The organism is Streptomyces sp. MGP-BFMKR1, assembly GCF_057766585.1.
Genome location: NZ_CM173408.1, coordinates 5973580 through 6030344, shown reverse-complemented (window position 1 = coordinate 6030344; position 56765 = coordinate 5973580). Strand labels below are relative to the sequence as shown.

Genomic DNA, 56765 nt, shown 5'->3' with positions numbered 1-56765 from the left:
GGTCGAGGGTGACGTTGCCCTGGAGCAGGGAGCCGAGCGTGCCGGTGACGAAGTCCCGTCCCCCGGTGAGCTGTTCGGCCAGGTGCGGTGATGTCTGCGCCTTGAGGCAGTGGTCGACGTCGTCCACCACGTTGTTGCTGCGCAGCAGCACCTCGGGGGCGATGTCGCGCAGCGAGATGTTCAGCAGCACCTGGCTGGGGCGCAGGGTGGTGTCCGCGCTGACGTAGGGGGTGGCCGCGGTGGTGGCGAAGACCACCAGGTCCCGGTCGAGGGCGTCGTCCAGGGTGTCGATGGTGACCGGGACGCCGAAGCGGGTGGTGGCGTGCTCGCTCAGGTGGCCGGCGCTGGTGGGGTCGAGGTCGTGGACGAGCACGTCGGCCACGGCCACGCCGGCCGCGTGCAGGTAGTCGAGGATGGTGCGGGCGATGACGCCGGCGCCGACGACCGCGAGCCGTACCGGTTCGGCCGCGGTGACCAGGCGGGAGGCGGCGACGGCGGCCGATGCCGCGGTGCGTACGGCGCTGATGGTCGCGGCCTCCAGGCAGGCCAGCGGGTAGCCGGTGGCGTAGTCGTTGAGCAGCAGCGTCGCCGAGGCGCGTGGCAGGCCCTCCTTGATGTTGTCGGGGAAGCTCGCGATCCACTTCATGCCGATGGTGTCCACGTCGCCGCCGAGGTAGGAGGGCAGGGCGATGACGCGCGCGTTGGGCTTGTCCGGGAAGCGCAAGAAGTAGCTGTCGGGGTTGACCGAGAGCCCCCGTTCGTGGGCGATGTAGGTGTTGGCGACGATGCGCAGGACGTCCTGGTGCGCGCCGGCCAGGACGGTGGAGACGGCCGCGCCGGGCACGACGAAGAAGTGGGACATCGACTCTTCCTTCTGGGGTGGGTGGGAGTGGGTGTGGGCGGGGTGAAGTGGCTGGGACGGCTGGGGAGTTGGCTGAGGCTGGCTGGTGGTGGTGCGGGCGGGCTGGTCCGCCCGGGGAGCGGGCGCCCTCGCGGGCCCCGCCCGTCCCCGGTCGCGCTCGGGTGGTCGCAGCGGCGGACTCCGGCTTCCTACGGACGCCGGGTCGCGGCTGACTCCACGGTAGTGAGGTGCTTCTCCAGGACGGCCGCGATCTCGGCCAGCGGCCCGGGGGCCGTCATCTCCAGGTGCTGGCAGTCCACGACGTGGTCGTGGATCCGGCCGGTGACGTACGGCTTCCACAGCTCGGCCAGCGTGGCGCCGGTCGCGGCCTCCCGGCCCGTGGTGCGGCCCGCGGTGAAGAACAGCACGTCGCCGTCGAAGGGCCGGGCGGGCGGCTCGGCGCCGATGCCCGCCTCGTTGCGGTAGGTGGCGTACAGGGCGTTCAGCGTCGCGCCCTCCAGGCCGGTGAGCGGGGACTCGGCGGCGCCGCCTGTGGCTCCCGTGGCGGGTGTGGCGCCTCCGGCGCGTGGGCCCGGGGCGAGCCGGTGGGCTCGTACCTCCCGTCCGGGCCGCCCGGCCCGGCCAGGTGGTGCGCGGGCTCGGCGTCCAACAGGGCGAGCAGCGCGACCCGTTCGCCGCTCGCGCGCAGGCGCGTGGCCACCTCGTGGGCGATCCGGCCGCCGGACGACCAGCCGAGCAGCAGGTAGGGGCCGTGCGGGGTGACCGAGCGGATCTGCTCGGCGTAGTCGGCGGCCATCTCGGCGGTGCTGGCGGGCGCGAGGTCGGGCCGGGTCAGGGCCCTGGCCTGGAGGCCGTACAGCGGCTGTTCGGCGTCGAGCAGGCCGACCAGGCGGGCCATCAGCATGTCGCCGACGGAGCAGTCGAAGCTGAACGAGGCGAACTGGAGCACCCCGTCGCCCTCGGTGATCCCGAACCGTTCGATGTGGTCGACGGCGAGGCTGGCCAGCCCGGCGTGGGTGACCACCACGCCCTTGGGCGCGCCGGTGGACCCGGAGGTGTGGATGACGTAGGCGGCGTTGTCCACCGCGAGCGGCCCGCGCCGGTCGGCATCGGTCAGGTCGGCCGGGTCCTGGCGCCCGACCAACTCGGCGGTTTCCGGATCGTCCAGCATCAACACCGGCGCGCCAGCCGGTAGTTGAGGTTCGACGGCCTCGGTGGTCAGCGTCAGCAGCGGCGCCGCCGAGCCGAGCAGCGCGGCGAACCGGGCGGCCGGGGACCCGGTGTCCACCGGGACGTACGCCGCCCCCGCCTTGGCCACGGCCAGCGAGGCCAGCAGCGTCCGCTCCGAGCGGGGCACCGCCACGGCCACCAGATCCTCGGGCCCGGCGCCACGGGTGACCAGCACCCGGGCCAGCCGGTTGGCCCGCTCGTTCAGCTCCCGGTAGGTGAGGGTGGTGCGGTCGTGGACGACCGCCGGATGGTCGGGCGTGCGCCGCGCCTGCGCCTCCACCAGGTGGGGAAGCGTGGCCGCCAACCCGGTATGGACCGTGTCGTTCCAGGCCACCCAAGCCGCTGCGGACTCGGTGGCGGGCAGTGGATTCACCGGAATCGAATCTCCCGCGTCGATGTGATCAGCTCTGAAACGCCTGTCCGTGGGCAGCAGTCAGCACCGGGCGTCCCCCGTCCGGACGGCGGGGCGCCACGCGGGCGCCCCGCACGCCGCCACCTCAGCGGGCAGTCAGCGAACGACAGTGCGGCTCACCGCTTCGCCACGCACCATTCGAGGACGGCCATGGCCGCGTACATCTTGTTCTCCGACTGGTCGAAGGCCAGGCTGTGCGGGCCGTCGAGCACCTCGGCGGTGACGTCTTCGCCACGGTGGGCCGGCAGGTCGTGCAGGAAGACCGCGTCCGGGCTGCGGTCCCAGAGCGCGGTCGTCACCTGGAACGGCGCGAAAACGTCACGCCACCCCGGGTCGGGCTTGCTGGTGCCCGTCGTCTGCCACCGGGTGGTGTAGATGACGTCGACGCCCTGCGGCGGGCTCGCCATGGAGTGCGTCTCGCTCACGCGCGCGCCGCTGGCCCGCGCGTTGTGCTGGGCCCGGCGCAGCGTCCCCGGGTCCAGGCCGTAGCCGGGTGGCGTCCGCAGCTCCAACTGGACGTCCGGGTAGCGGCTGAGCGTCAGCGCGAGCGCGGCGGCCGAGTTGTTGCCCTCCCCCACGTAGCACACGCGCAGCCCCTCGACGCGGCCGAAGTGGGTGAGCGTCGTGGTCAGGTCGGCGATGGCCTGCGTGGGGTGCTCGTCGGCCGTCATCGCGTTGACCACCGCCATCCGGTCCTGCCGGGCGAAGGCCCGCAGCTCGGCCGGGTCGCCCGCGGTCCGCACCACCAGCAGGTCCAGCATCCGCGAGAGCACCTCGGCGGTGTCCTCCAGCGTCTCGCCGGTATTGGTCTGGAGGTCGTCGGGCCCGAACGAGACGAGCTGCGCGCCGAGCCGCAGAGCGGCGGACGAGAAGGACGTACGGGTACGGGTGGAGGTCTTCAGGAAGTGGATGCCGGCGACCAGGCCGGCCAGTTGGTCACCGGAGCGGACGCAGCCTCGGGAGAACTCGGCGCCCCGCTCGACCAGGGCGCGCAGGTCCGCGTCGGTCAGGTCCTTGGTGGAAATCAGGTGTCGCATCGTGGCGTTGCTCACTGTCTACCTCTGCCTTTCACGACGCACCGGTCGGATGTGGAGCGTGGCTCAACTCAACCCAGCACCAGGTGAGTTGACGCCACGCGTGCGCACCGTGGCTGAGCCTCGCGGACGCGCGCGTCGGCCCTCGCAACGCGGCCGACGCCGCACCGGGCCCGGCCGCTCGCGGTGACGAACGACGGCCGGAGGGTGACGGGGCGGGCCCGGAACGGGGCGGCGCCCGGGGTCAGGTGGCGCGGGGCGTCGCGCGGCGCAGGCTGGCCGGCCGCATGTCGGTCCACACCCCGTCGATGTGCGTCAGGCACTCCTGCTTGGCGCCCTCGAACCCCTCGGCGCGCCAGCCCGGCGGAAACTCGCTGCCCACGGGCCAAACGGAGTACTGCTCCTCGTCGTTGAGCACCACGCGAAAGCGTTGGTCGTCACTCATGGACTCCCCCGAGCCAAGGCGGCCCCCCGTCAGAGAGCCGTACGGAATTCCGGTCATGTCCCGGTCATCTGCGAACACCGGTCGTGCGGTGGTTCTGGTGCCTGTGCTGGGTGGGGCTGGCCGGCGTCACCCACCGACGCCCGATCGCTCGGCGACCCCCTCGCCGCCCCGCTCGCGTTGGACTCTGCCACGGTCCGGGGCACCTCGCTACTCCCCACGCAGCGCTGGCAGTTGACGCCCAGGGAGAAGACGGAGCAAAGGCGGGAGTACCACCCCGACGCCGCCGTTGTCGCAGCCGCAGGGTGCCACCGAGTGACATCCGGCGAGTATGACTGAGATCACGCTCGGGCACGTACGGTGGTGCCACGGGCACGCGCCGGTGGCCAGTTCGCCGCCCCTACCCACCCCCGTCAGCCGGCCAGGTGGCCAGCCCGTCACCCTCCACCGCACGTCGTCGACGCCTTCCGGCCGATGACCACCCCGGCCGCGACGCGGCCCAGCTTCCGCCATTCGGCTCGAAACGTCTGTCCGGTACGAGGCTTTGGTCGCCCCATCCCCACACGGCGGGCACACCATCTCGGCCACGCCGCGCGTGGTACGTGGCCGACTCGACCACCTCATCTGCCTTAGATCATAAGCGAGTTGGCGGTGCCCCACCATCGTCCCTCCCCTCCCCACCACGTACCCACGCCCGAACGTGCGTCGGAAGCCCGCACTCCGCCCGCCCCCGGCACGGCCCGTACGGGACAGAGGCGGGCCCGAGGCCGGAGAAGGTGGGTCCCGGAAGCCGAGTGCCCACGGCCGGAACCGGCCGGCGGGACCGCCGACACCCTCCGCACCATCGAACCGGTGGACTCCTCGCGCCACCCGTGTCCGGGACCACGCCCTCCGGGGCGTACCGATCGCGCCCATACGAGAACCCGGGACGCCGCCACACGCCGGCCCCTGCCCTCGCGCCGAGCACACCCCGGGGCGTTCCGGCCTTCCCGCGCGGGCCGGCCCACGCGTCCGCGCCGACACCCCGGGGCGTGCCGCCCTTGTGTGGCCGCGTGGCCCGCGCATATCTTTCTGCCCGTCAAGTGGGCCGCAGCGAGGCCGACCGCACAGCCCGATGAGCCTGACCGGTGTGGGTCAGGCAGAAGCCGAAGGATTCGGCGGGGCCGCGGGAGCCGCGCCGGTGTCCGGCGCCGGTGGCTTGGTCACCGGCTTTCGCTGTGCGCGGGCGTCGCGCCCTCGGCCCGAGACGTGCCGTGGCTACCGCTCGCCGCGGCGCTCCCCCTGCCTTCCCGGTCGCGGGTCAGTCGTGCGCGCGTGCACCCGCGAGTCGCGGGGCGCGGGCCGCGCCCGACCACCGCGCCCGCATCCGAGTCGAACTCCGGACGTGCCGCCACACGTCCGCGCCTGCACCAGGTCTCAAGGAGCAACGTGTTCAAGGATCTGATCCCGCCCCCGGGCCCGCCGCGCGGCTTGGCGCTCGCCCAACTGGTGTGCCGCCTCGGTGACGGCGCCTACAACATCTGCGCCGCGCTCTACTTCACCCGCATCGTCGGGCTGTCCCCGTTCCAGATGAGCCTGGGCCTGACCATCGGCTGGTCGGCCGCCCTCGTCCTGAGCGTCCCGCTGGGCCACCTGGCCGACCGGGTGGGCCCGCGGGGAACAGCGGTCACCCTCTTCGTCTGCGCGGCTCTGTCCGTGGCCTCCTTCATCTTCATCACGGCCTTCGTGCCGTTCGTCATCGCCTCGTGCGCGTACGCGGTGAGCCAGCGCGGCGGCTCGGCCGCCGAACAGGCACTGCTCGCCGGTCTGGTGCCCAAGGACCAGGTGACCCGGGTGCGGGCGTTCGTCCAGTCCAGCTACAACGCGGGCATGACGATCGGCGCCGGCCTCGGCGGCCTCGTGCTGCTCTTCGACCGACAGGGCGCGTACTACGCCGCCTTCGCGCTGAACGGCATCGCCTTCCTGGTCGCCGCGTACATCCTGCGCCGGCTGCCGGCCGTGGCCCCGGTCCCGAAGGCGCCGGCCTCCCCGGACGGCAGGCCGGCCAGCAAGTCGGTCTTCCGGGACGCCCCGTACGTGGTGATCAGCGTCCTGAACACGGTGCTGCTGCTGTACGTACCGCTGATCTCCGTGGCCCTGCCGTTGTGGATCAGCGAGCACACCTCGGCGCCGGTGTCGCTGCTCTCGGTGATGCTGATGCTCAACACGGTGGTCGTGGCGCTGTTCCAGGTCCGGGTCTCCGAGGGCGTCAAGGACCTCACCAGCGCCATCCGCTTCCTCCTCCTCGGCAGCTTCCTGCTGGCCGCGGCGTGCGTCGCGTTCGCCTTCTCCGGCACCTGGGACTCGGCCTGGACGGCCGGCGTCCTGCTGGTGGTCGCCGCGGCCCTGATGGTCGTCGGCGAGATGATGCAGGCCGCCGGCGAGTGGGAGGTCAGCTTCGGGCTGGCCCCCAAGGGCAAGACGGGCCAGTACCAGGCGTTCTTCGGCAACGGCATCACCGTCGCCGAGATGCTCGGCCCGCTGGTGCTCACCGGCCTCATCGTCTACTGGGGCGGCCCCGGCTGGATCCTGCTGGGCGGACTGTTCGTCGCCGTCTCGGCCGCGATGGCCCCCGTGATCCGCTGGGGTGGCCGGGTCCGGGACGAGAACGAGCGACTGGAGCAGGAGTCGCTGGCGGCGGCCGACACGGACCGGCCCGCGGACCGGCCCGCGGAGCGGGCCGCGGACCGGGCGGAGCCCCTGAGTGGCCCTGACCCGACGCTGGCGCCGGCTCCGGCCTCGGCCCCGGCGACCAAGCCGGCCACCGACCACCCGGGCGAGGCGGTGGACGACCTGGTCTAGCGACCGGCCCGCGCCGAAGCTCACACGCCCGGTCGCGCCCACCCGCCCCCGCACCCGCACCCGACCGGCGGCATTCCACCATGCCCCCGCGAACATGACGCCATAGCGATATTGGCCTTAGACGCGGTCCGAGCGAAGCCATAACGTCGAAAGCGTTCGCATGGGGAGATCACAGCGAGGGGAATTCACCATGGGCATCGAGAATGCGGAGACGGCTGTCGCGTATGGGCGGGAGCGGGAAAATGGGCGCGGGAATCGCACCAAGCGGGCCACGGTGAAGCGGCTTCTCGCCGCTTCACTGGCCGCCGCCGCGGTGGGCGTCTGCGTCGCGAGCAGCGCGGACGCCAACCCCAACACGGCCAACCCCAACACGGCCAGCGGCAACACGGCCACCACCCACGCCACCAGCTCCTCTACCGCCCAGGCCAAGGCCGCGGAAAAGGGCCGGCCGGTCGAGGTCATCGACATCAGGTTGGACAACGACCAGCACGCGGAGACGGACCTCGGCCCGGCCGGACCGAGCCTGGGCGACTTCAATTCCTTTTCCGGCTGGGCCGTGAAGGACGGCCGCCGGATCGGACTCGGCGCTGGTTCGTGTAAGACCGTTCATATCGAAGGCAAGAAGAGCACGACGCAATGTCTGATCACGGTGGAACTGGACCGTGGCTCGGTCACCATGCAATCGCTCGCGACAAAGGGGGCGACCGAGTTGGACATGGCCGTCACCGGCGGCACGGGCGCCTACAACGGCGCCCGGGGCATCGCCCGCTACTGGGCCATCGGAACGCCCGACGAGTGCATGCAACTCCGCCTCCTGCGGTGAGCCCCGACGCACGACCGGGCCGGCGGACCCCCGGCCCACCGTGCGGTACGGGAGACCCTGGAGTCCCGGGAGGCCCGGGCTCACGCCGGCGGCCCGATGTCCTCCTCCGGCGTGACGGTCCAGTGCCAGGTGATGGTGGCGGTGTAGTCGAAGTGCCGGCCGCCCGGGTGGTCGCGCGCCGTGTGGGCGCTGCACCAACGCTGGGCCTGGGCGCACTGGGCTTCGAGGTCGTGCGCGGGGTCGACCTCGGGGGAACGGTCGCCGCAGGTCCGGCACACCGCCCGGGTGAGCGGGGGCGGCTGGCTCGGGTCCATGTCGACGGTCATGGCGACGAAGCGGTAGTGGCTGCGGGTCACTGGGCTGGGCCTTCGATGGTCAGGTGGGCGTGGCGGGCGCACGCGCGGTGCGCGGTGAGCCGTCGTCGTACGGGATCGTCCGGATGGCGACGGCCCACGGCGGTAACGGCCCGATCCCGCTCAACGGCACGGTCACAGACCTGACATCGCGACGGGAGGGCGTCCGCCCCGTGAACGGCGAGCACGGCCGGGGTCAGGGCCGCGGAGAGGATCGCGGGCCGGCTCAGGTACTGCCCCGACCACCCACCCGGCACCCGCCAGTGCAGGCCAGGACTGTTGTGCCGGCCGGCGGGCGGTACGCCGAGATAGGTGGCGCTGGTGTCGGTACGGGCCGGGAGCACGGTGACGTACGGCCGCAGCCGCTCCCACTGTTCCCACGGCGCGAGGGCCGCCTCGCGCGGCGGGAGCAGCCAGTACGCGGTGCAGGTGTGGGGGTCGATGATCGCGGCGCTGCCCTCGATGCCGTCCAGGACGTCGAAGGCGCGGGCGGCGATGGCGGTGTGGGTACGTACGGCGTCCCACCGCTCCCCCGTGGGCAGCACCGTCACCGTCTCGCCCGCCGGCGGAACCCAGGCACGCTCCCTCACCAGACGCCCCCGCGAGCCCGGTCGGCCTGGCGCTCCGCCGTACGCCCGCCGGGGCGCCGGACGACGGCGTATGCCTCGGCCAGCCGCCCCGCGTCGGTCAGCAACCGCCCGGGCTCCGGCGCGACCCGCCACCAGCACAGCCGGGCCCGGGCCATGCCGGGCACGAAGAGGTAGCTCCCGTCGTCCCCGGCCAGCGTCACACCCTCCCGCTCCCGCAGGTGGCGTACGGCCTCGGCCCACGGCTCGATGAGCCAGGTGAGCTGCCGCTCACCGTCCATCTGGATCACCGCACCGCTGTCCTCACCCAACTCGGCGAGGACGCGGTCACCGCGATGGATGGCAACGTGAACGCGTGCCACCCCAGTTCCCCAACCCGCGTCCAGCGCACGCCCCCGCCGGGGGGAATCCAGTCGAGTGTGCTCATTTCCGTACCCCTGTCGTCGGTAGATGTACGACGGTAGGGGCGTCTCACCAGGGAGGGGGTACTGTCCGTACCCCCTTCATCACGCTGCGAACATGCCGATGTCGACGGCCAGTGCCGCCGCGCGGCGGCGTCGCGTGGGTGACGGCGACTCGGCTTCCTCCAGGATGATCTTCTTGGCGTACCCGTTGTACTTGATCGTCTCGGGAGCCGCCCGGTGCGCCTGTGCCAGGGTGGCCAGCGCGGCGTCCGGCTGTCGGTCCAGGTGGTACGCGCGGGCCTGCTCGATACGGTGTCGCGCGCGGCGGGGGCGGGAGGGGAGGACCGACTCGTCGGATGCGGCGGCCTGTCGTACGGACTCGCCTCCGGCGTGCAGTTCGACCGCCACCGTCACCGCGTGCGCTCCCATCACCGCCTGGCTGAACGAGGTCACCGGGTGGAAGTAGTCAGCCGGCAGACGGTCGGCCACCGCGCGCGCCTTGTCCCAACAGCCCCAGGCCGCCCCCGTGTTCCCGCGTCGGGCGGCCGTGTAGCCGGTCTCGAACTCCAGCGCCCCGCTGATCGCCAGTACGTCGTCCGAGGCGTGCGGGAGCAGCGGCTCCAGGAACCGCAGCGTCTCCAGACTGATGGCGTCCGCCGCGTCGTAGTGGGCCGGGCCGGAGTCGCGGTGGGCCTGGGCGGCGAGCCAGGCGGCGATGCCGATCGCGTGTGGGTCCTCGCTCTCCTGCGCGGCGATCAGGCCCCGTTCGGCGACGCGCCAGAGCAGCGCCGCGTCCGGTTGGTAGGCGATGAAGAACTGGGACAGCGAGTAGACCTCGGACAGCAGCGCCTGTGTGGCCCTGCGTGCGGCCGGTGTCTCGGCCTGCCGTACGGCCCGTCGCGCGTCGGTGATCAACTCGGGCAGCAGGGCGCCGACGACCTCGCGGTGGTCGGGCGCCGAGTGCCGGGCCGTCCAGGCGCGGGACAACCGGGCTCGCAGGTGCTCGGGCGAGGGGGCTGGCGCGTCGGCGGGGACGAGGAAGGCGTCGACCGCCGCCTTGACGGCCGGCAGCCGCGGATGGCCCGGGCCGGTGAACAACCCGCCCGCGGGCGGCCCACCGACGAGGTCCGACAGGTCCGCCACCCGCAACGCCTCGGCGACCCGCAACACCAGGTCGAGCTTGGGCGCGATCCGCCCGCGCTCCACGCCCTTCACCCACTCCTCGCTCATGCCCACGAGTCCGGCCATCACCGTGCGGCTGATCCCCCGCCGGGTCCGTAGCAGTTGCATGCGCTGGCCGAACGCCAGCGGGTCCCAAGTAGCGTCAGATGGCATGGCTTTGTCTCCCTCTGATCAGCTCGTCACTGCCAGGGTATGGGCGGGAGATATGCGAACGTCCCTGTCTTCCGAGTGGAGCCACGGTGGGCGACGGAACACCCACGGACGCGGGGAGGCGCACGCGTACCCCACCGTGTGTCTGAAAAGAGGCCACAAGAGGTGCTCGGCTTGGGGCAGTTGAGCGTGGCAGCGTCGTGTTCAGCAACCCCCCCCGTACGCCACAGCCACCCCCTCCCCCGCCCCAACCACCCCACCCGCACCCAACGCACCCCCCGCGCCGACGCCTACGCCGTCGAAACCCGGTGGTCGGCCGGCCGTCGAGCCGGGGTGGGGGGCGGTTCGTACGGTGCGTACGCATGAACACGCACATCCAAACCGCACTCTCCCGACGACCAGTATCGACGGGCCATATTCGGCCACCCACCCCCCGTCGCACACTTTTCCGAGCGCATTCTCCGCCCTCTTGTGGGCCGTCGGGATGGCGACGGAAAAGAGGAGTTTCGCTGGTGACGACAGGAAACCGGGGATAAGATATCGCGCGCTGCTCGCGATGGCGGTCAGTGAGGGTGGTGTGGGGTGGGGGCACCGTGCTTGAGCTGCGAGAACACGCTACCCGGGACGGGTTCACCCGAGGCCGTGAACGTGCGTTTGCTTTTCCTGGTCCGCCACGCTTACGTACTGCCCCAATACACCCAGACGGCCATCACAAAGCGGTCCACGCAACGTCAGTGGGCCCTTTTTCTTCCCTGATGTTCGCGGCCGACGTCCGCCCGCAGTCATGAAGTGGGCGCGTAGCGAGAAGCGGGTGCTTCGTTTCACGACAGAAGTGACACGACGAGAGAAGTGTGGAGTGTGATGCCATGAACCGAGTCGGCAGGGACGACTCGCGCCGGTTAGCCCGGAGACTCACGGAGTCGTCGGGGCGCATCGGGTTGTCCGTTCTCCTACTGGCAGGCGGCGCCCTGGGGGCGACGGCTGGGCCGGCCGCCGCGTCGGCCGACGACGGCACGCTGACGGTCGAGGTGCTGCGCGACTTCTTCGGCACCGGCGTGATCAACGCGACGATGGACGTACCGCAGCGGGGCATGAAGGTACAGGTCACCGACCCCGACGGGCACGTCGTGCGCGGTGTCACGGACGCCACGGGGAAGGTCGTGGTGGAGGGGGCGACGGAGCTGGAGGGCGGCCGGTACCGGGTCGACGTCAGCGTTCCGGCGCCGTACGACAAGTATCTGCGGGCGGCGCCCGCGTCCACGGCGGACAACCACTTCGACAGCTTCACGTCCTTCGTGGACGTGTCGGAGGGCAAGGACGCCTCCGTGGTGACGGGGGTGTGGGACCCGGCGGACTACACGCTGCCGGACTCGCGGTACTTCGTGCCGATCCACAACGGCGCCAACGGGACCGACAAGCGGGCGTTGGTGGCGTTCGGGACGAAGTCCCGGGGCACGTGTCCCACCAACGTGGCCTGCCCGACCACGCTGGCCACGCAGGACCAGGTGGGCACGACGTTCGGGTTGGCGTACGACACGGACAAGGGCCGGCTGTTCCAGGGCGCGTTCGCGCGCCGCTACGCCCCGTACGGCCCCAAGGGCGGCGGCGCGATCTACACGGTGCCGGCGAACGGCTCGGGTGCGCCCACGTTGTTCGCGCAGGTGCCGGACGCCGCGGTGACGGAGCACGACACGGCCAACCTCATCAAGGACCCCGGGTTCATCGACGCGCCGGGCAAGGAGAGCATCGGCGGCCTGGCACTGTCGGAGGACGGCTCGACGCTGTACGCGGTGAACCTGCGGACCCGCAGCCTGGTGAGCTTCGACGCGAAGGGTGACACGGCCAGCAAGCCCAAGGCGACGGTCCCGATCCCGGACCCGGGATGCGCGAGCGCCGACGACTGGCGGCCGTTCGGCCTCCAGGTGCACAACAACACGCTGCACGTCGGCGGCGTGTGCAGCGCGGAGAGCACGCAGAAGCGCGCCGACCTGAAGGCGGTCGTCGCCACGTACGACGGCAAGCGGTTCTCCACGGTGCTGAGCCACCCGCTCACGGCCGCACGCGGCAGTGTCTTCGGTGCGGACACCGACAAGGGCACCCACTGGAACCCGTGGAACACCAGCCTGGCAACCTGGGACGACCGCAAGCAGGGCAACGTCTTCATCGACCCGCAGCCGGAGCTGTCGTCCATCGCCTTCGGCCGCGACGGGTCGATGATCCTGGGCTTCCGCGACCGGTTCATGGACGTGCTCAGTTGGGGCGGTCTCGACCCCCGGCCGGGGAACGACACCGCGGAGAACGGCATGGCCGGTGGCGACATCACCATGGTGTGCGCCACCGCGACCGGCGAGTACCAGTGGGAGGGGACCGGAAGCTGCCCCAACCACGCCACTCCCGCCAACAGCGGCGGCCAGACCGCCGGCGTGGTCGAGTACTTCCCGGGTGACTTCTACACCACCGCGCACCAGGAGACCGCGCTCGGGTCGGTGGCCTACATCCCGCAGCAACAGTGGGTGGCCAGCACCGAGTTCGACCCGGTCGTCGACGTGGCCACCTCCGGGACCGGGTACTTCGACATCACGACCGGTCAGGGCCCGGGCAACGCCCCGAACGCCAACGGGTTCGAGTTCGTCAACCGGACGCAGGGCGGCTTCGGCAAGGCCGGCGGGCTCGGTGACATCGCGTACGCGGCGGCGAACGCGCCGATCCAGATCGGCAACGTCGTCTGGTTCGACGGCGACCACAACGGCATCCAGGACCCGGGGCACGTGTTGCTGCCGGGGGCGACGATCAGCCTGCTGGACGCGGACGGCAAACAGGTCGCGACGACCACGACCAACGACGCCGGCGAGTACTACTTCGGCGGCGTCGGGGCCGAGTACGAGCTCACCCGGGGCGCCAAGTACACGGTGCGGTTCGACGTGTGCACCGCGGACACCAGCGAGGTGCCCGAGCAACCCACCGCGGACAAGCTGAGGTTCACGCTGCCACGGGCCGGCGACAACCGTGCGCACGACTCCAACGTGACGCCGCCGAAGACCGGCCCGCTGTGCACCGGCGACGCGCCGGTCACGGCGCCGGACAAGCCGGGCGGGGTCGATCACACGATCGACGCCGGGGTGTACATCCCGAAGGACACGCCGCCCCCGACCCCGACACCCACCCCGACACCCACGGACACCCCGACCCCGACGCCCACGCCGACCCCGGAGCCCACCTCGACTCCGACGTCGGCCCCGACCTCGACCCCGACTCCGCCCACCGACACCAAGCCGCCCACGCCCGTGCCACCCGGCAACGACCCGGGCCCGAACGGCGGCGGCGGACCGGGCGGCGGAGGTAGCGGTGGCGGTGGCGGCGCCCAGGACGACGGCGGCGGTTCGCTCGCCAACACCGGCGCGTCCAGCGTGCCGGAACTGGTCGGCCTCGTCGGCCTGCTGGTGGGTTCGGGCCTGGTCATCGCGTACGTGACCCGGCACCGCCGCGCCCGTCAACACTGAACGAGTCCGGCAGCGCCGCACAGCACTGAGCTGCGCTGAACAGCGCCGGACAGCACCGAACAGGGCCACTGTTCGGCGTTGTCCGGCGCGCACGACGGTGAGCTGCCCGTCCGCGTCGCCAACGGCGCGGGCGGGCGGTTCACGTCTCGGCCGGTCCACGAGGGCCGGCCTCGATGTCGTCAACCACCTGACCGTCGCGTACCGCCGCGTGCTCGCGGAGGTGGGGCGGTGGGTGATCGAGAGGGTGAAGCGGCACGTGTCAGCGTCGAACCGCGTGCGGAGCGCGCGTCCCCGCGAGGTCCCCCCGGGGCGTCCGGCCGGCCGGCGTCGGTGGCCGTGGTCGCGACGGTGGCCGTGGTCGCGGCGGGCCGGGATCGTCATCGGCGTCGCGGTGGTGGGGGTGGCCGCCCTGGTCGCGGTGGCCTTCCTGCTGCTCGCCGACGACGAGTCGGGCGACGGTCCGCGCCCGCTGACGTCGGAGGAGGCGAGCCGGCTGGCGATGGCCCGGTTCCGTAACTACGAGGCGCGGGGCCGCGCGGTGACGATCACGGTGCCGGGCGCCGCCGGCGAGCTGACCGTCACCGGGGCCGTCGACTACCGGCGCAAGGTGGGTTACGGCGTCGTGCACGGCACCGGGCGTCACCAGGCCAGTGAGGGGCTGATCCAGTGGACGCCCACCTCGGTGCGCGTCCACCCGATGCCGGACGCCCCGGCGCACGCCCCCGCGTCGCCGCCTCGCTCGGGCTGGCACGACCGCCCGCCGCTGGCCTCCGGCAGCGCGCTGGACACCGCCCTGTCCATCGCGCTGGGCCTCGGCGGCGACCGCCCCGACAACGCCGAACTGCTGGCGCAGAACGGGGCCGCCTGGTGGGGGCGGGAGCGGGTGAACGGGGAGCGGGTGGACGTCATGACCGGGCCGTCGTCGCCCGACCGCTCCGGCACGGCGGGCAACGTGCGCTACTGGATCGACTCCGACGGCACCCCGCACCGGGTCCGGGTCACCGTGGAATCACAGCCGGAGCCGGTCGTCATCGACTTCGGCACCCACCCGTACGTGCCCGTCAAGCCCGTGCCCACGGCCGCCCCGACCCGGTAACCTCTCGGTCAGGACGCTGGCACCCGGGCGTTGGCGGCGAGCAGGGACACCGGCGGCAGCGGGATCTCCGCCGTCTTCGGCAGGGCGGGGACGGGCGGCACGGTGGTGGCGCCGGCCGTGGCCGCGTCGGGGAACTGCGGTTGCGGGGCGGGCGTCGCGACCTCGGTGAACGGGATGCCGCCGGGTGCGGTCGGCGCCCTCCAGGTGCCGGTCGGCGAGGACGTCCCGGCCGGCACCGGGCAGGCCGCGGTGGTCGCGAGCCGGGCGGGCACGGTGCGGCGCAGCTCGTTGCCGCGCAGGCAGTTGCCCCGGCGCGGGGTCGCGGTGGGGAACGTCCAGCCGACGTCGACGGCGTTGTCGGTGAACGTGTTGTCCGCGATCCGGTTGGCGAGCGTGGGGATGTCGGCGGTCGCGGTGAGCACCAGCCCGGCGTTGCGGTGGCCGGCGACGCGGTTGCGGACGACCTGGTTGTCGCTGCCGCCGTCGATGCCGATCCCGATACCCCACCCGCCGTCGGCCTGCTGCGGGGTGGCCACCTGCTGGTTGGCGGCGACCAGGTTGCCGGCGATGACGGAGCCCTTCTGCGGGAGCAGCTTCTCCTGGTGGTTGGAGTTGGTGGTGAGCCCGACCCGGTTGCCGACTAGGCGGTTGCGGACCACGTACATGTCCTCGCTGGCGTTGGTGCCCTCGTAACCCACCGCGTTGAGTTCGGCGACGTTGTCCCGCACCACGATGTTGCAGGGCTTGCACTGGCCGACGTAGATCCCCGAGTCGGCGCCGCCCGACGCGTAGCTGTGCGCGATGACGCCGTTCTGGGCGGAGAACGCGTAGATGCCGTACAGGCCGTTGCGGGTCGCGGTCACGTGCGAGACCAGGAACGACTTCAGGAAGGTGACGGGCTCGTCGCCGGTGTCGTAGCCGTCCCCCGACCCCGGCAGGCCGGCGGCGGCCTTCGCCGAGCCGGTGATCAGCACCCCGTTCTGCGTGTTGTTCCGCACGGTCAGGTTCTGCACGGCCACGCCGGGCGCGGAGACGAGGACGCCGTTGGGTTGCCGCAACCGCCCGTCGATGACGACCTTGTCCCGCGAGACGCCGCGCAGGGTGACGCGCGGCCGGTCGATCCGCACCGACTCGTGGTAGGTGCCGGGGGCGACCAGCACCAGGTCGCCGGGTTGGGCGAGGGAGACCGCGGCCGAGATCGTCGGGGCGTCGGCCGGTACGCGGATCGTCACGTGCGCGCCGGCCGGGCGCCGGCCCTCGCCGTCCGAGTCGCCGCCACCACCGTCACCGCCGCAGCCGGCCACCAGCGTCAGCGTGCCCACTACCGCCGCCCACACGCGAAAAGCTAATCGAGGCATGATCCCAGTCTGGCACGGTGCTCCCAATTCCTTCCCGGAAAAGCCGGGTTGACCAGCGCGCGCGGATCCGGGTGTGACACTGTGCACGCCATGCGCCGCCGAGCCGACCGCCAGCCGTCCCGCCGCACGTTCCTCGACGCCACCGGCGCCCTGGTGGCCGCCGGCCTGACCGCCGGCTGCACGGCGGACTCCGCCCAGCCGGGCCGGCACGCCGCCACCTCGGCGGCCACCCCGGCACCGGTCTCGGCGACGGGCCGCCACCAGGCCGGCATCACGCTCCCCGAGCCCGCCCAACCCCACCTGCTCGCCGTGGTCGCCGACCTTGACACCGGCGTGGCTCCGGGCCCGCTCCTGGCCGACCTCGGCCGGGCCATCCGCACGCTCACCACGGGAGCTGACCCGCGACTCCTCGGCCTGGAGCCGGGCGACCTCACCGTGACCGTCGGCGTGGGCCCCCGGCTGGTGCGCGCGGCCGGTGCCTCGCTGCCCGGCGCGAGTGACCTGCCGCGCTTCTCCCGCGAGCGAATCGCCCCCGGGGCCGACGGCGGCGACCTGCTGCTCCAGATCTGCGCCAGCGACCCGACGCTCCTCCCGGTCGTCGCCGCCGCGCTCGCCGACCAGGCCGGCGACCGCGTCCGCGAGCGCTGGCGCCAGTCCGCGCGCCGCGGCGCGAACGTGCCCGTCGGCGAGGGCCGCACCGCGCCCCGCAACCCGCTCGGCTTCGTCGACGGCATCATCGGCCCGCACACGGCCGCCGAACGGGAACGCGACCTGTGGCTGGCCGGGCCCCCCGAGGTCGCCGGCGGCACCCTCGCCGTGCTGCGCCGGATGGAGCTGGACCTGCCACGGTTCGCCGCCCTGTCCGTGGCCGAGCAGGAGGCGGTCTTCGGCCGGCGCCGGGCCAGCGGCGTCCCACTCTCCGGCGGCAGCGCCGCCTCGGGCCCGGAACTCGGGGCCAAGACACCGGACGGGCGCTACCTCGTCCCCGCCGACGCCCACGCGCGCCGGGCGCACGCCACCGCGGTCGGCGTCGGCCTCATGCTCCGCCGCTCGTACGGCATCGACGACCCCGCCCCCGGGCTGCTGTTCATCAGCTTCCAGAACGAGTTGCGGACCTTCACCGCCACCCTCACCCACATGGACACCTCCGACGCACTGCTGCCCTTCACCACCACGACCGCCAGCGCGACGTTCCTCATCCTCCCGGGCTTCGACGCCCAACACCCGCTCGGGTCACGACTGTTCGGCCGGTTACGGGCTGCCTGACACAGGAGCGAGGTCGGCCGGTCAGCGGGATGTCGAGGGCACCGGCGGGGTCGGGGTGGGACGGGTCGGGGCGGGTTCTTGGACGGCCTGTTCCACCCAGCGGTGGAAGGCGAGGATGACGTGTTCGTGGGGTGGATAGACCGCCTCGTAGTACACGGAGCGCGCGCCGAGTTGGCAGCGTTCGGCTGCCTCGAAGTCCTGCCGGTTGGCGATGTCGAGGAGCTCGACCGCGTCGGCGGCGCGCACGGCCGGGTCGGCCGCGGCCGTGGGGTGGAACAGCCACTGGGCGACCACCCGGGTGCGGTCCACGGCCAGCGGTTCGAGCCGGAGCCAGACGACGTGGTCGGGGAGCAGCACCAGCACCACGTTCGGCCACAGGTTGACCGCGTTGAACTGGCGGGCCTCCTCGCCCCCCGCCAGGCCGGGCAGCGGCGGGGCGACGGCGCGGCCGGAGCGGGAGAAGCCGGCCATCCCGTCGGCGAGGTCCGCGCCGCGCCGGCCGCTGACGGTCCCGTACCCGGACCTGAAGTACGGCAGCGCGCGGGTGAGTTCGGGGTGCAGTGTGGAGCAGTGGTAGCACTCGCTGAAGTTCTCGACGATCAGCTTCCAGTTGGCCCGCACGTCGTAACCGATCTCGGTGACCTGGCGCAGCTCCCCGATGCCGTACCCGGCGAGGGCGTCGGTGGCGTTGGCGGGGCCGAAGCGGGCCGCGAGCTGCGGCTCGATCTGCTCGGCGAGCGGCGGCGGCTCGACGCCGAGGTGCAGCCACACGTAACCCAGCCACTCGGCGACGGCGACCGTGTGCAGGTCGCGGTCGCGCGTGACGGCCCCGGGGAGGTCGCGCATCTGCGGGGCCCCGGTCAGCGTTCCGTCGAGCCCGTACGTCCAGCCGTGGTACATGCAGCGGATCGATCGCCCGAAGCGGCCCCGCTCGTCCCGGCACAGTCGTGCCCCGCGGTGCCGGCACACGTTGACCAACCCACGGAGGCGGCCGTCCGCGCCGCGTACCACGAGCACGCTCTCGCCGCCGACGTCCAGGCGGGCGAAGTCGCCCGGTTCGGGCACGGCGTCCGCCCGCCCGCCACACACCCAACGCCCACGGAACACGCGCTCGCGTTCCCGCTCGAATAACTCCGGGTCGGTGTAGCGGTCACCGAGCCAGGAAGACAGCATGACGTCATCTCCTCCTTCACATGTCTGGGTCTTGTTCGTTCGCGGTACGCGCCGCGTGTTCCTTCGCGGTGCGCACCGCGCGGTGTGAGTCCGGCTGGGTCGGCAGGGCACGCGCGGTGTCAGTCCGACTGGGCCTGCGGGGAGGGGCGCCCTCCGCGCGCCCGTCGGCTGCCGTGCAGGCCGAGGGCGACGCCCGAGACGATGAGCACCATGGCGAGTCCCTGGTCGAGGGTGACCGGCTCGTCGAGCAGCCATACGGAGAGCAGGGCGGTCAGCACCGGCAGCAGGTAGTACACGACCCCCGCGGTGGCCGCGCCGACGCGCTGGACGGCCCGGTTCCAACAGAGGTAGGCGACGGCGGACGAGAAGACGCCGACGTACGCCAGGGCGGCGAGCAGTTCGGGCGTGAGCGTGAAGCCGCCGACCAGCCACCACTCGACCAGGTAGGCCGGGAACAGGAAGACCAGCGAGGTCCCGAAGGTCACCAGCAGTAGCGTTGACTGACTGATGGCCGCCGGCGTCACGCGCAGGAGCAGGCAGTACAGCGCGAAGATGACGGCCGCCCCGAGCATCCACAGGTCACCCGGGGCCGGGTCCAGGCTGCTGAACGACCCCTTGGTGACCAGCGCGACGACGCCGGCGACGGCCAGCACGCTGCCGAACAGGCCGGGCAGCCCCGGCCGTTCCTGGCCGGCCAGGCGGGCGAAGGCCAGGATGAACACGGACGCCGCGATGTCGAGCAGGGAGAGGTTGGTGGCCGTGGTGGTGTGCGCCGCGACGTACACCAGCACCGTGAAGAGCGCGATGCCGCTGAGCCCGATCAGCGACAGCAGGGGAACGTGCCGCCGCACCGTCGGCCACTCGCGCCGCAGGGGCCGCACGGTCCACGGCAGGATGACGGCGACGGCGAGTACGCAGCGCCAGAAGGCGAGCGACACGGGCGGTATCGCGTCCCGCAGCTCGCGGGCGGTGGCCAGGTTCCCGGCCCAGATCGCGGTGGCGAGCAACGCCAGCAGCAGCCCACCGTAACGACGCGGCCCACCCGCCACGACCGGGGCCGGTGGCGGGGGCATGCTGCGGGCGGGGCGCGTGGGGCTCCCGGGGGCTCGGGCGGGGTCGGGGTCGGGGGCGGGATCGCGGGTGGGGGCGGGGGCGGGATCGCGGGTGGGGCTGGTGGCTCGGGCGGGGCGTGCTCGGCGGTCCGACGGGTACGGAGGCCTCCCCCCACCGCGCCCCGGCGGCGCGCCCGGCACCGGTTCGCCGGCTCCGCCCGCGCCCTCCGTCCTGCCCGCCCCGTCCGCTCCTTCCGCCTCGTCCACTCCCTCGCGTACCTGGGCCTGGGCAGCGGGCCCCGCGCTCCCGCGCCACACGCCTCGACCACGTCCCCGCATGGCTCCCTCTCGTCGGGCCTCTCCGATGACGCCGCCGGGTCGGGTTGCCACCGGAGCGCGCGTTCAAACCGTCGGGGCGGCGGGGCGCGCCTCGCCGGCGGGGGTGGCGCGCATCGGGCCCCGCCGGCCGATATCCAGGTGCGCGCGATCGGCGCGGTGGTGTGGGATCGACGCCATGGCGATCGTGTTGGGTACACCGGACGTTGACGGGCTGGGCGAGGCCGTGGCCGTGCTGCGGGAGTGGCAGGAGGACGGGGCGGCGATGCAGCTCCACCCCGGGGACCTGGGCTGGTACTGGCGGTTCGGCGCCAAGGCCACGGCCGCCGCGGTACGGACCTGGCGACGGGACGGGCGGCTGCTTGCCGTGGGCCTGTTGGACGGCCCCACCCTGTTGCGCATGACGACCGCGCCCGACGTACGGGGCGACGAGGAGTTGGGGCGCCAGTTGGTCACGGACCTGTCCACGCCGGAGCGCGGCGTCCTGCCGGCGGAACGGGTGTGCGTCGAGGCTCCGATGGACGCCCTGCTCCAGGACCTGCTGCTCGATGCGGACTGGCACCCCGACGAGCCGTGGACACCACTGCGCCGCGACCTCACGGAGCCGGTGGAGGACCCGGGCGTACGGATCGAGGTGGTCGGCCCGGAACGGGTGCGGGCACGGGCCGACGTGCAGCGGGCGTCGTTCGACGGGTCGACGTTCACGGCCGACCGCTGGCGCGCGATGGCCGCCGGCCTGCCGTACGCCGACGCCCGTTGCCTGCTCGCGTACGACGCCCACGGCGAGGCGGTGGCAACGGTGACGGTCTGGTCGGCGGGCCCGGGCAAGCCCGGAGTGCTGGAGCCGATGGGCGTCCACCACGACCACCGAGGTCGCGGCTACGGCAAGGCCATCACCCTGGCCGCGGCAGTCACCCTGCGGGAGCTGGGTTCCTCCAGCGCGCTGGTCAGCACCCCGACGTCCAACGTCGGCGCGGTGGCGACGTACGCGTCGGCTGGGTTCCAGCCGTTGGGTGAGGTGCGGGATGTGTGTCGGGAGGGGGTGGGTGGGTGAGGGTGGCGGGTTGGCGTGGTGGCGCTTGCCTTCAGTGGTCTTGACCCAGGAGTGCTCGCACTGCCGAGGGGCCGGCGAAGTCCTTGGCGAGGGCGTCCATGACGACCTCGTCGCAGACCTCTCCGAGCCAGTACCCGGCTTCCCGCAGCGCGCCGACCGTACGGAAGCCCGCCTTCTCGTACGCGCGGATGCCCGCGACGTTCGGGGCGAGAACCTTGAGCCAGACCATCCGCAGGTTGGTGACGTGGAACGCGTAGTCGAGGGTGAGCCGGGTGGCCGCCGTGCCGAGGCCGCGACCACGGGCCTGGGGGGCGAGCATGATCACGAATTCGGCGGTTCGTACGGCGTGATCCGGCAGGAGGGTGGCGACGCCGACCGGCTGCGGGGCGTCGCAGCTCAGGTCGTAGACGGTGAAGCGGATGTTGTCACCGCGAAGCTGGTGGGCGATGCCCTCGGTCCGGGCTTCGAGGGATTCGGGGGCCTGGCGGCCGTAGCCGACGAGCAGGGCGGGGTCCTGCTCCCAGCGCCAGTACGTCTCGACCAGGTCAGCGCGGAAAGGGCCAAGGGCACAGGTGTCCGTGCTGATCCACAGGGTCGGCTCACTGCTGGTGATGACGGCCTCCGATGGTGAGTGCGGGGGTGTAGCCGAACGTCGAGGGTGGCTCGGCGACGGGTACGCCGTCATCAGTCTCCACCCAGGCGTGCAGTCGCACGGGGTCCGGCGCGACCCCATGACACCAGGTGACGGACAGCCGTCGCGCGGCGAGGAGGAGCACGGTAGCGGCGGACTCTTCCAGGCAGGCGGTGCGAGCGGGTGAGTGTCGGGTGGCGTGGGGTCGTTCCCCGCGTGTGCGGGGGTCAACTTCCGGGGCTGTCACGGCCGATGAGCGGGTGCCGGTCCTCCCCGCACGCGCGGGGACCAGTACGGCGGCGCGTTCACCATGGACAGCCTGGAGGGTCCATCCCCGCGCGCGGGGGACCAGCCAGGTCCATTCGCTGATCGCGCCGTCCTCGAGGGTCCATCCCCGTGCGCGCGGGGACCAGCGGTCTCGTGCTCGGCGTCGAGGGCGGGGAAGGGGTCCATCCCCGCGCGCGCGGGGACCAGTGGTGCAGACCCACCGAGACCCTGCCTTGGTCGGGGCCATCCCCGCGCGCGCGGGGACCAGTCTGGCGGCACGGTCAAATTCAGGAATGCGGAGGGGCCATCCCCGCGCGCGCGGGGACCAGGCAGGCGTCGATCGCGGCCTGGCGCACGCGCCGGGGCCATCCCCGCGCGCGCGGGGACCAGATCGTGACCGACACGACCGACCCCGACGCGCCGGGGCCATCCCCGCGCGCGCGGGGACCAGGTTGATCTGGAGCGGCGGTTGCAGGAGCGCGGGGGGCCATCCCCGCGCGCGCGGGGACCAGAGCAATTGACCTGCGGGTTTATCGCGCGGCACCTCGATTTTTTGCAACTTCCGCGAACTCCGACCAATCACCCAAGCCCGGCATAATGCTCACCTCAACCTCCCGACAAGCCAGCCCCCGCAGCCTATCCGCAGTCCACCCCACAAGCAGACCGGCCGCCGACACCAGCCGCGCCGTCGGAGGCCCACAACTGCGCACCTCCAGCGCCCTGTTCACCCGGCCGCCCGCTGACACGACAGTCGCCAGGGCAGGCGCGGCACGCAGCCCGGACGGTGTACGAACCGGCGACCGAGGCGAGGGCCTGGCCCGCCACGACGTAGCGCCAAGGCGCCCGCCCCTCGGAAAGTCGCGTGCCAAGAGGCGGGCCGGGGCGAGTTCGTGCAGGCCAGCATCAGCACGGCCGATGCCACCCGCGAGCGAGACGAACAGCACCACCGAGGCTCACTGGGCGCTCGCGGCCGGGCGGACGATGACTTCGTTGACGTCGACCTGCGAGGGTTGGGAGATGGCGTAGGTGATGGCGTCCGCTATGGCGGAGGCGGGGAGGGCCACGGCGCGGTAGGTGCGCATGGTCTCCCTGGCCACGGGGTCGGAGATGGTGTCAGCGAGTTCGGACTCGGTCACGCCCGGGGAGACGAGGGTGACCCTGATGTCGCCGGCGGACTCCTGGCGTAGCCCCTCGGAGATGGCGCGTACGGCGAACTTGGTCGCGCAGTAGACGGCGGCGGTGGGTGAGACCTCGTACGCGCCGACGGAGGCGATGTTCACGAAGTGCCCACCGCCCTGGGCGCGCATCGTGGGCAGGGCGGCGGCGATACCGTGCAGCACTCCCCGTACGTTCACGTCGATCATCCGGTCCCACTCGTCGGTCTTCAGCGCTTCCAGCGGCGAGAGCGGCATGACTCCGGCGTTGTTGACCACCACGTCCACTCGGCCGTAGCGCTCGCGGGTGGCGGACATGAAGGCCCGTACGTCGGCGGCGTCCGTGACGTCCAGCCGCCGGAACGCCGCGCTGCCGCCTGCGGCGGTGATCTCCTTGGTCAGGGCGTCGAGACGGTCGGTACGTCGCGCCCCGAGGAACAGGCTGTGTCCGTCGGCGGCCAGCCGGCGGGCGGTCGCCTCGCCGATTCCGCTGCTCGCCCCGGTGATCGCGACGACCTTGGCTGTCTCTGTCATGCCTGCGATTCCTCTCGGTAGAGCACCAGGTGTTCGTGGTAGAGCACACCGTCACGGATGTCGCCCGTCGCGGTGAACCCGGAGTCGTCGACGTAGTCGATGTGCTTGCCGGTCACCGTGTAGCGGCCCGCGTACGCGCTGTCGCGGTCGCCTCGGGCCTCGTCGTACCGACCGTCCGCCCGCAACTCCTGGCGGATGTGACCATCTGCGGCCACCCACATGCCGACCACGTCGACATCACCATCCGCCGTGTTTCCTGTCATGACGACTCCCCTCATCCATAACCCGTGGGCCTGTCTGCTCGACCGAGTCTGGGCAGGTCGAGGGGTGCCGACCAGGTTGTGTGTTGCCTGGGTGCGGCACACCCAGGCAACACACCATCCCCGCGGCCTAGCCTGGACACATGGCCGACAACCACCTGGGAGAGTTCCTCCGCGCGCGCAGAGCCGCGCTGCGGCCGGAGGACGTCGACATGGCGAGTTACGGCGTCCGCAGAGTCGCCGGGTTGCGTCGTGAGGAGGTCGCCGTCCTGGCCGGGGTGAACGTGGACTACTACACCCGCCTGGAACAGGGACGCGAACGCCACCCGTCGGCCCAGGTACTCGACGCGCTCGGCCGAGCGCTGCGGCTGGACCCCGACGCGTACGCGCATCTGCACCGGTTGGCTGGGACAACGCCGGACAACCAGTTCACCCACACCACGGACCGGGTCACCCCGGCCCTACGCCAACTGCTGGACGGTTACCCGGGCGCCCCGGCGTTCGTCATCAACCGAACCCTGGACATCCTGGCGACCAACGCCCTGGCCGAGGCCCTGCACTCACCCTTCGAGCGGGCGGACAACCTGGCCCGCATGGTCTTCCTCGACCCGGCGGGACGACAGGTCTACTCGCGGTGGAACAGCACGGCGCAGGCCACCGTGGCCCACCTGCGCCAGGCGGCCGGCCTCGACCCGGACAACCCACGACTGCGGGAACTCGTCCACACCCTCACCGAACACAGCACGGACTTCACCCACCTGTGGGCCACCCACGCCGTGCGCGGCAAGACCCAGGACGCCAAGCACTTTCTCCACCCCGCTGTCGGCGCCCTGACCCTCACCTACCAGACCTTCGACGTACGCGACGCCCCCGGCCAACAACTCGTCGTCTACCAGGCCGAACCCTCCAGCCCCAGCGCCCAGGCGCTTAGCTTGCTCGGTTCGCTGCACGCCTCTTCGAACCGGGCCACGATGTAGCTGCGGGGGTGGTGGGGGGATGGCTGGACAGCGCTTTGCGGGGGCTCGGGGGCCATCCCCGCGCGCGGGGACCAGTCGGGGCGAGCGAAGACGGTGGGGTGGTGCTGGGGTCCATCCCCGCGCGCGCGGGGACCAGTGATCGTTCTCACCGATAACCGCTGTACCGATGGGTCAAGCGCCGCCAATTGCATCGGATGAGAACTCGCGACGGGTGGAGAATCGCGCACTGCGACGACGAGGTCGCCCGCATCCGGGCCTTCGGCCGCAAGGGCTGGCTGCCCGCCTTTCGCGACGCGACCCTGTTCAAGACCGCCTACGCCTTCGGACTGCGGCGCAACGAGACGCGGATGCTGGACGCCGCCGACTTCGGCCGCAACCCGCACGGCTGCGAGTTCGGTGAGTACGGCCGGTGCCAGGTGCGGTTCGGCAAGGCCAAGAAGGGCTCGCCGCCCAAGCGCCGCAGGGTGCTGACCGTGTTCGACTGGACTCCGGACGTCCTGGACGAGTGGTTCACCGAGGTCCGCCCGCTGTTCGGCACCAACGACAACCCGGCGGCCTGGCCTTCCGAACGGGGCCTGCGGATCGGCTGCCAGCGGCTCAACTCCCGCTTCATCGCCTACCGCAAGGCCCTGGGCCTCGACGAGGGGCTGGACTTCCACTCCTTCCGCAGGTCCTACGTCACCCACCTCATCGAGGACGGCTGGGACCCGCGCTTCGTCCAGGAGCAAGTCGGCCACGAGCACGCCAGCAGCACCTCGCTCTACACCTGCGTCTCCTCGGACTTCCGCACCCGCACCCTGCGGCGGCACCTGGACGCCACCATCGCCGCGGCCCTTGAGCCCCAGACCGGGAGGCAGGCATGAAACGCAAGGTCGGCTACACGTGGCGGCTGCGTGAGGTCATGGCCCAGCACCAGATTTTCACGGCCACCGAACTGGCGCCGCTGCTGCGCGAACGGGGCATCGACCTGTCCGCCTCCCAGGTCCACCGCCTGGTCTCCGGCACCCCGGAACGCCTGTCGTTGCAGGTCATGGCAGCACTCTGCGACATCCTGTCCTGCACTCCGGCCGACCTGGTGGACACCACCGCCGAGAACGCCGGCGTCCGCAAGACCGCCACCGGCGACCTGCCCGCACCGCCCGCGAACGTCGCGAAGCTGCGGCCCCGCGCCGCCCGCATCCTGCCCGACGCATGACCCGCACCTACGCCACCGACGAGCAGTACGAACGCTGGTACATGACCGAGTGCTGCCGCTGTGGCCGCCGCAGGCACAAGGCCGACACCTGGCCGGACGGATACGTCTGCCGCACCTGTTCGGACCGCGCCGTCCGTACGCGGGGCACCTGTCCGGGATGCGGCCAGGACCGGGCCCTGCCTGGGCTCCGTCCCGGTGACGGAGTCCCGATCTGCACCACCTGCGCCGGCTTCTCCCGAACCTTCGACTGCTCACGCTGCGGCTTCGAGGGCAAGCTCCTGGGCGGACGCCTGTGTGAGCGCTGCACGCTCAGCGACCGCCTCACCGCGCTCCTGGACGACGGCACCGGTCGCATCCGTCCCGCGCTGGTCCCACTGTTCAACCTGCTGGTGGCGATGGACAAGCCCAGCAGCGGGCTGGCCTGGCTGGCCATGCGCCGCAGCCAGCCGACGAACGCCTCCCGATTGCTGCAACAGCTCGGCCTCGGCCAGATCTCGCTGACCCACGACGCCTTCCACGAGCTCCAGCCCTGGCGGACCGCCGCTCACCTGGAAGAACTCCTGATGACCAGCGGAGTCCTGCCTACGGTCGACAAGTACCTCTGCTCCTTCCAACGCTGGCTTCCCGGGCATCTGGCCAGCATCACCGACCCCGAACACGTCAAAACGATCAGGCTCTTCGCGACCTGGCGCGTCCTCCCGCGGCTGCGGGCCCGCGCCGCACGAAGCCACATCACACCCAGCGTCCGGAGGTTCGCCGCCGAACAGATCAAGTACGCGACCGCCTTCCTGCAATGGCTCGGCCAACGCAACAACAGCCTCGCGTCCTGCGGCCAGATCGACATCGACGCCTGATGGGCCGAGAGCAGCGAACACGGCCGCACCTGCCTGAGGGCTTTTCTCAGCTGGGCCATACAGACCCGTAACTGCCCACGCTCCCTGTCCATCCCCGCGATGAAGGTCTCCCGGCGGGCCGCACTGAGCGAAGACGAACGCCTCGACGCCCTCGGCCGACTGCTGACCGACACGGAGATTCCGATACGTCTGCGTGTCGCGGGGGTCATCGTGCTCCTCTATGCGCAGCCCGTGAGCCGCATCGTCCGGCTCAGCGTCGAAGACGTGATCCACGACGGCGACACCGTGCTGCTACGGCTCGGCGAACCCGCCTCACCCGTTCCCGCACCGGTCGCCACTCTGCTGCTGGAGCACATAGCGAACCGCGACAACATGAACACCGCCACCAACCCCGCCTCCCGATGGCTCTTCCCGGGCCGCCGGGCAGGACAGCCAGCCCGCCCCGACCACCTGTCCGCGCTCCTGAACGAGGCCGGGATCCCGGCCGCCGCAGCACGTGGCGCCGCCATCCGCCAGCAGCTCCTCGAACTGCCCGCTCCCGTCGTTGCCGACGCTCTCGGCTACCACCACAAGACCACCAGCCGCCTCATCAGAGAGACCGGCGGGACATGGAGCCGATACGCCGCTGGCGATCACACAAGGTCACCGACAAGCCGGCCTCCTCGGGAAGCCGGCGACAGTTGACTACGAGAGCCCACAGCAGAAGGCCATGCTCTAGCGGAGACGGGCCAGCAAGTGGGCGTCCAGGAAGCCCCGCTCGGAGGCCGGGTCGTGGAGCAGCCGCGCGAATGTGACGAACCCGGCCCCGGCCAGCAACTCGGCGAAGCGATCCGCCGACCAGCTATAGGCAGGTGCCACCTTGTGGTCGAAGCGGACCGGCTCGGGCGCGTCGGTCCCGAAGAACGAGACCAGGAGAAGGCCCCCCGGCGCCAGGACACGCGCCTGCTCGGCGAGCAGCGCAGGTAGTTCCCCAGGAGGGGTATGGATCATCGAGTAGTGGGCCAGCACGCCACCGAGCGCGCCGTCCTCAACTGGGAGCGCCTCCATCCGGGCCTCATCGAACTTCAGCGCCGGATGGGCCCGCCGGGCGTGGTCGACCATGGCCGGGGAGAGGTCGAGCCCGAAGGCATCGAGCCCCAGGTCGTGCAGCATGGCCGTCAGATGTCCGGGCCCGCAGCCGACATCGGCCACCCGCGAATTCCCCGTTCCACGCACCAGCTCGGCGAAGGTGCCGATCATGTTCCGCGCAAACGGCTGCGCCTCCAGTCGATTAGCGAACATCGACGCATATAACTCGACGACCCCGTCGTAGGCCGCTCTGGTCTCGTCCTGGTGCTCCGCCACAGGAAGGAAGTTAACATCCCCCATCCTCAGCTGTTCCCCGGCGTCGTGCCGAATCCCGCGCCGTCGTATCCGACTCGCTCGGCTACCAGGACAAGGCCATCACCCGGTGGCGCGACAAGCCGCTGGCGACCACAGTCAGTCACCAGCTGGCTGGACTCCCCGGGGAACTGGCGACAGCTGATTAGGCGATCACACCAGTACATCCCCGCGCGCGGGGACCAGTGGAGCGTGGGGGTCAGCGGGACGGTGACGACGGGTCCATCCCCGCGCGCGGGGGGACCAGCCGTACAGGATCACCCCCTGCTTCGCGTCCTGGGGTCCATCCCCGCGCGCGCGGGGGGACCAGCTTTCCGCCAGCCTTGCCGGAGACGACCCCCCGGGTCCATCCCCGCGCGCGGGGGGACCAGTGCGGGCCTGGGTGTCGATGACGATCATCGACGGGGTCCATCCCCGCGCGCGCGGGGACCAGCGGCCGCTGCCCCTGCGGGCGCACCTTCGAAGGGGTCCATCCCCGCGCGCGCGGGGACCAGGGCGTGGTGGCGTCGGCCGGTGAGGACGTCGAGGGTCCATCCCCGCGCGCGCGGGGACCAGCTGGGCTTCATGCCCTCGTTGGCGCGCTGCCAGGGTCCATCCCCGCGCGCGCGGGGACCAGAGCAATTGACCTGCGGGTTTATCGGGCAGTACCCCGGTTTTTTGCAACTTCCACGAACTCCGTCCTATCACCCAAGCCCGACATAATCCCCATCTCAACCTCCAGGCAAGACGGTGTTCGCAGCGTATCCGCAGGCCACTCCATACGTGAGCCGGACGCCAACACCAGCCTCCTGGAGCGGGCAACTGCCCGCCATCGATAGACGGTTCACTGCGGCGTGTGCCTGAACGCCACCTCACGCTCCCCGCCTTCGCCGGCCTACGGCGCGATGGGCCCGATGTTCTCGGCGGGGGTGACCAGCCACCGCAGGGTGACGTGGGCGGTGTAGCGCAGGTGGCGGCCGTCGGGGTGGTCGCGGGCCGCGTGGCTGGTACACCAACGCTGAGCCCGCTGGTGCTGACCGGTGATGGACTCCGACGGTTCGGGCTCCGGGGACTGCTCGGCGCAGGTGAGACACGTGGCGCGGACGGTGTACGGATCGGCTGCCGGATCGGGAGCCAGGCTCATCTCGACGTAGCGGTAACGGCGACGGTGGGTCATCGCGGCTACCGGCTGCCGTGGGGGCCGTGGGCGGCGTGGACGGCGGGGGTGAGGGCAGCAGCCAGGTAAGCGGGTTCGGTGAGGTAGCGGCCGGACCAGTTGTGCGGGACGTACCAGTGCAGCCCCGGCCCCGTACGACGATGCGCGGGCGGGATGCCGACGTAGTGAATGCCGGGCCTGGCGGGGAGCACGGCCACGTGGGGGTGCAGGCGCTGCCAGTGGATGAAGTCGTGCGCCTCGCCCGGCGGCAGGAGCCAGTACGTGGAGCAGGCGTACGGGTCCACGATGGCCGCACTCTCGTGCGGGCCGTTGAGGATGGGGAAGGCCCAGCGGGCGGTGGCCGCGTCGGCACGTACGGCGTCCCAGTCCCGGCCAGCGGGCAACAGCGAAACGGAGTCGCTGGGCGGCGGGCACCAGTCGGGGCGCGCGTCCGTAACAACGCTGGCCGGGTCTCTCGCGTCTGGCGGCTGAAGGTTACCCGTCACGATTCCTCCGGTTGTCGAGGCATTGTGCGGTACAGCCTGACCTCGCCAAGTCCTGATCACGAGGACTTGTAGAGGGCCAACTAAGGGCCCCCGTAGGTCTTTTATCTACTCGTAGGGGTGACAGACAGGGGTGGTAGGGCCATACAGTGTCAGCATCAGGCCCATCCGCCTTCGGGAGGTCCAGGTGCCACGACCGACGGGCAATGCCGCACTCAAAGCAGCTCGCACCGCAGCCGGTTACCGATCACAAGACGCCCTAGCTGTCGCCATGACCAGAGCCGCCCCCACGCTGGGCATCCGTGGCCTGTCCGTCGGGGTACGGCAGGTGCGACGGTGGGAGTCAGCCACTCCCCCTTGGCCACAACCAGACCACCAGAAGGTCCTCACGCACCTCTTGGGTCAAGGCATGGAGCAACTCGGCTTCACCCCACCTTGGGGCGCGACCGCAGCCCGAGAAACGTCGTCCCGTCGGGTACCGACTGGTGCTCCGGCACCTGGTGCATTGCCCCCTATCCCCGCGCAGGCGCCAGCCACCACGCACCCAGCCAGCGTGGGAAGGCACTGTGAAGAAGTCGCTCGCGCGCACCGCAGCTTGTACTGGACCGTCGCTCCATCGGCGCTGCACGCGCCCGTCCTGGCGCACGCCAGGTTGGGTTGCACACTGCTGTCCGAAACGGCTGGCATTACTCGACAGAAGGTGGCGTCTGCGGTCGCCGAGTCCTACCTTCTCGCTGGCCGCATCGAGTTCTTTGATCTTCGGGAGCCAGAACGCGCCGCCGAAACACTCACTTGCGCCCTGCAAGCAGCCGGAGAGGCCAACGACTCACTCATGGGCGCCGCAGTCCTCGCGCACACGGCGTTCATCCCCGGGTGGGACGGGCGCAGGGAGGAGGCCGCTGAGCGGATGGTGGCTGCAAGGACCTATGCCCGTCGCGGGCCTGCCTCAGCCGAATTGCTGGCGTGGCTGGACGCGGTTGAGGCGGAGTGCGAGACGCGATGCGGGCACACTCGTACCGCCTTGCACTTGATCGGACATGCCGAGGGCCTTCTAGGTGCCCGAAACGAACATGTCACGCCTGAGTGGCTGGACTGGTTCGGCGCGGATCGACTGGCCGCCTTCAAAGGCAATGTGCAACTTCAGGCCGGACATCACCTGCAGGCACGGGAGTCGTTGTTGGTCGCCTTGGAGATGCTTCCTCCGGAGTCCGACAAGCAGCGCACCGTTGTCTACGGCGATCTCGCCACCGTCGAAGCCGCGCTAGGTCACCCGGACGAGGCGTGTGAAGCGGCGTGCCGTGCGCTCGATCAACTCGCTGTCACCTGGTACGCGACTGGCATGGACCGCGTCAAAGAAGCACGCCGCGCGTTGGCGCCGTGGAAGAACGAGGCGTGCGTGCGCGCTCTTGACGATCGCCTGTACGACTGGGGCACGACGGTCAGTGCTCTCGCGCGTTGAAGCGGGTGATCGCGCCTGGTAGCTCGCGAAGGCTCTCGACCCGAAGGGTCGGGAGTTTGCGCGCGTCTTCACTCATCCACTGGATAGTGGCCCAGGGCCCGCGACGTACCAAGGCTGTGTGCATGCCGCTCAACCGGGCGGGGGCGATGTCGTTGTCGACGCGGTCGCCCACATACAGGATTTCCGCCGCGCCAAAGGGGACGGCTTCGCCGACACGCTGAAAGAACGCCGGGTCGGGCTTCGAAGCACCCCAGTCGTCGGAAGTGCCGATGAGATCCACGTCATCGGTGAAAAGCTGGCGCAGGATCTTGCCCGCTCGCACGGTTTGATTCCCCGCAATGCCCAACCACAGGCCAATGGCGCGGAGTTGGCGCAGCGTGGATCGTACGTCCGGGTAGAGGTCTTCTTCCCCGAAGTGCTCCGGCTGGCCGGCCTGAGCGCGACGCTCACGCTCGGCGTAAAGGTCAAAGCCTGGCTGGAACTCCTGGAAGGTCTCCCGGTAATCCCGACCCTGGGCGATGACCGCACCGAATGTCGCCGCGAAGGTATGACGGGGCACACCGAGCCAATCGGCCCAGGTGCCGTACTCCCGCGTCTCATCGACGAGGCATTCCCCCACGTCGAAAACCACTGCTCGGATCATGCGGGCAGGGTAGCGGCCAGGTGTGTCGGCTCGTCCAGCCAAGCTGGCTATTGACAGCCTCTCTCCTTTTCTGTCGCTGCCGGCTCCTTCACCGTCGGCAAGTGACCCACCCCCGCGCGCGGGGACCAGGCTTCACGGGGACTCGGGACCCCTGTCGGAAGGGGGCCATCCCCGCGCGCGGGGACCAGCCGTCGGCCAACTCCGCCACAAGCTCAGGATTGCGGCCATCCCCGCGCGCGCGGGGACCAGTCGTCACCGACGCTGCCCTCCTCCACCGCCTGGGGGTCATCCCCGCGCGCGGGGACCAGCGAGGCTGACGTGGCGGGAGTTGGGTGTCCTGGGGGTCATCCCCGCGCGCGCGGGGACCAGACTCTAGCGTGCGCCAGGCTCCGCTACGCCCTGGGGTCATCCCCGCGCGCGGGGACCAGAGGCCGCCCCGAGCGGCCTGGTCGTTGAGAGCGGGGTCATCCCCGCGCGCGGGGACCAGTTGCCCTCCCGGGAGCGCTTGGGCAGGTTCTCGGGGTCATCCCCGCGCGCGGGGACCAGCCCGGGGACGCCCGGAGCACCGGCGGGGCCGGGGGGTCATCCCCGCGCGCGCGGGGACCAGGGGGTCGTGGGTGCCAGGGTGCGCGGGCTGCGGGGGTCATCCCCGCGCGCGCGGGGACCAGCGTTTCGGGTTCCGCACCGAGTCCCGTTTCGGGGGGTCATCCCCGCGCGCGCGGGGACCAGCCTGCCGGGCGGCGTCGTCAAGGCCCTTACGGCGGGTCATCCCCGCGCGCGCGGGGACCAGGGCGCGCCGCTCGCCGTACGGGACGTGCAGGAGGGGTCATCCCCGCGCGCGCGGGGACCAGAGCAATTGACCTGCGCCTTTATCGCGCGACACCCCGGTTTTTTGCAACTTCCACGAACTCCGGCCTATCGCCCAAACCCGGCGTACGACTCACATCCCCACTCCGGCAAGACAGTGGCCGCAGCCTATCCACCGAGTCGACTCCCAAGCAGACCAACCAACAACACCAACCCCGAGGCACAACCGCCAGCAATCGGTGACAGGTTCACTGAGTCACACGTTCGAATATCCCGTCCCACCCCACCCTCGCCCGCCTACGGCGCAACGGGCCTGACTCGGCTCCGATGGGCATGGCGCAGCCTCCGGCGTCATCAGGGGTGATCACGTAATGACTGACCATAAGACTCGATGCGTAGGTGACTCAATGTCACCTCCTCAGAACACGCGAGCGCTGTGCCAACGAGCGCTACATCGGCACGCGCAGGGCAACGGCCAGCGTGCGCATTTCCGGCGTGAGCGTGCGCCTGCCGTCGATCACATCGACCATGATGTCCTGAGCATAACGTTGTTCAGCGGTCCATTCCGGTGACCGTCGATGCACCTCGGACAGCACGTCAAACGCCTCGCCGAAACGGTGCAACATGAGGTGCGCCTTTGCGACATCGAGCCGGTGCCGGTCATATTCGGTTCCGGCGGAAGGATTCGCCGCGGCCAAACGTTCGGCCGTGGCGAGTACGTCATCCGGCTTGTCCGTCACGATTCCTTTTTCCGCCTTTTTGTAGGCCACGGTGAATGGCCCCCAGGTGGCGAGGCGCGTATCGCCGGCCGGGAGTTCCCGGCCGGTCAGGACGGCCGCTGACCGTGCGAGTCGCATGGTGTCGTGAGCGTCGGCGGGGCGCGCGTTCCGCAGGCTGGCGGCTGACGCCTGCACCAACAGCCAACCCCACGCCGCCAGCTCATCCGGAGTGGCCCGGGACATGCGCGGCTCGACGTCGTCCGCCCACCGGATCGCCAGTTCGGCGGATTCCGTGAAGCGTCCCTGTCGTACGAGCAGCCACGCCCAGGTGGTGATGATCGACGCAGCCCGCAGCCGGTCGGGGGCGTCGTCAAGGGCCCGCCGGAGTGCCGTCTCCGCGGCCGTGAACTGCCGCGCCTGGGTGAGCGTTGATCCCGCGATCTGCAGGAGATATGACCGAGCCGCACGCGCTTCGTGTTCGGTGTCGTCCAGCGCGTCGGCGTCCCGAAGAATCGGCCCGATGAGCGTGGACAACTGCCCGAGTTGCTTTCCGAAGTACGCTGTCCTGACCTCGCCGAGAGAATCCGTGATGCCCGAAAGCGAGGGCTCCTCATCGATCTGCGTGGGGGGCGATTCAATAGCCTGCTGGAGCGGACGCCAGGGCTCGGACGTCGATTCCGATGGGCGCGGCTCCTGGGGGATCAGGCTGTTGGTGGGAATGCGCAAGGCAGTGGCCAGACGGCGCACAGTTTCCATGCGCGTATCGGTAAGTGTTGCCTGCTCCAGCTTGCGGATGAGCGAGAGGGATACGCCGGACGCGTCGGACAGACCTTGCTGAGACAGTCCGCGCTGCTTTCGAGCGCGCTGAACCAGTGCTCCGATGGGCAGGGATTCGTTGTCGGTCACTGCGACTCCTCGCGTGCACCTGCTACTACCGGAAACGGTACTCCAGCCCGTGGGCGCCACCTCCGCCAACTGGGAGCTGGGGAGCGCACTTACGTGGTGGACTGCTCCGCATGACAAGCGTGTTGTACCTGTTCGGCGCGGCTGCCCCGCCCGTAGCGGAGTTCCCTCGGATCGTGCGTCGCGCGCAGGCTGACGGGTGGGACGTGTGCGTGGGATTGACGCCGACCGCTGCGGACTGGCTGACGGACGCGGCGGCGGAGTTGGAGGAACTGACCGGTCACCCCGTACGGTCCCGGTACAAGCGCCCGGGCGAGCCTGATACCTGGCCCAGAGCCGATGTCATCCTGTTCGCCCCGATCACCATGAACAGCATCAACGCCTGGGCGTTGGGGTTGACCTCGTCGTTTCCGGTGGGCGTCGTAGCGGAGGGAATCGGTAAGGGCATTCCGCTGATCACGATGCCGTGCGTGAATTCGGCGTACGCCCACCATCCCCAGTTCGCACGCTCCGTCGCGGAGCTGCGTGCGGCGGGGGTCAGCGTGTTGTACGGGGAAGGCGGATTCGTTCCCAACGAGCCGGGCCAGAAGCGTCCGTTTCCGTGGGACGCGGCGCTCGCCGAGGCGAAGGGGTTCGTTTCGGGCTCGTAGCTCGCTGGTCTGCCTGCACGGGGGCGAATACGAGAGGCCAGGCTCGGGTTCTCGCATGACCATCCCCGCACGGGGGCCAGGCGTTGACGAGCTTGGCCTTGCCAAGGGGGAAGGGGCCATCCCCGCACGCGCGGGGACCAGGGCGAGACCGCCCCGCAGACCCTGGCGCGCGAGGGGCCATCCCCGCACGCGCGGGGACCAGAGCAACTGACCTGCACCTTTACCGCGCGCCACCCCAGCTTTCTGCAACTTCCGCGAACTCCGACCTACTACCCAAGTCCCGCAAACCAACCACAACACTCCCCCTCACTCACCAGACTCCCCAGGCTATCTCCCACCCCACCCCACCCCCACCCACGACGCCGCCACGCATCAACACTCAGCCCTCAACTCACCCCCACCACAGCTCTCCGCAGCCACCGCGAAAGCCGCCACCAGCCAACCCGAAGTCCCCACCCACCCACCCACCTCAAACCCGCACCACAACCTTCCCCCGAGTCCGCCCCCGTTCCCCGTACGTGTGGGCCTCCCCCACCTCATCCAGCCGATACGTCCGCTCCACACGCGGCGTGTAGTGGCCCCGGCGGCCGAGGGCGGCTGCCTCCGCGAGCAGCGTCGGGTCGTTTTCCGCGTTGGCCAGGTGGGCGCCCAGGCGGGAGGCGTTGGCATGGTCGGCGACCGTGGCTACGCGGGTGGGGGCGCCCGTGATCGCGATGAGGTCGGGGAGGGAACCGGAGGCCGCGGTGTCGAGGACGAGGTCGAGCCCGTGAGGGCCAGGGCGGCGAGGCGGTGTGGGAGGCCGGGGCCGTAGGTGGTGGGGGTGGCGCCGAGTGAGGTGAGGAAGGCGTGGTTGCGTTCGCTGGCCGTGCCGATCACGGTGGCGCCGTGGGCTACCGCGATCTCGACGGCGGCGCTGCCCACACCTCCGGCGGCGCCCTCGATGAGGAGGGTGCGTCCGCGCAGGGGGCCGAGCGTTCGCAGGCCGCCCAGCGCGGTGACGGAGGCGAGGCCGGCGCCGGCGGCCTGCTCGTCGGACCAGGTGGCCGGGGCGTGGGACCAGGCGGAGAGGACGGCCAGTTCGGCGGTGGCGCCGGTGATGCCGCCGAGGCCGAAGACGCGGTCGCCGATGCTCACGCCCCGTACGGCCGCGCCGATCTCGTCCACCACGCCCATGGCGTCGCGCCCGGGGATCGCGGGCAGGTCGACGGGGAGCAGTTCGCGTACCGCGCCGGAGCGGACCTTCCAGTCGACGGGGTTGACGCTGGCCGCCGCCACCCGGATGCGGGCCCGCCCCCGGAGGCGCGCACCCCGACGCCCCGGGGCACGCGCGGGCGGGCGCCGCTCACGGCTCCGGGGCGGCGTGGGCGGCCAGGTGGGCGGCTGCGATGCCCGTACGGGACGTGACGTTGAGTTTGCGCATGATGCTCGCCACGTGGTGTTCGACGGTACGGGGCGACAGGACCAGGCTCTCGGCGATGTCGCGGTTGGCCCGGCCCTGGACGACGAGGCGGGCCACCTCCTGTTCGCGGGGGGAGAGTTGGTCGCCGTAGCCGAGTCGGCCGCGGCGGTGGGTGGTGACGATGTCGTGGCGGCGCAGCAGCCGGTGGCAGCGGGCGACGTCCCAGCGGGCGCCGAGTGCGCGGTACGCCTCGATGGCGCCGAGGATGATGCCGACGGCCGCCTTCTGCCGCTCCGCCGCTTCCCCGGCGGCCCGGCCCGCGGCCTGCCGTTCCTGGCCGGCGTGCCCTGGTTCGTCGGAGCGTTCCCGATCGTCGCGCGGCTGCCGCGCGTGGAGCAGGCAGCGGCCCCTGGCCTCGGTCGCCCGGGCGGCGTCGAAGGGGCGGTGGAGGCGGCGCCAGTCGTCCGCCGCCTGGGCCAGCAGGGTGGCGGCCTCGTCGTACCGGTGGTCGGCCTCCGCCAGCAGGGCCCGAGCGACGGTGAGGGCGGCGCGGGCGGCCGGGGCGTCGCGGTCGTGGATGCCCGCCGCGAAGTCCTCGACCAGTTGGCGGGCCCTGGCGGGTTGGCCGCTGCCGTGCAGGGCCTCCACGGCGGTGGGGACGACCTCGGTGGCCCACACCCAACCGCCCGTCCGCTCCAGTCGGTGCAAGGTGGCCTCTACCGCCTCGCTCGCCTGGCCCGGGCGTCCGGCCTCCAGGTGGACGCGGGCCAGGGCGGCGGCCGACGCGGTGAGGATGAAGCCGGTGTCGAAGCAGGTGATGCGGGCGGCGTCGGCCAGGTCGCGGCGGGCGTGCGGGACGTCGCCGCGTACGTGGAGCGCGACCAACCCCCGTACCAGCATGGCCTCCGCGGTCAGGTCGGGGATCTCGCGGTAGAGCCGTGTGGTGTGGTCGGCGGCGGCGTGCAGGTCGTCCCAGCGGCCCTCGTGCCAGGACAGGACGAGCCGCGCGGTCTGGGTCAGACCCTCCACGTACGGGCTGCTGGAGTCGGCGAGGCCGGCCGCGGCCCGGTGCAGGAACTCCCAGGCCCGCGCGGTGTGGCCGAGGGCGGTGGCGGCGTGCGCGAGGTTGGTCCAACCCCGGGCGTACTGGGTGGCTTCCATGGCCGAGCCGGGCGGTTGGCTCAGCACGTCGGCCGCGGCCCACGCGCGCTGGTCGCCGAGCAGCATGAGCGCGGTGGCGCGGTTGGCGGCCACCGCGGCGCGCGCCACCGGGTCCGTGACCTGCTCGGTGAACGTCTCGGCCCGCTCCAGCCACGCCCGGTGGCGGCTGATGGGCCAGCCCTTGATGGAGGGGATGGCGGCGACCAGCATGGCGCGGGCGGCGGTCTGCGGGTCGGTCTGTTCGAGGTCGGGTATGGCGCGGGCGATCTCCGCCAGGCTGTCGAGCGCGCCGCCGCTCTGGTTGCGGAGCAGGACGCCGAGGTGGAGGCGGATCTCGCCACGGAGTTGGGGCGGCGGGTCGTCCTCGTCAAGGACCCGGCGCACCGCGTTCACCACCCGCTCGTCGGCCCGGGCGAGTTGGGCCGTACGGGCCAGCTTGGCGGCGGCGCGGATGCGGCCGGCGGGCCGCGGGTCGTGGTCGATGGCGCGGGTGTACAGGTGGGTGGCGGCGGCGTAGTCGCCGTCGGCCGCGGCCCGGTCGGCGGCGGCGGTGAGGTAGCGCAGCCCCTCGCGGGCCCTGCCGCCCGCCAGGTACAGGCCGGCCAGGTCGGCGAGCGGGACCAGGCGGCCGTCACGGTGCAGGGCGCGGGCCGCGCGCAGGCTGAGCCGGGCCAGCCGGGGCGGGGGCACCTCGTCGAGGGCGGCCTGGCGGTCCAGGGGGTGCCGGAACGTCGGACACGGGCCCTCCGCCCGCAGCACCGACCGCCGCAGCGCCAGGTGGACGGCCCGCTCCGCGCGGTCGGGGGCCAGGCCCGCCACCTCGGCCAGTACGTCGACGGGCACCGGCCGGCCCACCACCGCCGCGGCCTCGACCAGGTGTCGCGCGTCGTCGGTGAGCCACTCGCGCCGTCGGGCCAGCTCGCGGCGCAGCCGCGCGGGCACCCCGACCTCGCGTACGGCGGCCACGAGCGAGTCCGGCGCCGTGGCGTGGTCGCCGACGCCGCGCAGCAGGGCCTCGAACGCGCCGGGCAGCCCGCGGGTGCGGGCGTGCAGCAGCTCCACGAGTTCGGGTTCGGCCGCCCGCTCCCCCAGCCAGCGCCCGGCGGCGTCGCGTACCTCGTCGACCGTCCAGGGGCGCAGGGTGATCTCCTCGACCGGGACGTGCCCGGGCGCGCGCAGCCCGAGGCGGGGCAGGCCGGGGGCGTGGTGTTCGGTGAGGACCAGGCGCAGGTGCGGGGGTGGGTCGGCCAGCAGGTGGTGGAGCAGGTCGCGGGTGGCCTCGTCCGCCGCGTGCACGTCCTCCACGACGAGGACCACGGGCCCCTGCGCCGCCAGCAGGGCCCGTACGGCGCGGCGCAGCAGGCCAGGACGGTCCGCCGGGTGGGGCGTGGGCGCGGGTGGTTCGGGCAGCCACTGCGCCAGTTCGGGCACCGCCCAGGCCACCGCGCCGGTCACCGGCGGCAGCGGCACGTCCGGGCGACACGGCAGCCCGGCCAGCGCGTCGAGGATCGGGCCGAGTGGTGCGGGGTGTCGCAGGTCGGGGCAGGCGCCGCGGAGTTGCACCCGGTCGCCGGCGGCGGGGTCGGCCAACGCCTCGGCCACCAGCCGGGAGGTGCCGACGCCGGGTTCGCCGCGTACGACCACCACGGACGGCGCGCGCCGCAGCGCCGCACGCAACCACGCCAGCTCACCGCCCCGCCCGACCAGCCCGGCGCGGGCGGCGTCGGGGCCGGTCGGGTTGTCATCGCCGCCGGTGGTGGCAGCGGCGTCATCGCCGTGGGTGGCGGCGGCGCGGGGTTCTCCGGTACGGGGTTCGTTGGTACGGGGCTCGTTGGTACGGGGCTCGTTGGTACGGGGCTCGTTGGTACGGGGTTCGTTGGTACGGGCCAACTCGGCGCGGGGCCCGTCGGTACGGGCCGACTCGGCGCGGGGCCCGTCGGTCCCGGCCCCCGCTTCGGTCCCGGTTTCGGTGCCGGCCTCGGCCCCGTTCCCGGTTCCGGTCGCGTCGGCGGCGAAGGCACCCTCGTTCACAGTTCCCCCTCCACGCCACGGGCCCTGCCACCCGGGCGGGCTTTCGAGCCCGTGAGCAGGTGGTCTACCCGGCGGCGTACGCGGGAGCAATAGGGGGCGACCACCTAGAAATAGCGTTCGCCGCCGGTACGGGCGGGGCGAACCGGGTCGTCCGTCGCCGCCCGCTCTTTGGGTAGCCACTACGGATTGCTGGGCTCAGGGCGGTTGATCGAAGCTGCGGACGGTTCGACCTCGCCGATTCCGTACCCCACGGCCTCACACCCCAGGACCGACCGACGGGGCTGCTCCCCGCAGCCCGGCTGGGTCGAACCCGTGCCGCGCGTCACCCCACGACGCGCGGCACACCCCCCACCACTCGCGGACCCCGAGACCCGGGCACGCCGCGGTGGCCGCGACCGCCACCTCGGCGCGCCAGCCACCGCACGGCGACGCGCCGACCACCGCACGGCGGTGCAACGCCCGACACAGCCGCGGGTGTCGCCTTCCGGACCCGAGCCGGGCCGGACAGCTTTCGAGGGAGTAACCATGAAGTTCGACGCCCGTGCCATCCGGCACGCGCTCGTCATCGGTGCCGGCGCCACCCTGCTCGTCGGGGCCGCCACGACCGCCGGCGCCACCACCCAGGCCCCCACCCCGCCCGGCGGCGAAGGCCGCATCGTGGGCGCCGACCGCCCCGGGTCGGTCGAGGGTTCGTACATCGTCACCCTCAAGGACTCGGTGGCCCGCGCCGACATACCCGCCTCGGCGAAGGCCCTGGCCAAGCGGCACTCGGGCGACCTGCGCTACACGTACACGGCGGCCCTGCGCGGCTTCGCCGTGAAGATGAGCGAGGAGCGGGCCAGGCAACTGGCCGCCGACCCGTCCGTCGCCCGCGTCGAGGCGGACGCCGCCGCGTACGCGGTGGAGACCCAGACCAACCCGCCGTCCTGGGGCCTGGACCGGGTCGACCAGCGCGACCTGCCGGTGGACAAGAGATACACGTACGGCTCCGCCGCCGGCGTTGACGCGTACATCGTGGACAGCGGCATCCGGATGAGCCACCGCGACTTCGGCGGGCGGGCGGTGAGCGGTTACGACTTCATCGACAACGACTCCAACGCCTCTGACTGTCATGGGCACGGCACCCATGTCGCCGGCACCGTCGGGGGCAGCGCCTACGGCGTCGCCAAGGACGTCAAGCTGATCGGCGTCCGCGTGCTCAACTGCCAGGGCAACTCGGGTGAGACCTGGGCGCCGGTGCTCGCCGGCATCGACTGGGTCACCAAGAACGCGGCCAAGAGCGACCGGCCCGCCGTGGCCAACATGAGCGTCGGCGGCGGCAAGACGCAGTCGGTCAACGACGCCGTGGCCGCCTCCATATCCTCCGGCATCCCCTGGGTCGTCGCGGCCGGCAACAACAACGCCGACTCCTGCTCGTACTCCCCCTCCTCCACCCCGGCCGCCGTCACCGTGGGCGCCACCAACAGCCGGGACGCGCGCGCCACCGGCTGGAACAACGGGCAGGGCTCCAACTACGGGAGCTGCCTGGACATCTTCGCCCCCGGCGACAGCATCGTCTCCACCTCCAACTCCGGCGACACCGCCTCGCAGTCGATGAGCGGCACCTCCATGGCCGCCCCGCACACGGCGGGCGCCGCGGCCCTGCTGCTCCAGTCCAACCCGAGCTGGACCCCGGCGCAGGTCCGCGACAAGCTGGTGAGCAACGCGACACCGGACAAGGTCACCGACGCCCGCACCGGTTCGCCGAACAAGCTGCTGCACACCGGCGGCAACGACACCACGCCCCCCGGCAAGACGTTCGAGAGCACCGCTGACGTCACGATCAGGGACAACGCCACCGTCGAGTCCCCCGTCACGGTCTCCGGCATCAGCGGCAACGCCCCGGCCGACCTGGCCGTCTCGGTCGACATCCGGCACACCTTCCGCGGTGACCTGCGCGTCGAACTCGTCTCCCCGGACGGCAGCGCCTACCTGCTCAAGGACTACAACAGCAACGACGGCGCGGACAACGTGCAGGGCACCTTCACCGTCAACGCCTCCAGCGAGGCGGCCGACGGCACCTGGAAGCTGCGGGTGAGCGACAACTGGGTCAACGACACGGGGTACGTCAACGGTTGGAAGCTCGAGTTCTGACCCCGCGTCCCACCCCGCGCGACTGACGCACTGGTCCGCTGACCAACCGACCCGGGCCCAGCGACACGGCGTTGGCCCGGCCCCTCTCCACGGGGCCGGGCCAACGTCCGTGCGCTCGTCACGGCCCCGCGGGGCGCGGGCTCAGCCCTGGCTCGCGGCGGGACGGCTCGCGGCCGGGCCGACGAACTCGACGGCGACGTCGTACAGGCCCGGGTTCGGCACCACCGGCGCCCGCGTGCTCTCGCTGGCGGCCTTGGTCCGCCGCTGGAACTCGGGGTCGGCGCCGGCCGCCGCGTACTCCTCCTCGCTCGCCCAGTGGGAGACGTTGACGAGTTGGAAACGCGTCTGTGAGGAACGGGCGCGGTGCAGCCGGGAGTCGAGGAAGCCGGGCTTGGTGCTCATCAGCGCGGCGCGTTCCTGCCAGTGGGCGAGGAAGCCGTCGAGGTGCTCGGCGTCGATCTCGAAGACGTTGATGAAGGTGATGGGCGTGTCAGGCGTGTTGGGTGTGTCGGGCGCGTCGGACGCGGGAGACGTCTCGGGCGTGGGCTGCTGGCTGGCTGTGGTCACGGCGTACTCCAAGAACGGACGGGGCGGCCCCGGCCACTCCGTCTGGCGCCGGCCGGGCAGCCGGTGGGTCAGGTCCCGTCGCGGCGCGCTGCCGCGCGTCGGGGCCGCCGGGTGGCGAACTCGGGGGCGGCCAGCGGCCCGTGGGCAGCCTCGCGCCGCGCCCGAGGTGAGGGCTCGCACCCGTTGCACGACGAGGTACACGATACGTTCCGCCGCTGCCGCGCCCCTGGTCAGGGGGCGTCGATCGGGCCGCGCGGCGGGCCGAGTCGGCGTTGCGGCACGCGCGTTGCCCCGCCGCGCGGCGACAGGACCGGCGGAGCGAGGGGGCGATGGGAGTCCTCAACCGCTGTCGCACGGGTCGAATGGTGCGCTGGTCGAGGAGTCTTCACGTTCTCCGCGCTTTCCCCCGGAGCGAGAACCGGTCAGCGTCGGGCCGCGCTCCGGCGCCGTGGCACCGACGGGGGGCCGGCGAGGTGTGGCACGGGAAACAGCGCTGACATCGATCTCGCTGGCCACTCGGTCTCCGTGGGGGCGGCTCATGGCTCTCGCCCGGGGGACGCCTTGAGGGCCGCCAGGGCTCGGCCGCGAAGTTCCCGGTAGGTGTTGAGCGTCTCGGCGCGTTCCTGGGCGAGCTGGTCACGGTAGTGACCATCGAGGGAGCGGATCAGCTTCGCCCTGCCCACGGCCTTGTCACACCGCGCGTCGGCCACCGCGATGGCGATCTCACGCCGACTCGCCCCCGCCGTCTCTCCGGTTCGCCGGGCGGCTGGCTCCTGCCCGTCACCGCCCCCACTCCTGAGGGCTGCTGCCCTTGCCTTGGCGGGGTCAGGGAAGGTGTGGCCCGCGGTGTTCATGCAACGGCTCCAAGCGGCATCGGCCCTGGCGACCCTCCGGTCGGCGAGCACCCTGCGATTGATGTCCGGTTCGAGGTTCGCCACCACCAGGCGCGCGACCATCCACCTCTTGAGGTCGCCGTAAAGCCGTTGCTGCGCCTTGCCGTTGCATCCGTCGCCGTACATGAAGGTCACCCCACCACCCGGCACGGGGGCGCTGATCTTGTGGTGTGCGGTGCCGTAGAGGGCGCCCATATACGCTTTCTGCCTGTCGCGTGCCAGCGAGCGCACGTACACGCCGTTGGGGTCCTCGCCCCTGCCCCCGCCTTCGTCGGCGCCTGCCGAAGCGGCGCCGTAACCTGCGCGCCGACGACTCTCCACGTCGTCACCGTCGCGCGGGTCATCGGCCGGCGCGGTCGAGGGTCCGTGCCACGGGTTGGGCCGGTAACTGAACCCTCGGTCGGTCATACAGTCAGCGGTCAGCCGCTCCTCCGCCTCGAACAACCGGCGCTGCTCGGCCTCGCTGCCCTGGACCCGCGACAGATCAGCGCCCTTGAGACGCGGAGACGCGTCATCCACGTCGGTGGGCTGGGCGGAGCAGGCCGCCAGAAGCGCGAGGAGAGCGCAGACGGTGCCGACGGCGGGACGGGAACCGGTGGGACGGTGCACGAGTGGCCCTCCTGTGGCGCGGCGCGGATGCCGGGCGAGCGTTGAAGCAACCGCCCGCCCGGCAGTGAGCACTCAGTGAGCGCTGGACACCAGGTGTCGGCCAGGCGTCAGCAGTCCCACTTGTTGCTTTCACCGTCGTCGTTGGGCCGGTGCAGGGTCCACCCCTGTCCCCGGGGCAGGCAGCCGAGCCTGCGTCCGTAGTTCTCCTCACCGTAGAGCGCGACGGACTGCCCGGAGGTGCCGTTGTTGAAGGACGAGGAGTCCTCGTTGAAGATGTCCCACGGGCGCCAACTGGGGTTGTTGCCCGCGAACTTGTACACGGCTCCTCGGTAGTCCCTGTTCTGGTAGACGCAGTAGTACGTGGCGGGACACCCAGCCGGTGCCGCGGCGGTCGTGCCCCTGGCCTCCGAAGTCGTGGCACTGGCGGGCACGGGCCCGGCCAGCAGCGTCCCGCCGGTGAGAACCGCCGTCGCCGCCGCGGTGAACAGAGCTTTGCTCTTGAACATGGAGTGGGACCTCCTTGCACAGTAGCGATGCAGCACCGACTGGCGCTGCGCAGGGGCATGCCTAGCACGAGCGCCAATTCAGCGGCCATAGTCGGGCAAAGGTTGCCTATCGAACCGGCCACGACAATGATGATGGCCTTACCGTCGCGGGGTTTCCCGCCGGACCCGCGCCCCTCGCCTCCCGCCTCCACAGGAAGGCGCCAACAGCCGTGGCCCAGGCGGAGCGGTTGTCTCGTTACACCGCGAGCGACCGGGAGTTCGCGGCCATTCCCCGCCCCGCGTTGGCCGGAACCCCCGCCCCCGGCCCGCCCCCTCACCGACCGCGATCGAAGCAGTGCAGGCGGCCGATGTCGGTGAAGCCGCGGCGCCCGTACCACTCGCGTGGCCAGTCCGCCGCGTCCGCGATCAGGAACCGGGTGCCGCAGTCGGCGTCGGCCGCCCGGTGCAGGGCCGTGGCCAGGACGGCGTCGGCGTGGCCGCGCCGGAGGTGGGCCTCCGAGGTGACCAGGTCCTCGATCTGGGCGAGGCCCGTGGCCGGGTCCAGGTAGAGGTCGGCCCAGGAGGCGACCTCGCCCTCCGGCGTCCGGGCGGCGATGAACCGCACCACGTCGGCCCCGCGCCGGCGGGCCTCGCGGCGCTCCACGAGGTGGCGTACGACCTCGTCGTCGGCGTCCGGCAGGAAGCCCCGCCAGCGCCGGGCGAGCGGGGCGCGCAGCGCGTCGAGGTCCACCTCCTCCGCGCGGCCACCGGGCGGCACCGGGCCGGTGTGCAGCATGACCAGGTAGCGGGAGTGCGTGTACCCGGCCCGGACCAGCGGCTCCGCGCAGGCCCTGCCGGTCGCGTCGTCCAGGACGGTGATCATCCGGTGCGGCAGGTGGCGCAGCGCCTCGTCCGCGACGGCGGGCAGCGCCTCGGGGTCGACGGCCGTGTCGACGAAGACCTGGTTGTCCGCGCGGGAGTGCGCGAAGGCGTCGTCGTACACGGCGAACCCGCCCGGGAGTTCGACGGTACGGGCGGCCTGGCGGCGGGCGAAGGTCGCCAGGAAGGAGTAGCTGCGCTGGAGCTCTGAGGTCGTCGGCATGGGGGGAGGTTAGGCGGCGGCGCGCGCCGGGCGCCCGGGAATTAGCGCTGGTGGGGGCGGGGGTTGTCGGTACGGCGCGCCTTCCGGTGCGCCGTGCGGTACGCGCGGGGCACGGCGCCCGTGGCGCGGCGGAAGTGCCGGCGCAGGCTCTCGGGGGAGCTGAACCCCGCGCGTTCGGCGACCCGTTCCACGGGCTCGTCCGTGTCCTCCAGCAGGTGCCGGGCCCGCTCCAGCCTCACGTGCAGCAGGTACTGGAGGGGGCTGTGTCCGGTGTGGTCCCGGAAGCGCCGGTTGAGGCTGCGCACGCTCAGCCGGGCGTGGGCGGCGATGTCGGTGAGGGTCAGCGGGCGGTGCAGGTTCGCCTCCAGCCACCGTACGGTCGGCTCCAGGCCCGCGGTCGCGGCGATGCCCCGGTCGATCTCCTCCTGCGCGGAACTGGCCTCCGCGAGCAGGGGCCGCAGGAGGTGGCGGAGGGTCGCGGCGACGACCCGGGGCCCGTGGTCCCGCTCGATGAGCGCCAACACCAGGTCCAGGCCGCCGTGGATGCCGGCGCCGGTGAGGAACGGGCCGTCCGCCACGGGGGCGCCCTCGGGGTCCACCACCACCCGGGGGTGGCGCGCCGCCAGCTCGGCGGCGTGCTGCCAGGTGGTGGTGGCGCGGCGGCCGTCGAGGAGGCCGGTGGCCGCGAGGGTGAAGGTGCCCGTGCCCACCGCGAGGAACCGGCTCCCCCGCTCGGCCGCCGCCCGCAGCGCGGCCACCGCCTCCGCCGGCGGGTCCCCGAGGGGGTCCGCGTGGCCGGGCACGATGACGGCCGCGGCGTCGGCGAGGCCCGCGAGGCCCCAGGGGGCGGTGACGGTCAGGGCGGCGGGGGCGCCGGTGGTGAAGGTGCGCGCGGGGGCGCACACGCGCAGCTCGTAGCCGACACCCGAGCTGTCGCGGGCGGCGCCCAGCACCATGCCCGGCGTGCTGAGCTGGTGTGCGAGCATCCCGTCGAGCGCGAGCAGCGCGACCACTGACATGGCGCGAACCTAGCCTCGGCCGGCGCTGGCCGCGCCGCCGGGGCCGGGTCGTCGGGTCAGCGGGTCAGCGGGGCGGCGCGTGATCGCGTCGTCGCGTCAGCGGTGGGTGGCCAGCACCTTGGTCAGCCACGCGCGGTGCGCGGGCACGGAGGTGTACACGCCCGGGCCGGTCGCGCAGTGCGGGTCCGCGTCACCGTCGCCGGAGGTCGTACCGACGAGCTGCCAGCGCCCGTGCACCCGCTGGATCTGCGGGCCGCCCGAGTCGCCCTTGCACGCCATGGCGTCGGGGACGCGGCTGGTGGTGCACAGCTCGGTCGCGGCGTCGATGTCCTGGCACGCGGAGGCGGGGGCGCGGCGGGTGTTCAGCTCCTGGAGCCGCTCGGGGAACACCCAGTCCTTGAAGTCCAGCACGTCCACGACGGTGCCGAAACCGAGCACCCGGGTGGGCGCGCCCACCCGCGCCTCGCGGTCGGCCATCCGGATGGGCTGCTGGGTGACGGGGCGGTCCAGCTTGAGAAGGGCGATGTCGTGGTGCGAGCGCACGGGGCTGTTCACGTCGTACCCGGGGTGCACCACCTTCTTGACGATCTTGCGCACCGTGCCGCCGGAGGTGCGGTGCTCGCTACCGACCCGCACGGTGCCCTTCGGGTGGGCCCCCACCGTGCCCGCCTCCTGGGCGCAGTGGCCCGCGGTGACCACCCACTGCGGGGCGACGAGCGCGGCTCCGCACACGCCGTCGACGTCCTTCCCCTCACCCTCGCCCGTCTCCAGGGCCATCGGGATCGAGGCCATGAACGGGTACGCCTGGGTGGAGTCCTTGCCGTTGATGACGGCGTGGGCGCTGGTGCTGGCGGTCGTCGCGCACAGCGCGGTGGCCGCGCCGACCAGCGCGGCGCGGGTCAGCAGCCGGCGCGCCCGCCGGGAGCGGCGGGTCGGCTGGGGGGTGGGGCTCGGCGGGGTGTTCTGAGGCATGACGAAGTCCCTTCGCGTGCAGGCTGGTGGAGCGCCCGGGCGGCGGGGTGTTCCCCCTGTTCCGCGGCGCGTTCCCCATCCTCCGCGAGGCGACAAGGGCCGAAGAACCGACGCTGGTGCCACCCCTGGTTAAATTCTGGCCATGCCCGTGGTCGCACTGCTCCTCCTCGACGGGGTGCCCGCCTCCCAGGTCACCGCCGCCGGCATCGTCTTCGGCTCGGCCTCCCCCCTCGCGTACCGGCACGCCCCGTACGACCTGCGGTTGTGCTCTGCGTCCGACAGCCCGGACGGCGCCCCGGCCGACGTGGCGACCGAGGGGCCGGGGTCGGTGCGGATCGCCGTCGACCGAGGGCTGGACGGCCTGGCCGACGCGGAGACGGTGATCGTCACGGGGCACGCGGGGTTCCGGTCGGAGCCGTCGGCCGCGGTGGTGGAGGCGGTGCGGGCCGCCGCCGACCGTGGCAGCCACGTCGGCGCGATCGGCACCGGGGTCTTCCTGCTGGCGGCCACCGGGCTGCTCGCCGGGCGCCGGGCCACGGCGCCGTGGCGGCACGCCGCGGAACTGGCCCGCCGCCACCCGCGCGTCACCGTCATCCCCGAGGAGTCGCTCGTGGCCGACGGGCCCCTCCTCACCTCCGCCGGGGTGTTCGGCGGCAAGGAACTGTACGTGCACGTCGTCGCACGCGACCACGGCGAGGAGGCGGGCGTCGAGGCGGACCGGCACCTGTTCCTGGCCCTGCCCCACCCCGCCGATCCGCCACGGGCCGCCGGACCACCACCGGCCGCCGGATCGCCACCGGCCGTCGGGCCGCTACCGACCACCGGGCCGCGCGGGCGGACCGCGCTGGAGGGGGCCGGGCGTGGGGCGTACGGGGAAGAAGAGGCAGAGCACACCCAAGGTGATCAACGGAGCGAGGGGGTCGGCGAGGTGGAGGCCGTCGCGCGGTGGATGGCGGCCCGGCTCGATCGCCCGCTGACCCTCGCGGAGATCGCCGACCACGCCGGCATGAGCGTACGGAGCCTCAACCGGCGCTTCCGCGCGGACACCGGCCTCTCCCCGCTCCAGTGCCTGCTGCGCGCCCGTATCCGCCGGGCCCAGTGGCTGCTGGAGCGTACGGACCTGCCGGTCGGCCAGATCGCGACGCAGACCGGCCTCGGCACCCCGGCCAACCTCCGCCACCACTTCCAGCGCCACAACGGCACGACCCCCGGCACCTACCGCGCGGCCTACCGCTCGCTGGCCGGCATGTTCGCCGCCGCGGTAGGCACTGAGACGGACGGGGCGGACATGGACGAGGCGGGCCCGGACGGGGCGGGCACGGGCGGGGCACAGGTGGACCGGACGGACCCGGGCGGGGCAGACCCGGGCGGGGCGCGGTCGGACCGGACGGACGCGGAACCGGCAGGAACAGACGGGGCGACGGAGGCGGGCGAGCACGTCGCGCCGGGTGGCCCGTGCGGCTCACCAGACAGCCCCTGACCAGCGACGACGCCCGCCGGACACGTCACGTCACGGTGTTATAGATAACTGCTATCTCCACGCGGCCGACGCGGAACGGTACCGTCGCATTCGGCTGCCACCCGTGACCCCCGGGCCACCATCGCCTCGCCCGGCCCCTCCCCCTACCCCCCACCCACGGGAAGCGGCGGCCCTCACGAAGCACCACATCCACCGGCTCCCCGGGCGGCGGAGCACCGTCGGCGCTCGCCGTCGAAGGTCCGCGTCCGCCCGTGTGCTGGTCGCGATGGCGGGGCGTACGACCCCCGTGGCGGGTTCCCTCCGGAACCCCGTCCCCGGTCGGTCTCCCCGCACCGCCCGAGCGACCCGCTCACCGGTCGGCTCCCCCCTGGCCGCGCCGGCTCGCGGCGCCGTCGAGTCCCATCCATCGAGTGGAGATGTGTATGAATTCCCGGAAGATCCTGAGAGCATCGCTCGCGCTCTGCACGACGGGCCTGCTGTTCGGCTCGGGCGTACAGGTCGCGTCCGCGACGGGCCAGGCCGACGAGCGCGGCGCGCAGGCCGCGGCCCGGGTGGTCACGTACGACTCCAGCGGTGCCGCCGAGTTCAAGGGCGCGGTGACCCAGGGTGCCGCGGCCTGGAACGAGAGCGTGAAGAACGTCCAGCTCAAGCCGGTCCAGCCGGGGCAGCGCGCCAACATCATCGTCGTCGCCGACAACGGCTGGCCGCGGGCCCAACCCACCTCGCTGGGCAACGGCCGGGTGTGGATGGGACGTCAGGCCGTGAACCAGGGCCACAACACCGTCCGCATCGCCTCGCACGAGCTGGGCCACATACTCGGCCTGCCCGACGTGAAGCCGGGCCCGTGCTCCAGCCTGATGTCCGGCGCGTCGGCCGGCACGTCCTGCACCAACCAGTACCCGAACGCGCAGGAGAAGGCTTCGGTGGAACGGAAGTTCGCCGGCTCCAAGGTGTACGCGCGGGACGTGGCCCCGAAGTTCGCGCTGGCCGTCTACTAGGACCGCGCGGGCGGGCCGCCCCACGGGCGACCCTCGGTGACCCGGCGGGGTCGTACGGAGCGAGCGACCCCGCCGGACCACCACGGCCCGCACGCCGGCCCGGCCTCGGCGGGGGCACACGGGCCGCGCGCGGCCGAACACCCAACCGTCCGGGCGCGCCCGCGCGCGCCCGGGCTTTCCTGGGGGAAGGACGCCGGCGGTGGGGAGGCGGGCTGACCCGCTTCCCCACCGCCGTCGTCTCCACGCTCGTACGCGGCTCGTACGCGCCTGCCGTCTCCACGCTCGTACGCGCCTGGCGCGTTTCAGCGCTCGTACGCGCCAGGCTTCTCAGCGCTCGAACGCGCTCAGAAGCCGGACTCGGCTCTAGAGGTCGAACTCGCCGGGCGCGATGTCGAGCGCGTAGCAGACCTCGCGGACGACGGCCCGCTCGGTCAGGTCGAAGTCGCCGTCCGCGCCGCCGATGACGATGCCGATCTGGATGACGGCGCGCGCCTCGACCGGCTTCTTCTTGACCTTGCCGATGTCCTGGATCAGGGACACCTTGCCGAACTCGAAGTCGGCGGCCAGCTTGTCGAGGTACTCGTTGAAGCGACGCTGCAGATCGTCGGCGGGGAAGTTCTGGAGCACGTCGTTGGTGGCGATCAGCGAGGCGACGCGCTGCCGCTCGGAGGGGTCGACCGACCCGTCGGCGGCGGAGACCAGGGCGCACATGGCCATGCTGGCGTCCCGGAACGCGCCGCTCTTGAGGTCGTTCTTCTTCGCCATCAACTGGGTCTGCATCGAGGACGCGGACTCCTTGAGCTTGTCCCACAGGGCCATCGGTAACTTCTCCTCGTGTCATCGGCGGCGGCCAGAGGCGCCCTCGGCGACGCCATGGATCCATCTACAACGATGTAGAAGTTAGCAGGCCCGCCGCCCACCCGTGGCCGGCCCCGGCGCCTCCCGGCCGCGACGCGCCACCCGGCCACCGGCCCGCGCCGTGGGCGCTGCCCGACCACCACCCGCACCGCCTCCCACACCAGCCCACATCCAGCCCCCCGGAAGCAGGGGGGCGCACCCCCGAGACGACCGCTCGGCACCGGGCGGCAGCGGATGCCGGGCCCTCCGCCGAGCGCGGGCGACGCGCCCCCTGCCGCCCGCCTCAGGCCCGCCCAGGAGGCCGCGAGCCGCCCGCCCGGCGGCGCGCCGCGCGCCCCCGCGTGCGCCGGTCGCCCGGTTGGCCGAGGACGCGGCGACAGCGACACGCGGACCCAACTCCCGTGCCTCGGAATAGCGTTGCCCACGTGGCGGTAAAGCGTCGGCCATGTCCGAGGGGCACGCGGAACCCCTCCCGGGTGGCCGGTTCCTCATGGGGCGCGGGGGGCGCGGGGCGATCGGTGGGGTGGGGGTGCGTGGGGGTGGTGGGACGCTGCCGGGCATGACAGGGACGCAGGGGGTCAGCGGGCGGGTGCGTGGGTTGGCGCCGGCCTGTTTCGCGCCGGTGATGGCCACGGGGATCGTCTCGCGCGCCGTGGCGACCAGCGGCGCGCGGCGCCTTTCGTGGCCGCTGCTCGGGCTCGGCCTGGCGGGGTTCGCCGTGCTGACGGCGGCCCTCGTCTGGCGGCTGCTCGCGTACCGCGCGCAGCTCGCGGCGGACGCGGACGCGCCGGCCAGGGTGTTCGGCTTCTTCACCTTCGTGGCCGGCTCCGAGGTGCTCGCGGCGCGGCTGGCCGGCGCGGGCGCGCGGGCCGTCGCGCTCGCGTTGTGCCTGGTCGCGGCGGCGGCCTGGGGGTGTGTCGCGGCGCGGGCGGCGCGCACGCTGCGTCGCTCGCCGCATGCCGCGCGGGCCGCCGACGGCACCTGGTTCCTGTGCGCCGTCGGGCTCCAGTCCGTCGTGGTGGCCGGCACCGCGCTGGGGCACGGGCCGTGGGCCCGGGGCGTGCTGTTCGGCTGTTGGGTGGCCGGTCTCTTGCTGTACGGGGCGGTGCTCGGCGTCGTCGGCTGGCGGTTGCGCCGGCATCCCGTACCGCCGTCGGCCCTGACGCCCGCGTACTGGGTGGCCATGGGCGCGTGTGCGATCAGCGTGTTGGCGGGCGCGCAGGTGGTCGGGCTCGGCCTGGCGGGCGGGCCGCGCCGGGTGCTGGTCGGGGCGCTGCTCGTGCTGTGGGGCTGGGCGACGCTGCTGCTTCCGGTGCTGGTCGCGGCCGGGTACTGGCGGCACTGGCGGCACCGGGTGCCCGTGCGCTACGAGCCCACCCAGTGGTGTGTCGTCTTCCCGCTGGGCATGTACGCCGTGGCCAGCCGCGCGCTGGCCGAGGTGTCCGGGGTGGCCGCGCTGCGCGCGGTGGGCGGCGGGGTGACCTGGGTGGCGGGCGGCGCGTGGCTGTTGGTCGCCCTGGCCATGGCGGGCCTCCCCTTGAGATTCACGCGTCGTACACCGTCCGCGCCAACGAACTCGCTGGGTTCCGGCCAAAATCAGTTCTAAAAGGCAAGCAAAGCTCGATGAGCGGTCACGTCAAGAACCTCGGTGACCGCTTCCGCACGCTCCGTGCGCTGGTCCACGCTGCGCTGAGCAATCGGCAAGCGGCTGAGAGGGGGCCCGTGGTGGCCTCGAACACGTTCGGGCTGCGCGTGGGGCGTTCGGCTGACGCCGCGGAACGCGCCCTGCTGGCCATGGGGAAGATGCTGAACAAGTCGCCGGTCAGCCCCGACTCCCGCGCGGTCTTCCGTACGGACCAGAGCGTCAACGACACCCCGTACCGGGACCGTTGGGCGCACGACAAGGTGGTGCGCTCCACGCACGGGGTCAACTGCACGGGCTCGTGCTCCTGGAAGGTGTACGTCAAGGACGGGTTGATCACCTGGGAGACGCAGGCGACCGACTACCCGACGACCGGCCCCGACCGGCCCGAGTACGAGCCGCGCGGCTGCCCGCGCGGCGCCTCCTTCTCCTGGTACACCTACTCGCCGACCCGGGTCCGCTACCCGCACGCGCGCGGCGTACTGGTCGAGCTGTACCGGGAGGCCAGGCAGCGGCTCGGCGACCCGGTGGCCGCCTGGGCCGAGATCACCACCGACCCCGACAAGCGCCGCCGCTACCAGTCGGCGCGCGGCAAGGGCGGCCTGGTGCGCGTCGGTTGGGACGAGGCCCTGGAGATCGCCGCCGCGGCCCACCTGCACACACTGCGCGCGTACGGCCCGGACCGGATCGCCGGCTTCTCGCCCATCCCCGCCATGTCGATGGCCTCGCACGCGGTCGGGGCGCGCTTCCACGCGCTGATCGGCGCGCCGATGCTCTCCTTCTACGACTGGTACGCGGACCTGCCGATCGCGTCCCCGCAGGTCTTCGGTGATCAGACGGACGTGCCGGAGTCCGGGGACTGGTGGGACGCGGCGTACCTGATGCTGTGGGGCTCCAACGTCCCCGTCACCCGCACCCCGGACGCCCACTTCATGACCGAGGCCCGCTACCGGGGCCAGAAGGTCGTGGTGGTCTCGCCCGACTACGCCGACGCGACGAAGTTCGCCGACGAGTGGCTGCACCCGCACCCGGGCACCGACGGGGCGCTCGCGATGGCGATGGGTCACGTGATCCTCACCGAGTTCTTCGTCCAGCGGCAGGTGCCGTACTTCCTCGACTACGGCAAGCGGTTCACCGACCTGCCGTTCCTGGTGGAGCTGACACCGCACGGAGCCGACAGGCACACCCCCGGCAGCTTCCTGACCGCCGCCGACCTGGGCCTGGACGAAGGTAGCGGGCCCGGCACCGGCCGCTACAAGCCGGTCCTGGTGGACGCGGTCACCGACCAGGTGGTGGTCCCGAACGGCACGTTGGGCGAGCGCTGGGGCAAGGGCGGTGAGGGCCGCTGGAACCTGGACCTCGGCGAGGTGGACCCGCTGCTGACCTTCCACCGCGCGGACGGCGACGGGCCGAGCGCCCGCGTGGTCCTGCCGCGCTTCGACGCCGAGGACGCCGGCTCGCTCAGCCGCGCGGTCCCGGTGCGCCGGATCGGCGACCGCCTGGTGACCACCGTCTTCGACCTGCTGCTGGCCCGGTACGGGGTGCGCCGCGCGGGGCTGTCGGGCCAGTGGCCGACGGGGTACGAGGACGCGTCGGTGCCCTGCACCCCGGCCTGGCAGGAGACGATCACCTCGGTGCCGGCACGGGCGGCGATCCGTACCGCGCGGGAGTTCGCCCGCACCGCCGAGCAGACCCGCGGCCGGTCCATGATCGTGATGGGCGCGGGTACCAACCACTGGTTCCACTCCGACACCATCTACCGCTCGTTCCTCTCGCTGTTGCTGCTCACCGGCTGCCAGGGCCGCAACGGCGGCGGCTGGGCGCACTACGTCGGCCAGGAGAAGGTGCGCCCGTACGCCGGCTGGCAGCAGCTCGCCACCGCCGCCGACTGGGCCCGCCCCTCGCGGCAGATGGCCGGCACCCCGTACTGGTACGTCCACACCGACCAGTGGCGGTACGAGAACGCGCCCGCCGACGCGCTCGCCTCGCCCGCCGGACAGGGCCTGTTCGCCGGTCGGCACACGGCGGACCTGGTGGCCGAGTCGGCCCGGCGCGGCTGGATGCCCTCCTACCCGACGTTCGCCGGCAACCCGCTCGACCTGGGGGCCGCCGCCCGCGCCTCGGGCCGCGCCCCCGCCGACTGGGCCGCCGACGAGATCGCCGCGGGCCGGCTCGGATTCGCCTGCCAGGACCCGGACGCGCCGGAGAACTGGCCGAGGGTGCTGACCGTGTGGCGGGCCAACCTGATCGGCTCGTCCGCCAAGGGCAACGAGTACTTTCTGCGCCACCTGCTCGGCGCCGCCGACAACGCGGACGCCGACGAGGTGCCCCAGGGCGCCAGGCCGAAGGAGGTCAGGTGGCGCGCCGAGGCGCCGCGCGGCAAGCTCGACCTGCTGCTGGCGCTCGACTTCCGGATGACGTCCACGACGCTCTTCGCCGACCTGGTGCTGCCGGCCGCCACCTGGTACGAGAAGCACGACCTGTCCAGCACCGACATGCACCCCTACGTGCACGCCTTCTCGCCCGCGATCAACCCACCCTGGCAGGCCCGCACCGACTTCGACATCTTCCACGGCCTGGCCCGCAAGCTCAGCGAGCTGGCCCGGGGCCGCCTTGAGGTCGCGTACGACCTGGTGCCGACCGCGCTCCAGCACGACACGCCGGGCGAGGCGCCGCCACCGGGCGAGACGCTGCCGCAGTTCGCCCTGGTGGAGCGGGACTACACCGCGATCGGCGACAAGATGGCCGCCTTCGGGCCGCTGGCCGAGCGGGACGGCATCGTCGTCAAGGGCGTCACGGTGCGCCCGGAGCCGGAGGCCCGCTGGCTGGCCCGGCGCTGCGGCACCGCGACCGAGGGGCCGGCCGCCGGGCGCCCGCTGCTGGACACCGACGTCAAGATGTGCGAGGCGATCCTCGCGCTGTCCGGGACCACCAATGGGCGCCTCGCCGCCGAGGGGTTCACCGCCCTGGCCGAGCGCGTGGGCGCGGACTCGGGCCTGACCGAGCTGGCCGCCTCCGTCGCCGAGCGGCGCATCGTCTTCTCCGACACGCAGGCCCGCCCCGTACAGGTCGGCGCGAGCTTCGAGTGGTCGGGTAAGGAAGGGGCCGAGCGGCGGTACGCGCCGTTCACCATCAACACCGAGCACGCCAAGCCCTGGCACACCCTCACCGGCCGCCAGCACTTCTACCTCGACCACTCCTGGATGGCCGAGTTCGGCGAGCAACTCCCGGTCTTCCGGCCCCCGTTGAACATGGCCGCGCTCGGCGAACGCCCGCGCAAGGGCGGTGGCCAGGAGCGCTCGGTGACCGTCCGCTACCTCACCCCGCACTCCAAGTGGTCCATCCACTCCGAGTACCAGGAGAACCTGCTCATGCAGACCCTGGCTCGTGGCGGCCCGGTGATCTGGATGAGCCCGCAGGACGCCGAGGCCATCGCCGTGGCGGACAACGACTGGATCGAGGCCGTCAACGCCAACGGCGTCGTGGTGGCCCGCGCGATCGTCTCGCACCGCATGCCGGCCGGCACCGTGTTCATGTACCACGTGCAGGAACGCCTGGTGAACGTGCCCAGGTCACAGGCGACGGGCCGGCGCGGCGGCGTACACAACGCCCTGACCCGGCTGCTCATCAAGCCCACCCACCTCATCGGCGGCTACGGCCAGCTCTCCTTCGCCCCCAACTACTACGGCCCCACCGGAAACCAGCGCGACGCGGTCACGGTCATCCGCCGCCGCTCGCAGGAGGTCGACTACTGATGCCCCCGCGCAAGGCGCCCATCGGCCGGGTGATGGCCCAGGTCGCCATGGTCATGAACCTCGACAAGTGCATCGGCTGCCACACCTGCTCGGTCACCTGCAAACAGACGTGGACCAACCGACAGGGCACCGAGTACGTCTGGTTCAACAACGTCGAGACCCGCCCCGGACAGGGTTACCCGCGCCGGTACGAGGACCAGGAGACCTGGCGCGGCGGCTGGGAACTCCGACGCGGCAAGCTCGTCCCGCGCTCGGGCGGCCGGCTGCGCCGGCTCTCGCGGATCTTCGCCAACCCGGAGCTGCCCGAGCTGTCCGACTACTACGAGCCGTGGACGTACGACTACGCCAACCTCACGGACGCGCCGCTGGGCGACGACGTGCCCACCGCCCCGCCGCACTCCCTCATCGACGGCCGCCCCATGGCCATCAGCGCCG

General features: G+C 72.4%; 48 protein-coding genes, 1 pseudogene and 3 CRISPR repeat arrays (2 of these 52 only partly in view). Of the genes and pseudogenes, 19 read left to right on the top strand and 30 right to left on the bottom strand.

The genetic code is table 11. The features are described 5' to 3' along the window. From sbnB to AC3CHW_RS23940, 5 genes are all read right to left on the bottom strand, one after another. Window positions 1-862 carry the 5' portion of a 2,3-diaminopropionate biosynthesis protein SbnB gene (gene sbnB, locus AC3CHW_RS23960; RefSeq protein ID WP_488467834.1) on the bottom strand. 140 nt of this gene lie to the left of the window's left edge, so the window shows 862 of its 1002 coding nt (coding positions 1-862); its start codon is at window positions 860-862; its stop codon lies off the left edge, out of view. Window positions 863-1050: 188 nt separating this feature from the next. Then, window positions 1051-1269 (bottom strand): hypothetical protein, encoded by a 219-nt coding sequence (locus AC3CHW_RS23955; protein ID WP_488467833.1) that lies wholly within the window; start codon window positions 1267-1269, stop codon window positions 1051-1053. A 74-nt stretch (window positions 1270-1343) separates the two neighbouring features. Continuing rightward, complete coding sequence (locus AC3CHW_RS23950) at window positions 1344-2465, bottom strand: AMP-binding protein (protein WP_488467832.1); 1122 nt, start codon at window positions 2463-2465, stop codon at window positions 1344-1346. A 155-nt stretch (window positions 2466-2620) separates the two neighbouring features. Further along, the gene (locus tag AC3CHW_RS23945; protein ID WP_488467831.1) at window positions 2621-3541 is read right to left on the bottom strand and encodes an ornithine carbamoyltransferase; all 921 of its coding nucleotides are present in this window, start codon (window positions 3539-3541) and stop codon (window positions 2621-2623) included. Between the two features lie 241 nt (window positions 3542-3782). Further along, window positions 3783-3983 carry an MbtH family protein gene (locus AC3CHW_RS23940; protein WP_488467830.1) on the bottom strand — a complete coding sequence of 67 codons (201 nt, stop codon included), beginning with the start codon at window positions 3981-3983 and terminating at the stop codon, window positions 3783-3785. Window positions 3984-5408: 1425 nt separating this feature from the next. On the opposite strand from AC3CHW_RS23940, the gene AC3CHW_RS23935 reads away from it, so the two are divergent. Next, window positions 5409-6821: an MFS transporter gene (locus AC3CHW_RS23935; protein ID WP_488467829.1), complete on the top strand. Its 1413-nt coding sequence runs from the start codon at window positions 5409-5411 to the stop codon at window positions 6819-6821. 190 nt (window positions 6822-7011) lie between these two features. Continuing rightward, a complete protein-coding gene (locus tag AC3CHW_RS23930) occupies window positions 7012-7644 on the top strand; it encodes an allene oxide cyclase barrel-like domain-containing protein (RefSeq protein ID WP_488467828.1) in 633 nt (210 codons plus the stop codon). Window positions 7645-7724: 80 nt separating this feature from the next. Here the strand turns inward: AC3CHW_RS23930 and AC3CHW_RS23925 are convergent, their stop codons facing one another. The 4 genes from AC3CHW_RS23925 to AC3CHW_RS23910 form a co-directional block, all read right to left on the bottom strand. Next, window positions 7725-8000 (bottom strand): DUF7848 domain-containing protein, encoded by a 276-nt coding sequence (locus AC3CHW_RS23925; protein ID WP_459250012.1) that lies wholly within the window; start codon window positions 7998-8000, stop codon window positions 7725-7727. Then, entirely contained in the window at window positions 7997-8587 is a 591-nt protein-coding gene (locus tag AC3CHW_RS23920; RefSeq protein WP_488467827.1) for a hypothetical protein, read from the bottom strand. The genes AC3CHW_RS23925 and AC3CHW_RS23920 overlap by 4 nt, the downstream gene beginning before the upstream one ends. Next, complete coding sequence (locus AC3CHW_RS23915) at window positions 8584-8946, bottom strand: hypothetical protein (RefSeq protein WP_488467826.1); 363 nt, start codon at window positions 8944-8946, stop codon at window positions 8584-8586. The genes AC3CHW_RS23920 and AC3CHW_RS23915 overlap by 4 nt, the downstream gene beginning before the upstream one ends. A 144-nt stretch (window positions 8947-9090) precedes the next feature. Beyond that, complete coding sequence (locus AC3CHW_RS23910; RefSeq protein ID WP_488467825.1) at window positions 9091-10323, bottom strand: helix-turn-helix domain-containing protein; 1233 nt, start codon at window positions 10321-10323, stop codon at window positions 9091-9093. Window positions 10324-11288: 965 nt separating this feature from the next. On the opposite strand from AC3CHW_RS23910, the gene AC3CHW_RS23905 reads away from it, so the two are divergent. After that, the gene (locus tag AC3CHW_RS23905; protein WP_488471150.1) at window positions 11289-13820 is read left to right on the top strand and encodes an SdrD B-like domain-containing protein; all 2532 of its coding nucleotides are present in this window, start codon (window positions 11289-11291) and stop codon (window positions 13818-13820) included. A 418-nt stretch (window positions 13821-14238) separates the two neighbouring features. After that, complete coding sequence (locus AC3CHW_RS23900; protein WP_488471149.1) at window positions 14239-14916, top strand: hypothetical protein; 678 nt, start codon at window positions 14239-14241, stop codon at window positions 14914-14916. Between the two features lie 8 nt (window positions 14917-14924). Here AC3CHW_RS23900 and AC3CHW_RS23895 read toward each other — a convergent pair whose 3' ends face one another. Next, the gene (locus AC3CHW_RS23895; RefSeq protein ID WP_488467824.1) at window positions 14925-16274 is read right to left on the bottom strand and encodes a right-handed parallel beta-helix repeat-containing protein; all 1350 of its coding nucleotides are present in this window, start codon (window positions 16272-16274) and stop codon (window positions 14925-14927) included. Between the two features lie 90 nt (window positions 16275-16364). Between AC3CHW_RS23895 and AC3CHW_RS23890 the strand changes: the two genes are divergently transcribed. Continuing rightward, a complete protein-coding gene (locus tag AC3CHW_RS23890) occupies window positions 16365-17540 on the top strand; it encodes a Dyp-type peroxidase (protein WP_488467823.1) in 1176 nt (391 codons plus the stop codon). A gap of 21 nt (window positions 17541-17561) precedes the next feature. Here AC3CHW_RS23890 and AC3CHW_RS23885 read toward each other — a convergent pair whose 3' ends face one another. Both AC3CHW_RS23885 and AC3CHW_RS23880 read right to left on the bottom strand, forming a co-directional pair. After that, entirely contained in the window at window positions 17562-18713 is a 1152-nt protein-coding gene (locus AC3CHW_RS23885; RefSeq protein WP_488467822.1) for an aromatic ring-hydroxylating oxygenase subunit alpha, read from the bottom strand. 119 nt (window positions 18714-18832) lie between these two features. Further along, window positions 18833-19786, bottom strand: a complete 954-nt coding sequence (locus AC3CHW_RS23880) for a DMT family transporter (protein WP_488467821.1) — start codon at window positions 19784-19786, stop codon at window positions 18833-18835. A 493-nt stretch (window positions 19787-20279) separates the two neighbouring features. Between AC3CHW_RS23880 and AC3CHW_RS23875 the strand changes: the two genes are divergently transcribed. Further along, window positions 20280-21155, top strand: a complete 876-nt coding sequence (locus AC3CHW_RS23875) for a GNAT family N-acetyltransferase (protein ID WP_488467820.1) — start codon at window positions 20280-20282, stop codon at window positions 21153-21155. 31 nt (window positions 21156-21186) lie between these two features. Here AC3CHW_RS23875 and AC3CHW_RS23870 read toward each other — a convergent pair whose 3' ends face one another. From AC3CHW_RS23870 to AC3CHW_RS23855, 4 genes are all read right to left on the bottom strand, one after another. Then, window positions 21187-21741, bottom strand: coding sequence for a GNAT family N-acetyltransferase (locus AC3CHW_RS23870; RefSeq protein WP_488471148.1), 555 nt, complete (start codon window positions 21739-21741; stop codon window positions 21187-21189). Window positions 21742-21754: 13 nt separating this feature from the next. Further along, window positions 21755-22033, bottom strand: a complete 279-nt coding sequence (locus tag AC3CHW_RS23865; protein WP_488467819.1) for a lasso peptide biosynthesis B2 protein — start codon at window positions 22031-22033, stop codon at window positions 21755-21757. Between the two features lie 137 nt (window positions 22034-22170). After that, window positions 22171-22565: direct repeats of the CRISPR family, unit length 29 nt; unit sequence GGGGCCATCCCCGCGCGCGCGGGGACCAG. Between the two features lie 441 nt (window positions 22566-23006). Next, on the bottom strand, window positions 23007-23741 hold the full coding sequence (locus AC3CHW_RS23860) for an SDR family oxidoreductase (RefSeq protein ID WP_488467818.1): 735 nt from the start codon (window positions 23739-23741) through the stop codon (window positions 23007-23009). Continuing rightward, on the bottom strand, window positions 23738-24004 hold the full coding sequence (locus AC3CHW_RS23855; protein ID WP_488467817.1) for an Atu4866 domain-containing protein: 267 nt from the start codon (window positions 24002-24004) through the stop codon (window positions 23738-23740). Before AC3CHW_RS23855 ends, AC3CHW_RS23860 begins: the two co-directional genes overlap by 4 nt. A 140-nt stretch (window positions 24005-24144) precedes the next feature. Here AC3CHW_RS23855 and AC3CHW_RS23850 point away from each other — a divergent pair, with 140 nt between their 5' ends. The 5 genes from AC3CHW_RS23850 (at window position 24145) to AC3CHW_RS23830 (ending at window position 27711) form a co-directional block, all read left to right on the top strand. Next, complete coding sequence (locus AC3CHW_RS23850) at window positions 24145-24978, top strand: helix-turn-helix transcriptional regulator (RefSeq protein WP_488467816.1); 834 nt, start codon at window positions 24145-24147, stop codon at window positions 24976-24978. A 194-nt stretch (window positions 24979-25172) separates the two neighbouring features. Then, entirely contained in the window at window positions 25173-25841 is a 669-nt protein-coding gene (locus AC3CHW_RS23845) for a tyrosine-type recombinase/integrase (RefSeq protein ID WP_488467815.1), read from the top strand. Then, window positions 25838-26173: a helix-turn-helix domain-containing protein gene (locus AC3CHW_RS23840; protein WP_488467814.1), complete on the top strand. Its 336-nt coding sequence runs from the start codon at window positions 25838-25840 to the stop codon at window positions 26171-26173. Before AC3CHW_RS23845 ends, AC3CHW_RS23840 begins: the two co-directional genes overlap by 4 nt. Next, window positions 26170-27027: a hypothetical protein gene (locus AC3CHW_RS23835; protein ID WP_488467813.1), complete on the top strand. Its 858-nt coding sequence runs from the start codon at window positions 26170-26172 to the stop codon at window positions 27025-27027. The genes AC3CHW_RS23840 and AC3CHW_RS23835 overlap by 4 nt, the downstream gene beginning before the upstream one ends. A 99-nt stretch (window positions 27028-27126) precedes the next feature. Then, the gene (locus AC3CHW_RS23830; RefSeq protein ID WP_488467812.1) at window positions 27127-27711 is read left to right on the top strand and encodes a hypothetical protein; all 585 of its coding nucleotides are present in this window, start codon (window positions 27127-27129) and stop codon (window positions 27709-27711) included. Window positions 27712-27741: 30 nt separating this feature from the next. Here the strand turns inward: AC3CHW_RS23830 and AC3CHW_RS23825 are convergent, their stop codons facing one another. The 3 genes from AC3CHW_RS23825 to AC3CHW_RS23815 form a co-directional block, all read right to left on the bottom strand. Beyond that, window positions 27742-28371 carry a class I SAM-dependent methyltransferase gene (locus AC3CHW_RS23825; RefSeq protein ID WP_488467811.1) on the bottom strand — a complete coding sequence of 210 codons (630 nt, stop codon included), beginning with the start codon at window positions 28369-28371 and terminating at the stop codon, window positions 27742-27744. A gap of 254 nt (window positions 28372-28625) precedes the next feature. After that, window positions 28626-29023: a CRISPR direct-repeat array (repeat unit 29 nt; unit sequence GGGTCCATCCCCGCGCGCGCGGGGACCAG). Between the two features lie 258 nt (window positions 29024-29281). Next, window positions 29282-29563: a DUF7848 domain-containing protein gene (locus tag AC3CHW_RS23820; RefSeq protein WP_488467810.1), complete on the bottom strand. Its 282-nt coding sequence runs from the start codon at window positions 29561-29563 to the stop codon at window positions 29282-29284. A gap of 5 nt (window positions 29564-29568) precedes the next feature. Then, window positions 29569-30048 carry a hypothetical protein gene (locus AC3CHW_RS23815; protein ID WP_488467809.1) on the bottom strand — a complete coding sequence of 160 codons (480 nt, stop codon included), beginning with the start codon at window positions 30046-30048 and terminating at the stop codon, window positions 29569-29571. Between the two features lie 184 nt (window positions 30049-30232). Here AC3CHW_RS23815 and AC3CHW_RS23810 point away from each other — a divergent pair, with 184 nt between their 5' ends. Beyond that, on the top strand, window positions 30233-31504 hold the full coding sequence (locus AC3CHW_RS23810; protein WP_488467808.1) for an NsdA family TPR-like regulatory protein: 1272 nt from the start codon (window positions 30233-30235) through the stop codon (window positions 31502-31504). Here the strand turns inward: AC3CHW_RS23810 and AC3CHW_RS23805 are convergent. Both AC3CHW_RS23805 and AC3CHW_RS23800 read right to left on the bottom strand, forming a co-directional pair. Then, entirely contained in the window at window positions 31485-32147 is a 663-nt protein-coding gene (locus AC3CHW_RS23805) for an HAD family hydrolase (protein WP_488467807.1), read from the bottom strand. The genes AC3CHW_RS23810 and AC3CHW_RS23805 overlap by 20 nt on opposite strands. A gap of 579 nt (window positions 32148-32726) precedes the next feature. After that, a CRISPR array of direct repeats spans window positions 32727-32998; the repeat unit is 28 nt; unit sequence GGGTCATCCCCGCGCGCGCGGGGACCAG. Between the two features lie 405 nt (window positions 32999-33403). Beyond that, window positions 33404-34579 (bottom strand): helix-turn-helix domain-containing protein, encoded by a 1176-nt coding sequence (locus AC3CHW_RS23800; RefSeq protein WP_488467806.1) that lies wholly within the window; start codon window positions 34577-34579, stop codon window positions 33404-33406. A gap of 110 nt (window positions 34580-34689) precedes the next feature. Here AC3CHW_RS23800 and AC3CHW_RS23795 point away from each other — a divergent pair, with 110 nt between their 5' ends. Further along, complete coding sequence (locus tag AC3CHW_RS23795; RefSeq protein WP_488467805.1) at window positions 34690-35226, top strand: flavoprotein; 537 nt, start codon at window positions 34690-34692, stop codon at window positions 35224-35226. Between the two features lie 469 nt (window positions 35227-35695). Here AC3CHW_RS23795 and AC3CHW_RS23790 read toward each other — a convergent pair. Both AC3CHW_RS23790 and AC3CHW_RS23785 read right to left on the bottom strand, forming a co-directional pair. Beyond that, window positions 35696-36519: pseudogene (locus tag AC3CHW_RS23790) on the bottom strand (NADP-dependent oxidoreductase); the annotation flags it as partial. A gap of 49 nt (window positions 36520-36568) precedes the next feature. Beyond that, window positions 36569-39817, bottom strand: a complete 3249-nt coding sequence (locus AC3CHW_RS23785; RefSeq protein ID WP_488467804.1) for an ATP-binding protein — start codon at window positions 39815-39817, stop codon at window positions 36569-36571. Window positions 39818-40342: 525 nt separating this feature from the next. On the opposite strand from AC3CHW_RS23785, the gene AC3CHW_RS23780 reads away from it, so the two are divergent. After that, on the top strand, window positions 40343-41950 hold the full coding sequence (locus tag AC3CHW_RS23780; RefSeq protein WP_488467803.1) for a S8 family peptidase: 1608 nt from the start codon (window positions 40343-40345) through the stop codon (window positions 41948-41950). A 141-nt stretch (window positions 41951-42091) separates the two neighbouring features. Here the strand turns inward: AC3CHW_RS23780 and AC3CHW_RS23775 are convergent, their stop codons facing one another. The 6 genes from AC3CHW_RS23775 to AC3CHW_RS23750 all read right to left on the bottom strand — a co-directional run bounded on the left by AC3CHW_RS23775 (window position 42092) and on the right by AC3CHW_RS23750 (window position 47597). Next, on the bottom strand, window positions 42092-42517 hold the full coding sequence (locus AC3CHW_RS23775; RefSeq protein ID WP_488467802.1) for an antibiotic biosynthesis monooxygenase family protein: 426 nt from the start codon (window positions 42515-42517) through the stop codon (window positions 42092-42094). Window positions 42518-43053: 536 nt separating this feature from the next. Beyond that, the gene (locus tag AC3CHW_RS23770; RefSeq protein WP_488467801.1) at window positions 43054-44019 is read right to left on the bottom strand and encodes a hypothetical protein; all 966 of its coding nucleotides are present in this window, start codon (window positions 44017-44019) and stop codon (window positions 43054-43056) included. Window positions 44020-44126: 107 nt separating this feature from the next. Beyond that, on the bottom strand, window positions 44127-44525 hold the full coding sequence (locus AC3CHW_RS23765; protein WP_488467800.1) for a peptidase inhibitor family I36 protein: 399 nt from the start codon (window positions 44523-44525) through the stop codon (window positions 44127-44129). A gap of 313 nt (window positions 44526-44838) precedes the next feature. Beyond that, window positions 44839-45606: a GNAT family N-acetyltransferase gene (locus tag AC3CHW_RS23760; RefSeq protein WP_488467799.1), complete on the bottom strand. Its 768-nt coding sequence runs from the start codon at window positions 45604-45606 to the stop codon at window positions 44839-44841. A 41-nt stretch (window positions 45607-45647) separates the two neighbouring features. After that, window positions 45648-46625, bottom strand: a complete 978-nt coding sequence (locus tag AC3CHW_RS23755; protein ID WP_488467798.1) for a GlxA family transcriptional regulator — start codon at window positions 46623-46625, stop codon at window positions 45648-45650. A 96-nt stretch (window positions 46626-46721) separates the two neighbouring features. Next, window positions 46722-47597 carry a S1 family peptidase gene (locus AC3CHW_RS23750; RefSeq protein ID WP_398607347.1) on the bottom strand — a complete coding sequence of 292 codons (876 nt, stop codon included), beginning with the start codon at window positions 47595-47597 and terminating at the stop codon, window positions 46722-46724. A 142-nt stretch (window positions 47598-47739) separates the two neighbouring features. On the opposite strand from AC3CHW_RS23750, the gene AC3CHW_RS23745 reads away from it, so the two are divergent. After that, window positions 47740-49077 carry a GlxA family transcriptional regulator gene (locus tag AC3CHW_RS23745; RefSeq protein WP_488467797.1) on the top strand — a complete coding sequence of 446 codons (1338 nt, stop codon included), beginning with the start codon at window positions 47740-47742 and terminating at the stop codon, window positions 49075-49077. Between the two features lie 422 nt (window positions 49078-49499). Then, window positions 49500-50075, top strand: a complete 576-nt coding sequence (locus AC3CHW_RS23740; RefSeq protein WP_488467796.1) for a snapalysin family zinc-dependent metalloprotease — start codon at window positions 49500-49502, stop codon at window positions 50073-50075. Window positions 50076-50438: 363 nt separating this feature from the next. Here AC3CHW_RS23740 and AC3CHW_RS23735 read toward each other — a convergent pair whose 3' ends face one another. After that, on the bottom strand, window positions 50439-50894 hold the full coding sequence (locus AC3CHW_RS23735; protein ID WP_398607349.1) for a tellurite resistance TerB family protein: 456 nt from the start codon (window positions 50892-50894) through the stop codon (window positions 50439-50441). A 598-nt stretch (window positions 50895-51492) separates the two neighbouring features. Here AC3CHW_RS23735 and AC3CHW_RS23730 point away from each other — a divergent pair. The 3 genes from AC3CHW_RS23730 to narH all read left to right on the top strand — a co-directional run. Continuing rightward, complete coding sequence (locus tag AC3CHW_RS23730) at window positions 51493-52539, top strand: tellurite resistance/C4-dicarboxylate transporter family protein (RefSeq protein WP_488467795.1); 1047 nt, start codon at window positions 51493-51495, stop codon at window positions 52537-52539. 188 nt (window positions 52540-52727) lie between these two features. Next, window positions 52728-56330 carry a nitrate reductase subunit alpha gene (locus tag AC3CHW_RS23725; protein ID WP_488471147.1) on the top strand — a complete coding sequence of 1201 codons (3603 nt, stop codon included), beginning with the start codon at window positions 52728-52730 and terminating at the stop codon, window positions 56328-56330. Then, window positions 56330-56765 carry the beginning of a nitrate reductase subunit beta gene (gene narH / locus AC3CHW_RS23720; protein WP_488467794.1) on the top strand. Its footprint extends 1184 nt past the window's final position, so the window shows 436 of its 1620 coding nt (coding positions 1-436); the start codon lies at window positions 56330-56332; its stop codon lies beyond the right edge, outside the window. The genes AC3CHW_RS23725 and narH overlap by 1 nt, the downstream gene beginning before the upstream one ends.

Excerpts from the sequence above, each read along its gene's own strand:
- AC3CHW_RS23750 (WP_398607347.1), bottom strand. The coding sequence starts at position 47,597 with ATGCCTCAGAACACCCCGCCGAGCCCCACCCCCCAGCCGACCCGCCGC.
- AC3CHW_RS23725 (WP_488471147.1), top strand. The coding sequence starts at position 52,728 with ATGGGGAAGATGCTGAACAAGTCGCCGGTCAGCCCCGACTCCCGCGCG.
- AC3CHW_RS23735 (WP_398607349.1), bottom strand. The coding sequence starts at position 50,894 with ATGGCCCTGTGGGACAAGCTCAAGGAGTCCGCGTCCTCGATGCAGACC.
- AC3CHW_RS23830 (WP_488467812.1), top strand. The coding sequence starts at position 27,127 with ATGAAGGTCTCCCGGCGGGCCGCACTGAGCGAAGACGAACGCCTCGAC.
- AC3CHW_RS23755 (WP_488467798.1), bottom strand. The coding sequence starts at position 46,625 with ATGTCAGTGGTCGCGCTGCTCGCGCTCGACGGGATGCTCGCACACCAG.
- AC3CHW_RS23795 (WP_488467805.1), top strand. The coding sequence starts at position 34,690 with ATGACAAGCGTGTTGTACCTGTTCGGCGCGGCTGCCCCGCCCGTAGCG.
- AC3CHW_RS23875 (WP_488467820.1), top strand. The coding sequence starts at position 20,280 with ATGGCGATCGTGTTGGGTACACCGGACGTTGACGGGCTGGGCGAGGCC.
- AC3CHW_RS23835 (WP_488467813.1), top strand. The coding sequence starts at position 26,170 with ATGACCCGCACCTACGCCACCGACGAGCAGTACGAACGCTGGTACATG.
- AC3CHW_RS23840 (WP_488467814.1), top strand. The coding sequence starts at position 25,838 with ATGAAACGCAAGGTCGGCTACACGTGGCGGCTGCGTGAGGTCATGGCC.
- AC3CHW_RS23945 (WP_488467831.1), bottom strand. The coding sequence starts at position 3,541 with ATGCGACACCTGATTTCCACCAAGGACCTGACCGACGCGGACCTGCGC.
- AC3CHW_RS23930 (WP_488467828.1), top strand. The coding sequence starts at position 7,012 with ATGGGCATCGAGAATGCGGAGACGGCTGTCGCGTATGGGCGGGAGCGG.
- AC3CHW_RS23805 (WP_488467807.1), bottom strand. The coding sequence starts at position 32,147 with ATGATCCGAGCAGTGGTTTTCGACGTGGGGGAATGCCTCGTCGATGAG.
- AC3CHW_RS23880 (WP_488467821.1), bottom strand. The coding sequence starts at position 19,786 with ATGCCCCCGCCACCGGCCCCGGTCGTGGCGGGTGGGCCGCGTCGTTAC.
- AC3CHW_RS23860 (WP_488467818.1), bottom strand. The coding sequence starts at position 23,741 with ATGACAGAGACAGCCAAGGTCGTCGCGATCACCGGGGCGAGCAGCGGA.
- AC3CHW_RS23765 (WP_488467800.1), bottom strand. The coding sequence starts at position 44,525 with ATGTTCAAGAGCAAAGCTCTGTTCACCGCGGCGGCGACGGCGGTTCTC.
- AC3CHW_RS23820 (WP_488467810.1), bottom strand. The coding sequence starts at position 29,563 with ATGACCCACCGTCGCCGTTACCGCTACGTCGAGATGAGCCTGGCTCCC.
- AC3CHW_RS23885 (WP_488467822.1), bottom strand. The coding sequence starts at position 18,713 with ATGCTGTCTTCCTGGCTCGGTGACCGCTACACCGACCCGGAGTTATTC.
- AC3CHW_RS23845 (WP_488467815.1), top strand. The coding sequence starts at position 25,173 with ATGAGAACTCGCGACGGGTGGAGAATCGCGCACTGCGACGACGAGGTC.
- AC3CHW_RS23760 (WP_488467799.1), bottom strand. The coding sequence starts at position 45,606 with ATGCCGACGACCTCAGAGCTCCAGCGCAGCTACTCCTTCCTGGCGACC.
- AC3CHW_RS23730 (WP_488467795.1), top strand. The coding sequence starts at position 51,493 with ATGACAGGGACGCAGGGGGTCAGCGGGCGGGTGCGTGGGTTGGCGCCG.
- AC3CHW_RS23940 (WP_488467830.1), bottom strand. The coding sequence starts at position 3,983 with ATGAGTGACGACCAACGCTTTCGCGTGGTGCTCAACGACGAGGAGCAG.
- AC3CHW_RS23910 (WP_488467825.1), bottom strand. The coding sequence starts at position 10,323 with ATGCCATCTGACGCTACTTGGGACCCGCTGGCGTTCGGCCAGCGCATG.
- AC3CHW_RS23850 (WP_488467816.1), top strand. The coding sequence starts at position 24,145 with ATGGCCGACAACCACCTGGGAGAGTTCCTCCGCGCGCGCAGAGCCGCG.
- AC3CHW_RS23895 (WP_488467824.1), bottom strand. The coding sequence starts at position 16,274 with ATGCCTCGATTAGCTTTTCGCGTGTGGGCGGCGGTAGTGGGCACGCTG.
- AC3CHW_RS23745 (WP_488467797.1), top strand. The coding sequence starts at position 47,740 with ATGCCCGTGGTCGCACTGCTCCTCCTCGACGGGGTGCCCGCCTCCCAG.
- AC3CHW_RS23740 (WP_488467796.1), top strand. The coding sequence starts at position 49,500 with ATGAATTCCCGGAAGATCCTGAGAGCATCGCTCGCGCTCTGCACGACG.
- AC3CHW_RS23780 (WP_488467803.1), top strand. The coding sequence starts at position 40,343 with ATGAAGTTCGACGCCCGTGCCATCCGGCACGCGCTCGTCATCGGTGCC.
- AC3CHW_RS23890 (WP_488467823.1), top strand. The coding sequence starts at position 16,365 with ATGCGCCGCCGAGCCGACCGCCAGCCGTCCCGCCGCACGTTCCTCGAC.
- AC3CHW_RS23855 (WP_488467817.1), bottom strand. The coding sequence starts at position 24,004 with ATGACAGGAAACACGGCGGATGGTGATGTCGACGTGGTCGGCATGTGG.